The organism is Bradyrhizobium genosp. SA-4 str. CB756 (assembly GCF_000473125.1).
In the GTDB taxonomy this organism is placed as follows: domain Bacteria; phylum Pseudomonadota; class Alphaproteobacteria; order Rhizobiales; family Xanthobacteraceae; genus Bradyrhizobium; species Bradyrhizobium arachidis.
The window spans coordinates 5,237,814-5,293,532 of sequence record NZ_KI421499.1 but is presented as its reverse complement, the minus strand read 5'-3'; the positions used below and the strand labels follow the sequence as shown (position 1 = coordinate 5,293,532).

Annotated in this window: 55 protein-coding genes, 1 tRNA gene and 2 pseudogenes (2 of these 58 running past the window's edge); 39 read left to right on the top strand and 19 right to left on the bottom strand. The window is 61.0% G+C overall.

The window, feature by feature from the left end:
* Window positions 1–18, bottom strand: partial view of an acyl-CoA dehydrogenase gene (locus tag BRAGE_RS0125735; RefSeq protein WP_027558322.1) — the 5' portion only. It extends 1,758 nt beyond the left edge of the window; 18 of the gene's 1,776 nt are visible here — the first part of the coding sequence; the start codon lies at window positions 16–18; its stop codon lies beyond the left edge, outside the window.
* 257 nt (window positions 19–275) lie between these two features.
* Between BRAGE_RS0125735 and BRAGE_RS0125730 the strand changes: the two genes are divergently transcribed.
* Window positions 276–350: transfer RNA gene (locus BRAGE_RS0125730), tRNA-Gln, on the top strand.
* Window positions 351–1,098: 748 nt separating this feature from the next.
* Here BRAGE_RS0125730 and BRAGE_RS0125725 read toward each other — a convergent pair.
* Window positions 1,099–1,359, bottom strand: a complete 261-nt coding sequence (locus tag BRAGE_RS0125725) for a hypothetical protein (RefSeq protein WP_027558323.1) — start codon at window positions 1,357–1,359, stop codon at window positions 1,099–1,101.
* A gap of 174 nt (window positions 1,360–1,533) precedes the next feature.
* Window positions 1,534–2,256: an SGNH/GDSL hydrolase family protein gene (locus BRAGE_RS0125720; RefSeq protein WP_231164297.1), complete on the bottom strand. Its 723-nt coding sequence runs from the start codon at window positions 2,254–2,256 to the stop codon at window positions 1,534–1,536.
* Window positions 2,257–2,441: 185 nt separating this feature from the next.
* On the opposite strand from BRAGE_RS0125720, the gene BRAGE_RS0125715 reads away from it, so the two are divergent.
* The 6 genes from BRAGE_RS0125715 to BRAGE_RS0125700 all read left to right on the top strand — a co-directional run bounded on the left by BRAGE_RS0125715 (window position 2,442) and on the right by BRAGE_RS0125700 (window position 8,363).
* Window positions 2,442–3,674 (top strand): hypothetical protein, encoded by a 1,233-nt coding sequence (locus tag BRAGE_RS0125715; RefSeq protein ID WP_028146364.1) that lies wholly within the window; start codon window positions 2,442–2,444, stop codon window positions 3,672–3,674.
* A 5-nt stretch (window positions 3,675–3,679) separates the two neighbouring features.
* Complete coding sequence (locus tag BRAGE_RS0125710; RefSeq protein WP_027558326.1) at window positions 3,680–4,264, top strand: protein-S-isoprenylcysteine O-methyltransferase; 585 nt, start codon at window positions 3,680–3,682, stop codon at window positions 4,262–4,264.
* Window positions 4,265–4,472: 208 nt separating this feature from the next.
* The gene (locus tag BRAGE_RS56900; protein ID WP_084334208.1) at window positions 4,473–4,670 is read left to right on the top strand and encodes a hypothetical protein; all 198 of its coding nucleotides are present in this window, start codon (window positions 4,473–4,475) and stop codon (window positions 4,668–4,670) included.
* Window positions 4,671–4,758: 88 nt separating this feature from the next.
* Window positions 4,759–5,448: a hypothetical protein gene (locus BRAGE_RS0125705; protein ID WP_051378027.1), complete on the top strand. Its 690-nt coding sequence runs from the start codon at window positions 4,759–4,761 to the stop codon at window positions 5,446–5,448.
* A 415-nt stretch (window positions 5,449–5,863) separates the two neighbouring features.
* On the top strand, window positions 5,864–6,535 hold the full coding sequence (locus tag BRAGE_RS54785; RefSeq protein ID WP_141262951.1) for a Rap1a/Tai family immunity protein: 672 nt from the start codon (window positions 5,864–5,866) through the stop codon (window positions 6,533–6,535).
* Window positions 6,536–6,746: 211 nt separating this feature from the next.
* Window positions 6,747–8,363 (top strand): B12-binding domain-containing radical SAM protein, encoded by a 1,617-nt coding sequence (locus BRAGE_RS0125700; RefSeq protein WP_028146363.1) that lies wholly within the window; start codon window positions 6,747–6,749, stop codon window positions 8,361–8,363.
* Here the strand turns inward: BRAGE_RS0125700 and BRAGE_RS0125695 are convergent.
* Window positions 8,343–8,591 (bottom strand): annotated as a pseudogene (locus BRAGE_RS0125695) (lipid A biosynthesis lauroyl acyltransferase); the annotation flags it as partial. The gene BRAGE_RS0125700 and the pseudogene BRAGE_RS0125695 overlap by 21 nt on opposite strands.
* 1,261 nt (window positions 8,592–9,852) lie before the next feature.
* Entirely contained in the window at window positions 9,853–10,860 is a 1,008-nt protein-coding gene (locus tag BRAGE_RS0125690) for an alpha/beta fold hydrolase (RefSeq protein ID WP_084334210.1), read from the bottom strand.
* A 296-nt stretch (window positions 10,861–11,156) separates the two neighbouring features.
* Here BRAGE_RS0125690 and BRAGE_RS0125685 point away from each other — a divergent pair, with 296 nt between their 5' ends.
* The 4 genes from BRAGE_RS0125685 to BRAGE_RS49240 all read left to right on the top strand — a co-directional run bounded on the left by BRAGE_RS0125685 (window position 11,157) and on the right by BRAGE_RS49240 (window position 14,340).
* On the top strand, window positions 11,157–12,026 hold the full coding sequence (locus tag BRAGE_RS0125685) for an alpha/beta fold hydrolase (RefSeq protein ID WP_347336520.1): 870 nt from the start codon (window positions 11,157–11,159) through the stop codon (window positions 12,024–12,026).
* A gap of 125 nt (window positions 12,027–12,151) precedes the next feature.
* Window positions 12,152–13,030 (top strand): polysaccharide deacetylase family protein, encoded by an 879-nt coding sequence (locus BRAGE_RS49245; RefSeq protein ID WP_035730057.1) that lies wholly within the window; start codon window positions 12,152–12,154, stop codon window positions 13,028–13,030.
* Window positions 13,031–13,192: 162 nt separating this feature from the next.
* Window positions 13,193–13,918, top strand: coding sequence for an alpha/beta fold hydrolase (locus BRAGE_RS0125675; protein WP_027558332.1), 726 nt, complete (start codon window positions 13,193–13,195; stop codon window positions 13,916–13,918).
* Between the two features lie 56 nt (window positions 13,919–13,974).
* Window positions 13,975–14,340: a hypothetical protein gene (locus tag BRAGE_RS49240; RefSeq protein ID WP_141262954.1), complete on the top strand. Its 366-nt coding sequence runs from the start codon at window positions 13,975–13,977 to the stop codon at window positions 14,338–14,340.
* A gap of 115 nt (window positions 14,341–14,455) precedes the next feature.
* On the opposite strand, the gene BRAGE_RS0125665 is transcribed toward BRAGE_RS49240, so the two are convergent.
* Together BRAGE_RS0125665 and BRAGE_RS0125660 are read right to left on the bottom strand one after the other, a co-directional pair.
* Window positions 14,456–14,962, bottom strand: a complete 507-nt coding sequence (locus BRAGE_RS0125665) for a YkgB family protein (RefSeq protein ID WP_027558333.1) — start codon at window positions 14,960–14,962, stop codon at window positions 14,456–14,458.
* Between the two features lie 47 nt (window positions 14,963–15,009).
* Window positions 15,010–15,546, bottom strand: coding sequence for a carboxymuconolactone decarboxylase family protein (locus tag BRAGE_RS0125660; RefSeq protein ID WP_027558334.1), 537 nt, complete (start codon window positions 15,544–15,546; stop codon window positions 15,010–15,012).
* Window positions 15,547–15,668: 122 nt separating this feature from the next.
* On the opposite strand from BRAGE_RS0125660, the gene BRAGE_RS49235 reads away from it, so the two are divergent.
* Entirely contained in the window at window positions 15,669–16,649 is a 981-nt protein-coding gene (locus BRAGE_RS49235; protein WP_051378512.1) for an AraC family transcriptional regulator, read from the top strand.
* Window positions 16,650–16,688: 39 nt separating this feature from the next.
* Here BRAGE_RS49235 and BRAGE_RS54780 read toward each other — a convergent pair whose 3' ends face one another.
* From BRAGE_RS54780 to BRAGE_RS0125635, 5 genes and pseudogenes are all read right to left on the bottom strand, one after another.
* A complete protein-coding gene (locus tag BRAGE_RS54780; RefSeq protein WP_036055654.1) occupies window positions 16,689–17,006 on the bottom strand; it encodes a hypothetical protein in 318 nt (105 codons plus the stop codon).
* Window positions 17,007–17,301: 295 nt separating this feature from the next.
* Window positions 17,302–17,586 (bottom strand): annotated as a pseudogene (locus BRAGE_RS56895) (MOSC domain-containing protein); the annotation flags it as partial.
* 57 nt (window positions 17,587–17,643) lie between these two features.
* Window positions 17,644–18,516, bottom strand: a complete 873-nt coding sequence (locus BRAGE_RS0125645; RefSeq protein ID WP_027558335.1) for a DUF427 domain-containing protein — start codon at window positions 18,514–18,516, stop codon at window positions 17,644–17,646.
* Window positions 18,517–18,595: 79 nt separating this feature from the next.
* The gene (locus BRAGE_RS49225) at window positions 18,596–24,196 is read right to left on the bottom strand and encodes a trifunctional serine/threonine-protein kinase/ATP-binding protein/sensor histidine kinase (protein ID WP_063617167.1); all 5,601 of its coding nucleotides are present in this window, start codon (window positions 24,194–24,196) and stop codon (window positions 18,596–18,598) included.
* 269 nt (window positions 24,197–24,465) lie between these two features.
* Window positions 24,466–29,625 carry a trifunctional serine/threonine-protein kinase/ATP-binding protein/sensor histidine kinase gene (locus tag BRAGE_RS0125635; RefSeq protein WP_051378025.1) on the bottom strand — a complete coding sequence of 1,720 codons (5,160 nt, stop codon included), beginning with the start codon at window positions 29,623–29,625 and terminating at the stop codon, window positions 24,466–24,468.
* Between the two features lie 215 nt (window positions 29,626–29,840).
* On the opposite strand from BRAGE_RS0125635, the gene BRAGE_RS57930 reads away from it, so the two are divergent.
* On the top strand, window positions 29,841–30,278 hold the full coding sequence (locus tag BRAGE_RS57930; RefSeq protein WP_084334212.1) for an HAD family hydrolase: 438 nt from the start codon (window positions 29,841–29,843) through the stop codon (window positions 30,276–30,278).
* Here the strand turns inward: BRAGE_RS57930 and BRAGE_RS0125630 are convergent.
* Complete coding sequence (locus BRAGE_RS0125630; protein ID WP_027558337.1) at window positions 30,199–30,726, bottom strand: YkgB family protein; 528 nt, start codon at window positions 30,724–30,726, stop codon at window positions 30,199–30,201. The genes BRAGE_RS57930 and BRAGE_RS0125630 overlap by 80 nt on opposite strands.
* A gap of 530 nt (window positions 30,727–31,256) precedes the next feature.
* Between BRAGE_RS0125630 and BRAGE_RS0125620 the strand changes: the two genes are divergently transcribed.
* The 13 genes from BRAGE_RS0125620 to BRAGE_RS0125560 all read left to right on the top strand — a co-directional run bounded on the left by BRAGE_RS0125620 (window position 31,257) and on the right by BRAGE_RS0125560 (window position 41,911).
* Entirely contained in the window at window positions 31,257–31,622 is a 366-nt protein-coding gene (locus BRAGE_RS0125620) for a response regulator transcription factor (RefSeq protein WP_027558338.1), read from the top strand.
* Window positions 31,619–32,278, top strand: a complete 660-nt coding sequence (locus BRAGE_RS0125615) for a sigma-70 family RNA polymerase sigma factor (protein ID WP_084334214.1) — start codon at window positions 31,619–31,621, stop codon at window positions 32,276–32,278. Before BRAGE_RS0125620 ends, BRAGE_RS0125615 begins: the two co-directional genes overlap by 4 nt.
* Window positions 32,279–32,334: 56 nt before the next feature.
* Complete coding sequence (gene egtD, locus BRAGE_RS0125610) at window positions 32,335–33,315, top strand: L-histidine N(alpha)-methyltransferase (RefSeq protein ID WP_051378510.1); 981 nt, start codon at window positions 32,335–32,337, stop codon at window positions 33,313–33,315.
* 134 nt (window positions 33,316–33,449) lie between these two features.
* Window positions 33,450–33,704, top strand: a complete 255-nt coding sequence (locus tag BRAGE_RS0125605) for a hypothetical protein (RefSeq protein WP_027558341.1) — start codon at window positions 33,450–33,452, stop codon at window positions 33,702–33,704.
* Window positions 33,705–33,743: 39 nt separating this feature from the next.
* A complete protein-coding gene (locus tag BRAGE_RS49220; RefSeq protein WP_159073918.1) occupies window positions 33,744–34,427 on the top strand; it encodes a sensor histidine kinase in 684 nt (227 codons plus the stop codon).
* 19 nt (window positions 34,428–34,446) lie between these two features.
* Window positions 34,447–34,962 (top strand): YkgB family protein, encoded by a 516-nt coding sequence (locus BRAGE_RS0125595; RefSeq protein WP_027558342.1) that lies wholly within the window; start codon window positions 34,447–34,449, stop codon window positions 34,960–34,962.
* 46 nt (window positions 34,963–35,008) lie between these two features.
* Entirely contained in the window at window positions 35,009–35,341 is a 333-nt protein-coding gene (locus tag BRAGE_RS54775) for a hypothetical protein (RefSeq protein ID WP_141262956.1), read from the top strand.
* A 154-nt stretch (window positions 35,342–35,495) separates the two neighbouring features.
* Window positions 35,496–37,142 carry an ATP-binding protein gene (locus BRAGE_RS0125585; RefSeq protein ID WP_027558343.1) on the top strand — a complete coding sequence of 549 codons (1,647 nt, stop codon included), beginning with the start codon at window positions 35,496–35,498 and terminating at the stop codon, window positions 37,140–37,142.
* Window positions 37,143–37,144: 2 nt separating this feature from the next.
* Window positions 37,145–37,759 carry a response regulator transcription factor gene (locus BRAGE_RS0125580; protein WP_027558344.1) on the top strand — a complete coding sequence of 205 codons (615 nt, stop codon included), beginning with the start codon at window positions 37,145–37,147 and terminating at the stop codon, window positions 37,757–37,759.
* Window positions 37,760–38,003: 244 nt separating this feature from the next.
* On the top strand, window positions 38,004–39,038 hold the full coding sequence (locus BRAGE_RS0125575) for an AraC family transcriptional regulator (protein ID WP_231164298.1): 1,035 nt from the start codon (window positions 38,004–38,006) through the stop codon (window positions 39,036–39,038).
* Window positions 39,039–39,222: 184 nt separating this feature from the next.
* Window positions 39,223–40,092: an alpha/beta fold hydrolase gene (locus BRAGE_RS0125570; protein WP_027558346.1), complete on the top strand. Its 870-nt coding sequence runs from the start codon at window positions 39,223–39,225 to the stop codon at window positions 40,090–40,092.
* Window positions 40,093–40,133: 41 nt separating this feature from the next.
* Complete coding sequence (locus BRAGE_RS0125565; RefSeq protein ID WP_027558347.1) at window positions 40,134–41,117, top strand: zinc-binding alcohol dehydrogenase family protein; 984 nt, start codon at window positions 40,134–40,136, stop codon at window positions 41,115–41,117.
* A gap of 23 nt (window positions 41,118–41,140) precedes the next feature.
* Complete coding sequence (locus BRAGE_RS0125560; RefSeq protein ID WP_027558348.1) at window positions 41,141–41,911, top strand: SDR family oxidoreductase; 771 nt, start codon at window positions 41,141–41,143, stop codon at window positions 41,909–41,911.
* 102 nt (window positions 41,912–42,013) lie between these two features.
* Here BRAGE_RS0125560 and BRAGE_RS0125555 read toward each other — a convergent pair whose 3' ends face one another.
* Genes BRAGE_RS0125555 through BRAGE_RS0125540 form a run of 4 tightly spaced genes read right to left on the bottom strand, consistent with a single transcriptional unit; the run spans window position 42,014 to window position 43,905 of the window.
* The gene (locus tag BRAGE_RS0125555; protein WP_027558349.1) at window positions 42,014–42,226 is read right to left on the bottom strand and encodes a hypothetical protein; all 213 of its coding nucleotides are present in this window, start codon (window positions 42,224–42,226) and stop codon (window positions 42,014–42,016) included.
* A 41-nt stretch (window positions 42,227–42,267) separates the two neighbouring features.
* The gene (locus BRAGE_RS0125550) at window positions 42,268–42,534 is read right to left on the bottom strand and encodes a DUF6510 family protein (RefSeq protein WP_231164299.1); all 267 of its coding nucleotides are present in this window, start codon (window positions 42,532–42,534) and stop codon (window positions 42,268–42,270) included.
* 5 nt (window positions 42,535–42,539) lie between these two features.
* A complete protein-coding gene (locus tag BRAGE_RS0125545; protein WP_027558351.1) occupies window positions 42,540–43,301 on the bottom strand; it encodes a ferredoxin reductase in 762 nt (253 codons plus the stop codon).
* Window positions 43,288–43,905: a sulfite oxidase-like oxidoreductase gene (locus BRAGE_RS0125540; protein ID WP_027558352.1), complete on the bottom strand. Its 618-nt coding sequence runs from the start codon at window positions 43,903–43,905 to the stop codon at window positions 43,288–43,290. Before BRAGE_RS0125540 ends, BRAGE_RS0125545 begins: the two co-directional genes overlap by 14 nt.
* A gap of 100 nt (window positions 43,906–44,005) precedes the next feature.
* On the opposite strand from BRAGE_RS0125540, the gene BRAGE_RS0125535 reads away from it, so the two are divergent.
* From BRAGE_RS0125535 to BRAGE_RS57600, 13 genes are all read left to right on the top strand, one after another.
* Window positions 44,006–45,640, top strand: a complete 1,635-nt coding sequence (locus tag BRAGE_RS0125535; RefSeq protein ID WP_245161731.1) for an amidase — start codon at window positions 44,006–44,008, stop codon at window positions 45,638–45,640.
* A 444-nt stretch (window positions 45,641–46,084) separates the two neighbouring features.
* A complete protein-coding gene (locus tag BRAGE_RS0125525) occupies window positions 46,085–46,693 on the top strand; it encodes a cytochrome P460 family protein (RefSeq protein ID WP_027558354.1) in 609 nt (202 codons plus the stop codon).
* 24 nt (window positions 46,694–46,717) lie between these two features.
* Window positions 46,718–47,299, top strand: coding sequence for a cytochrome P460 family protein (locus BRAGE_RS0125520; RefSeq protein WP_027558355.1), 582 nt, complete (start codon window positions 46,718–46,720; stop codon window positions 47,297–47,299).
* A gap of 5 nt (window positions 47,300–47,304) precedes the next feature.
* Complete coding sequence (locus BRAGE_RS0125515; protein ID WP_231164300.1) at window positions 47,305–48,636, top strand: beta-propeller fold lactonase family protein; 1,332 nt, start codon at window positions 47,305–47,307, stop codon at window positions 48,634–48,636.
* Window positions 48,637–48,867: 231 nt separating this feature from the next.
* A complete protein-coding gene (locus BRAGE_RS0125510; protein WP_027558357.1) occupies window positions 48,868–49,659 on the top strand; it encodes an urease accessory protein UreD in 792 nt (263 codons plus the stop codon).
* A gap of 26 nt (window positions 49,660–49,685) precedes the next feature.
* Complete coding sequence (locus tag BRAGE_RS0125505; protein ID WP_027558358.1) at window positions 49,686–49,988, top strand: urease subunit gamma; 303 nt, start codon at window positions 49,686–49,688, stop codon at window positions 49,986–49,988.
* A gap of 6 nt (window positions 49,989–49,994) precedes the next feature.
* A complete protein-coding gene (locus tag BRAGE_RS0125500) occupies window positions 49,995–50,573 on the top strand; it encodes a HupE/UreJ family protein (protein WP_035730047.1) in 579 nt (192 codons plus the stop codon).
* Window positions 50,570–50,908, top strand: coding sequence for an urease subunit beta (locus BRAGE_RS0125495; RefSeq protein ID WP_027558360.1), 339 nt, complete (start codon window positions 50,570–50,572; stop codon window positions 50,906–50,908). The genes BRAGE_RS0125500 and BRAGE_RS0125495 overlap by 4 nt, the downstream gene beginning before the upstream one ends.
* Window positions 50,909–50,920: 12 nt before the next feature.
* A complete protein-coding gene (ureC, locus tag BRAGE_RS0125490) occupies window positions 50,921–52,624 on the top strand; it encodes an urease subunit alpha (protein WP_027558361.1) in 1,704 nt (567 codons plus the stop codon).
* 23 nt (window positions 52,625–52,647) lie between these two features.
* Window positions 52,648–53,346 (top strand): urease accessory protein UreF, encoded by a 699-nt coding sequence (locus tag BRAGE_RS0125485; protein ID WP_027558362.1) that lies wholly within the window; start codon window positions 52,648–52,650, stop codon window positions 53,344–53,346.
* The gene (gene ureG, locus BRAGE_RS0125480) at window positions 53,343–54,026 is read left to right on the top strand and encodes an urease accessory protein UreG (protein WP_027558363.1); all 684 of its coding nucleotides are present in this window, start codon (window positions 53,343–53,345) and stop codon (window positions 54,024–54,026) included. Before BRAGE_RS0125485 ends, ureG begins: the two co-directional genes overlap by 4 nt.
* Window positions 54,023–54,334 (top strand): chorismate mutase, encoded by a 312-nt coding sequence (locus BRAGE_RS0125475; protein WP_027558364.1) that lies wholly within the window; start codon window positions 54,023–54,025, stop codon window positions 54,332–54,334. Before ureG ends, BRAGE_RS0125475 begins: the two co-directional genes overlap by 4 nt.
* A complete protein-coding gene (locus tag BRAGE_RS57600) occupies window positions 54,267–54,839 on the top strand; it encodes a VirK family protein (protein ID WP_084334217.1) in 573 nt (190 codons plus the stop codon). Before BRAGE_RS0125475 ends, BRAGE_RS57600 begins: the two co-directional genes overlap by 68 nt.
* 10 nt (window positions 54,840–54,849) lie before the next feature.
* Here BRAGE_RS57600 and BRAGE_RS0125465 read toward each other — a convergent pair whose 3' ends face one another.
* On the bottom strand, window positions 54,850–55,203 hold the full coding sequence (locus BRAGE_RS0125465) for a hypothetical protein (RefSeq protein WP_027558366.1): 354 nt from the start codon (window positions 55,201–55,203) through the stop codon (window positions 54,850–54,852).
* A gap of 265 nt (window positions 55,204–55,468) precedes the next feature.
* Window positions 55,469–55,719, bottom strand: the final stretch of a protein-coding gene (locus BRAGE_RS0125460) for an IclR family transcriptional regulator domain-containing protein (RefSeq protein ID WP_035730043.1). It continues 553 nt past the right edge of the window; only the last 251 of its 804 coding nucleotides appear in the window; its start codon lies off the right edge, out of view; its stop codon occupies window positions 55,469–55,471.

Here is a 55,719-nt window from a genome sequence, read left to right as displayed (position 1 = left end):
CGGCGCGCGGTAGGTCATGGCTCACTCCCGTGGACATCATTTGGCGCCGTATTCCCATGAAACGGCTGGGGTCTCAATGGGCGGGAGGCGGGGGGCGGAGCAGGCCGCCGCCAGATCCCTAATCATGCCCCATAATAGAGTGTGGCGCGGCCGCCCCCGGACCCCCGGTATTTTGCCCCTCCAGGCGGTTGAAATGCCGCGCCGCTCCCTATAGACCGGCTGCGACCGAAGGGAATCTGCGGTAGCCCGTGCTTCCGCCCGTCCCGGTCGCCAGTTGGGGCGTAGCCAAGCGGTAAGGCAGCGGATTTTGATTCCGCCATTCGGAGGTTCGATCCCTCCCGCCCCAGCCACCCTAACTACATGAATTCGAAAAGACTTTGTCCTCGTGTGCTTTTTGAGGGCATTTGGAAATTCGTTTGTCCCGTCATTTGGAAATTCTGTGCCGCTTTCGTTTCTTCCTTCGCCGAGGCACGAGATGCGGTATTAATTGCGAGCGCCTTGCCAACGCGATTTTTTGCCTCTTGTGCGCATTTTGTGTGTGGCCTTGCGCGCTGCGCCGACTGTCAACTCCATCCGTGCGGCTTGCGCTTTAGCTACCGCCTCAAAGCTAGGTTGGCGCCCCCGAATGACATCACATCAGCATCGCGCGGCATATGTAAGTCCACGACACTCGGACGGACTGCCCTAGAGGCCAAGTCAGAGTTGAAGCCCACAAACGACTTCGAGCCAATAGCAACAGCTCTAACGTCCTAGTACTCGCCGGACGCAAAGCATTCTGATTTCGTTAGTTTGGTGTAGTTGCTCAGCACTCGGGGGATCAATGGAGCCTAGAGTCTCGGTACTAAACTTCGTTTCCAATTCTGAAGCCATGCAGATGCAAATCTGCAAGCAAGCGTCCGTCGAAAAGCCGCCTTGCTGCCCGCAACCGTTTCGGCACGCGGAGAGAAACTGCGGTCGCCATTCTGCAGCCGTGGCGACCGTGATAAAATTGATGGTAGCTATCGTCAGAGCAAGGAGAAACGCGGACATTACTTCGCTTCCCTTTTTTAGCTTTCTGGTGGGCCGCTCTAATTCGACTCCATCTTTTTCAATATCTAGCTATTTGCGTAGTTGTCCCCTGAAGCGGAACCACAAATGACCGATCAGTGATAGGACTATGGCGGCCACAATTATCGGGAGCCAAATCGACGTGGTTATGATGAACAAGGAAACGATGGCCACACGTCCAAAGACCGATTCGCTGACCGGATTCTTAAGGCGAGCGAAATAGGCGTAGATAATAAAGATGGTGGCCGGCACCATCCACGCGGCAATAAGCACCAGTAACAGGTCAACAAGTTGGCTGGCATAATGGTGCATGAGCGCACCTCCTGACAGCGTCGGCGCGAGTTGCTATCACCGCTGCGCGAGATGCGGTGATTGTCGAAGATAGTTGGTCTTTGTTCGCGTTAATGGGCATCTGCACGCTCGGCATCGCTGTCACGGCCGGTGCCCAAACTCATGTGAACCCACAGCCTTCGAAGCTAGGGCCTCTCAACGCGCACTCGTTGAGATGGCTCGGGCAAGGGCTCGTCCAATGCAATCATAACCATCGGCGGTGTTGTGCAATCCGTCCCACGTTACGAGCGCGCTCTGCGCAACTCCGGCGTTGATCGAGTTTCGCATCAGCGCAAAACGAGAGAACAGCCCGACCCGTTCCTGCTTCGCGACATCGGCGATGATGCCCTCCATCGTTGAGTAGCTAGCGGAAGCGAGCACCTGTGGCGCATATTGCAGATCCATCAACACGACATCGGCAGACCCCGCCTTAAGTGCCCTTACCCCTTCAAGAACGCTTCTTTTGAGCCCTTGATCCGGCCGGCCACCCCAGGCGACGTCATTAGTGCCTAATTGCCAGATAACGAGATCAGGAGTGTGCGCGAAAACGTCACGCTCGAACCGCGCGATGTTGTTCGGAATCGTATCGCCGACTCGACCGCTGTTGATGACCTCGATCGTTGCGTTGGATCTAAGCCTCGAGAGTTCTCGGCGCATCACCTGCGGATATGTGGCCGCAGACCGAAGTACCCAGAGCCCCACCGTCGACGATGATCCGATCGCGACAATCTTTAGCGGCTCACCAGATCTCAAACGCGCCGCCGTGCGGGGCAATTGTGCGCCCAGCGAAACATCCAAATTTGCAGCAAGGCATCTCTCGCCAGATGATGCCTCGTCCTGCGCTTGAGAGGGCGCTGTGCGGGACAAACCGATAATCACGGCAGCACCGATCGACGCTATTGTTCGAGCGGTTCGGCTTACGCATGGCAGAACAAATCGACCCATGTTCCCCAATAACTGGTCGATTCTCTCTTGACAACCCTTGGCTTCAAACGTCTGGTTTTGATTGCAGGTCGATTGACGCGTGGGGAGCGAGCAGCACGCATGAGTCCGGGAATAAGACAATGTCCGGCAAGCCTGTAGCGAAACGGTTGGTATTCCATATCGGCGGTTATGATCCAATCACGTCGCATGCCAGCGCGCAACGACGCTTTGTGCGCGAAATATCCAGGTTCCAACGTACCTGGTCGGTGAACGCGGCCGTTGACGGTTCGCATGATACCGCCGACCAGATACGATGGAATGTGACGACAACTGGCCCCGATTGGCTCGTCGAAACCGATTACCGTGTGGTCCGATGGCACGACGTAATTGAGACCTTCGGGCGCCGAAGCATTGGCTCACGCATTTCCGTCGGGATTCTTGCGTTTCTGGATTTCGTTTTGGCCGGCACTCTTTGGCGGTACTTGCTGACCAACTGGCGCTACGCACTGTTCTTTCTCTATCCATTTGTCACGTTCGGATTGCTCATCGCGGCCGCCTTCTTGATTGGCGTGGTTGCATTCAAGGTCACCGGATCCATTCCTATCGCTGCCGGTGGCGGCCTCTGCGGAATCGTAGCCGTTTTGGCGGGCCCGTGGCACTGGCTACACCTGGGCGCCTTGTTCGACGATTGGATTTTCTCTTGCGAGTACATTCGATTCGGTAATTCGGAAATAGAGCAAAGGCTGGACAGGTTGGCCGCCGAGCTCGTGGTTGCGGCGAGCAACTCCGCCGCAGACGAAATTTTGGTCGTAGGGCACAGCCTTGGCGCCGTACTAGCGGTTGATCTACTTGATCGCGCCTTGAAGCTGGACCCTGCGCTCGGTCGGAAAAAGAGTCCCGTCACATTCTTGAGCGTTGGATCATCCATACTCAAGATCGGGCTGCACCCGAAGGCAGTACGCTTTCGCAGGACGGTGGAGCGCGTCGCCAATTCCCGCGCGATCTTCTGGGGCGACTATCAGGCCCTCACCGACGTGTTGAATTTTTACAAATGCCGGCCAATGGCCGAAATGGGCTTGTCGACAGAAAACGAGGCGACCGTCAGGGTCGTGAAGATTAGTCGAATGCTTAACGACGACGTGTATCAACGCATCCGCTTCAATTTCTTCCGCGTGCACTGCCAGTTCGTCAGTGGTAATGACAGGCGAACATCGTACGACTACTTCATGCTCACATGCGGACCTATTTCAGCCAAATCCCAGACGCTCGCCCCGGATGGCGCTGTGTCGATGATCGCTGACGACGGAGGCCTTGTTGCGGGCGCGCCGGCGTCGGAAAGCGAACTGCTGGGGAGTCCGGGCGCGGCAGCCTGATTTAAATGACGCCCACCATTTCAAAAGTCATCTTCGTTGCGTTGGCGATCGGCTGGTACCTCATCCGCTATAAGTACGCGCGGCGTTCCCGCCGTGCGAGGGTTGTGTGGAGCGCTCGCGGCCCCCTGGAAACTGCGCTCCTGCTCATATCTCTTTCGGGACTTGGACTTGTGCCGCTTGTCTACGTAGCGACAGGAATGCCTCGTTTCGCAGATCACAGCTTTTATCCCTGGTTGGCTTGGCTGGGGTCTTTCGTTGCGATCGCGGCTTTAGGCGTGTTTCACCTGACACATCGTGCACTCGGCCGGAATTGGTCGATAAGTCTCGACGTGCGGGAGAACCACGAACTTGTGACGGAAGGGATTTACCGGAGAGTTCGACACCCGATGTATTCGGCATTTTGGCTGTGGGCTATCGCCCAGGCATTGCTGCTGCCGAATTGGATCGCCGGTTTTGCAGGCATTGCCGGCTTCGGGATCTTGTTCTTTGGCCGCGTCGCAAGGGAAGAGCGAATGATGTTGCAGACGTTTGGCGACAGCTATCGCGAGTATATGGCGCGGACCGGTCGGGTCTTCCCGTGGATACTCTGAGGTAGGTTCCGGCGGGTCTGTTGTGCCCACGAGAGTGAATTGGAACCGGACACACCTCAATTTGCGTGCCATTTCCGCAACATACGGTAGAAAAAGCTGTCGGAACCGCGCGTTCCCCGGTCTATTCGTTAGTGCTGTGGCGAGTGTCAGGTTATTTCTATGCGTGTCAGGTGAATTCCACTCGCTTCCGAACAAATGGTGAGAACCGATGCTGAAATTCGTTGTACTTGGAATCGCTTCGTTGGCCTTCGTGGGAACCGCAGCTGCTGCGGACCTGCCACGGCCTCAGCCGGTTGCCGCCGCGGCGCCGGTTGGCAAAGCTCCGATCGGCAAGTATCCCGTGGGTAAGAGCCCCGTGGGCAAATACCCGGTCGCTGCCCCGGCTCCGTTGGTGACCAAGGGTTGATCTGACTATCCATTCGGACGCCAGCGGCGTTCATTTGGGGTAGTAGACTACCTATGGCATCGGATCTTGGATCCAAGGGGATTCGAAGATGGCAGGAGTGATTCGGAAACATCCGGGTCTAGCGCTTCTTGCAAAGGCCGCCATGCTCGCGGCCTTTGTGGGCTTGGGGGCCGGGATCAGTAGCGCGCAACCACTCGTGGCGCGTACCGACCAGCAGCAACGGGACGCTCTCCCCAGTTCGGCGACGAAGCATGCAGCGACCATGGCTGCTGCTACGCCGGCGATATCCGATGTAAAGCCAGCTCGAAGAGCTGCTGCCACGGGTCCCTATTACGTTGATTTTCGTGCCCGCACGGCGGCAACGTACGGTCATGCCTTCGTCTGGTACGGAAAGACAGGCGAAAAGCAGGTCGAGGTCGCTGGTCTGGCTCCGGCCGGCGACGAGGTGCCCTATATCCTGGGACACATCGTGTTTGTCCCTTCTGAGACGGGTGCGACCTACGGTGATCTTGACGAGCAATATCTAACGGCCAGCTATCGCGTCTATTTGTCTGAGGCGGACGCCAAGAAGGTCTTTGCTTATATCAAGCGCCAGCAGGAGACTTCGCCGCTCTGGAATGCAGCGACGGCAAACTGCACCGCCTTTATCGGCCGCATAGCGACGTTCATGGGCCTCAACGCTCCGTTTCATCTGCTAAAGCCTGAGGAATACGTCAACAAACTCAGAGAGCTGAACGGGGGGCGAAAGACGGTGCAGCTTGAACCCGGTCGAGGCTAGAATCCTCGGATTGAGTTCATCCAGTTTTCCGCGCGCCAGGATGGGTGTGAGGTCTTCAAGACATTCAAGCGAGCTTGTTCTTTGAGGATGCGGTTCGGTACGACCGACATTCTTGGGCTGCCTCGCTTGGTTGATGAATAGGCCGAGGAGATCATGGGAACGCCCGTCGCGCTGCGCTGCGAGGCAGGTCCACCTCCGCTTTGACATTGCTAAGCTCTCGTTGGAAACCGTTCCGAGGTCGAAGTCTTCCTTGGCGTAGTCGAGGAGGGTTCGCAGAACTTGTCGTCGCAGACGAAGACTACTGCTTAGGCGATGGTTCTGCGTCGAGGCAGAGCATCAACATCAATCGACCAGTGCGCGTCGCGAACATCGCGCTGAATCGAGATCTCTACCATCAGCACGCTTGTCGCCGCCTATGTCGATCCGCGATCATGATCGCGGTGTAGCCGGCCTTTGCGGCGGTCACGGCGCGGAAAGCTGCGCGTTATCAAGTCGACAAGCGCTCTTTCAGCTTTGTGGAAATGGAAGAGCTGAGTTCACGTCGCTCGTATTCGAGCGCGATGGATCAGGCGCTTTTTTTGAGCTAAGCCGTCTGAGCCGCCGGAACGGCGCGGGCGGCCACTCTATTGCGGCATACTCAATGCCTGCAAGCTATCGCGCCGGTATTCGGGGGACGTGGATGCGGGTCCATATGATTGTTGCCGGCCTTATCCTAGCGATCATCGGGAAGGCCAATGCCACGGTTGTCGATAAGGGAACCGACGCGCAAAAGTCTTGCGAGCTGCTTGTCAAGAATTCGCCTCGCAATCAGGACGAAGCTCGGTCCGCAGGCGTATGTGAGGGGATGATCGAAACCGCGATGCTCTTTTCACCAAATCTGCCCGCTGACGTCCGTGCATGCCCCCCCGCGCAAGGCAGCCCTTTGCAAAGTGCGAAGGTTTTTCTGCAGTATCTTGATAGCAATCCGGATCGAGTGAATGAACCGGGGATCACCGTCGCTATTGAAGCATTCAGGGATGCTTGGCCCTGCCGTGGGGACGATGCCGGAACTGGACCGAAAAAGCGTGCCCCAAAAAAATCCAAATAGAACGCGTATCTGCGGATACTGATGCCGGCCTTACGGTCCGCGATGTTCGCGTCCGGCCTGATTGATTCGCAATGCACTACCGCCGAGGTGCGCGAACTGAACCGTAGTGCCCACCTCCACAACTAGTACTCAAACGCCTTATCGACGAGCGAAGCCTTGAGCCCCGATAAACAGCGGGGCATTGTGCCATCAACGCCCGGGCTGGAACAGCATGACAATCGCATGCCGCGTCCTGATGATCTATCCGAAGTTCGTTCCGAATTCGTTTTGGAACTATGCGGAGGCCTGCGAACTCGTCGGCGCGAAGTATCCCACGGCGCCACTCGGCCTGATCACCGTCGCCGCTATGTTGCCGAAGCATTGGGACATCCGACTCGTCAACCGCAATACTGAAGCGTTGACAGATGCGGACCTCGATTGGGCCGATCTTGTGATGATCGGCGGTATGCTCAACCAGCAGCCGGACGCCATCTACCTGATCGATCTCGCCCACCTGCGCGGCAAGCCAGTATGTGTCGGTGGGCCGGACGTCTCCTCCAGCCCGCATCTTTACGCGGACGCGGATTTTCAGGTGATCGGCGAGGCCGAGCATGTCATCGAGCAGTTCATCGCCGCCTGGGAACGCGGCGAACGCAAGGGCGTGTTCATCGCCGAGAAATTCAAGATAGATGTCACGCTGAGTCCGATGCCTCGCTACGATCTTCTCAACTTCGATCACTATCTATACATCGGCTTGCAGTATTCGCGTGGCTGCCCGTTCACCTGCGAGTTCTGCGATATTATCGAGCTGTATGGTCGCGTGCCGCGTACCAAGACCAACGATCAGATTCTCGCAGAGTTGCAGGCGCTCTACGATCACGGTTATCGCGGGCATGTCGATTTCGTCGACGATAATTTCATCGGCAACAAGAAGAACCTCCGCACCTTGATGCCGCGGCTCAAAGCCTGGCTGGAAGACCACGACTATCCATTCGAGTTCTCAACCGAAGCCTCGATCAACATCGCGGACGACAGCGAGCTGTTGCAGGCAATGAAGGATGCGAACTTCTTCGCGATCTTCGTCGGCATCGAGAGCCCGGATCCCGAGACGCTGGTGCAGATGAAGAAGAAGCAGAACACCAGGCGCAACATCGCCGAGTGCATTCACAAGATTTACGGCTACGGCATGTTCGTCACCGCTGGTTTCATCGTCGGGTTCGACAATGAAAAGGCCTCGATAGGACAGGCGATGGCCGACCTCATCGAGGAGGCGAGCATTCCAGTCTCCATCGTTGGGCTTCTTTATGCGCTGCCCGGCACGCAGCTCACACGGCGGTTGGCCATGGAAGGCCGCTTGCACCAGGGCCATGACCTTATGAACGTCGAGCAGGCGGGCGATCAGTGCACGCTCGGGTGCAATTTCGATACCAAGCGTCCACTTCGTGACATCCTTTCCGATTACAAAGCAGTGCTCGGGCACGTCTACAGTCCGGCGGCATATGCGGGACGGCTGTCCCGTCTCGCAGCCATGCTCGACCGATCCGACCGGCGCCGCGATCTGCCGGATGGCGATGTGCGCAAGAGGCTTGGCGGCATCGACAGCCTACACAAGATCATGCGGGCTCTGCCGAAAGTTCGCGAGCCGTTCTGGAAGACCTTTGTCGAAGTCGCCAAGACCAATCCGGGCGCGCTGCGTTACATCGTGATGCTGATGGCGTTGTACATGCACCTCGGGCCGTTTTCGGAACGCGTGATCGGCGAGATTGACCGCCGCATTGCCGAGTTGGAGGATGTACCTCCACTAAGGGCTACCGCAGTCAGTCAAGTGCTACCTCCAGCGACGGTGTAGCCACAGCCACTGATCGGGATATTCGCGGATCCAGCCCTCGATGACCGATGCGACCGCCTGCATCGTTCCCTGAATGTCGATTTGTCCTCCGGCATCGCGGACCGGCTTCACTTCTTCAGACAGTTGGCCACGAAAGCGCTGTCCGGGCAGACCGACAATGCGCACGCCATGAATCGGGCACTCAATCTGCCGCAGCAGCCGGGCGAGCATCGGATTGGCCCTGGTCCTGCATGGGAGCTGAGGAACGATATGCTTGGGTCGTTTCAATGCGATTGCTGTCTCGCGCGGTGATGGCCTCCATCAGCAACCCCGCGAGCTGCGCGGGTTGCCGCTCGCCTTACTCCGAAGTGGCCGTGCGGCCCGATGGAATGCTCCAGGGAGGACCGAGCCCGAGATCCCCGGAAAGCGAGGCCCTCAACTCACTGCGTTCGGGACGCGGGGAGGGCCCTCAGTCAGATCGCGACCCGAACCGGACGGCGGTGCCGGTGGCTGCGCCAGGATTTGAACCTGCTTGGGCTCTAGACTGGGAGGCTCGTGCCGCTCACATCGACCGTTCAAGCCGTAGCTCAGCGGGCGTGTTTTCATTTGGAAACGGCATCTAAGCTATTGGATTTGTTACAGGTCCTTTCGACCGTTTTTTCCAAACGTGATTTGGAATCGTTGAATAATCAATCGGATTTTGATTCCGCCATTCGGAGGTTCGATCCCTCCCGCCCCAGCCAGCACTTAAGGTTGCTGAGTTCGTTGTGTAAGCAACTCTATTCCCGCCAAATTCTTTGGACGCGATTGGAAATGGAGCTTCTTATGCTCGGTCCAGAATCGAACTAAACGGCGTCGTGCATTACATCGACCATATTGGCTTATCTCGGTGGCTTCATCCCGGCCATATATCGCGGAAGCCACCAGGGCAGGTCTGTTATTACGCCCTCATCGTAGAATAGCGTGTTACGGCGAACAAATCGGACACCCAGTTGAAATGATGCACTTGTGCGCAATTGGCGCCGTCCTGCAATTCGCCCAACGGACAGCCTCGGGAGTTCGAGTCCCTTCCCCGCTACCAATCCTCCAATTTTTCTGCGTCAAACTACGATCTTCCGCGATTTTAGACACCTGATGCTAGCGGTCGGCGCTGCTGCCGCGAATTGAGCTGGCTCCGTGGCGCAAGTTCTCTTGTCCTGCCAGCGAGCGCGCATCAGTAGAGGGTGGGACAGCGGAATCTGGGGCACATTTGCGAAAGACGGAGATCTTGATTGGCGATAGTCAAGCGTACTTATTCTTGTCAGCATCGAGATAAGCAGCGGCCGCGGCCAGGACTGACGCTACGCCGACGACGCATGCGGTCCATCCAAAGGGATCGAACAATCGTCCTAGAATGGTCGGGTCGACCAGCGCTCCGAAGAAATTGCAGGCCAGATAAATGCGTTCGCGATCCCTCGGTGCTCGGCGGCGACCTGGACGAGAAACGGGCCGTCAATAGGGATTGCGTGCGCTAAGCCGACAGGAACCTGGTCAGGAGCTCCGCCGTGTCGGTGGGGTTTTCCTCGGGGAAGAAGTGACCTCCCTTGACCGCCTGGCCATGCACGTCGTCGGCCCACTTCCTCCAGATTCCCAAGGCGCCCCCATCCGGCCCGTAGAATGTATCGAGGGGGCCGCCGGAAGCCCACAAATGCAGCATCGGGCACTTGATGCGCCGTCCTTCCTTCTGATCCGCCTTGTCATGCTCGATATCCAGCGTTGCTGCTGCGCGATACTCTTCGCAGATGGCATGCACCCGGGCCGGATCACGATACGTTTCGGTGTATTCCGCCCTGACTTCGGAGCCGAACGAGCCTTGGCCGAATGGATTTTCGAAGACCGCGTCAGGCGCGCCGCTCAGGTATTTCTCGGGAAGCGGGGCCTTCTGCGAGAGCAGACTCCAAGGCCAGTAGGTCATGGCGAACTTTGCATCGGCGTGGCCCCATGCTTCCGAGATCGGCAAGACGTCAAATACCGCGAGGCGTTGCACCTTCTCCGGATGATCGAGCGCGAGGCGATAGGAAACGCGACCGCCGCGATCGTGTCCGACTAGGTCGAATTTGGAAAAGCCGAGCTTGTCCATCACGGCGACGAGCTCCTTCGCCATCTCGCGCTTCGTATAGGGGTAATGATCCTCCGCGGAAGCGGGAATACCGCTGCGACCATAGCCACGAAGATCGACGCAGATCACCGTGTGCTTGCTAGCGAGATGCGGCGCCACGTGACGCCACATCAGGCTGGTTCGAGGAAATCCATGGACCATGAGCAGCGGGGATCCGCTCCCGTAGCGCCTGACGAAGATGGTGTTGTCGTCGGTCTTGATCTCCGCTGTCTCGAAGTGATCGGAAGCGGTCGAGGTGGTCTTGTCGAGGAATTGACCGGCAGCGCGCTGCGGCAGAAGCGCCAGTGACAGCGCGGCGCTGGATGCGGCGGTCATCGCCTGGACGAAGGTCCGGCGCTCGATCTTTGTCTCTTCGATCATCTCTGATGTCCTTCAAGGCTGGCGCAGCGTACTTGCCAAATGCCCCTTCGATGACGGCGCGGCGACACATGCTAGCAGCTCCGAGGAATCGCGTTTTCGCAGGATTAGCGCCTCTGACGCGTTCATGCTCAAAACGCCGTCCGGCCGGCGCGATGAGGCCGCGGCAGGGGAGCGGCCGGGAATTGACCGTCGGAATGATCCGCCACCTGTAACCAGAGCGGCTGGATCGCCGAATAGCGAAAGGTCCGGGTCGACGGGAGCGCGATTGCGCTGTCCGGTAGAGCAAGGGAAGAGATATGTCTGAGGAAATCAACCATGATCGCCGGTACGTCCTCGGTGTAGCGGCAATGACAGTCGCTGCAGCGGAGCTCGGCATAATTGCGCCGGCGGATGCCAATCCTCATGCGAGCAGGAAAGTCGTTCGGGCCGGCACCGGAAGATCGGAAACCGCGGCCGCGAACGTCACCATCGTTCTTGTCCACGGCGCCTGGGCCGACGGTTCGAGCTGGGGCCGCGTCATCACATCGCTGCAGTCCGGAGGGCTGAAGACGTTGGCGGCACCGATTCCGCTCTCGTCGCTATCGGATGATGTTACGGCGCTCGAGCGGGCATTGGAGCGGACCAATGGCCCGCTCGTGCTCGTCGCGCATGCCTATGCCGGCGCCGTGATAGGTGCATGCACCAACGAGAGGGTTCGATCGCTGGTATTCATTTCGGCTCTCTCCCCCGACGAAGGTGAAACAGTCGCCGACGTATTCTATCGCGACAAGCCGTCGCCGGAAGCGCCGAAACTCACCCCCGACAGTCACGGTCTCCTCTGGATGCCGGACGACCGGTTCAGCGCTGCCTGGTGTCAGCATGCCCGGCCCGAACAGGCCGCACTCTTCGCGGCGATCCAGCGTCCCATTGCCGTCGCGGCCATCCAGGAAAAGGCTCCGAAACCGGCATGGAAAGCGAAGCCGTCATGGTACCTCGTCGCCGAGGAGGATCGCATGATCAATCCGGCGACCCAGCTGTTCCTGGCGCGTCGGATGGGTGCGCAGGTTCGCTCGGAGAAGGTCGATCATGCATCGCCGATCACGGCCCCGGGGCCGGTCATCGGAATGATACACGAGGCCATCGCCGGTTCCGTCGCACGTCAGAACGCCACGCAGCAACACGGCTGAACCGGCAAGGCAAGCAGCCCCGGCGCCTCACCGACGCACGGCGGATAGCAACGTCCAGCCCAGCTGGTTGCGGGCATCGTCGCGAGACTGATGGCCGAGCTAGTTTACCGAGGAATGACCGACTGATGCAGACCCAGACCAAACGTTACGACTTCACGCCGATTGTCGATCGTCCGCTTGTGTCCTTTCCGAAAAAGGAACGCATAGCGGTCGCGATCTACATCAATTTGGAGCATTTTCCGGAGGACCGGCCTGGCCCGGCGATCGTGCCGCACACCGCGCAATTCATGCCGGACTCACTCAACTACGGCTGGCGAGATTATGGGCAGCGCGTGGGCATTTGGCGGTTGATGGAGACGTTGGACAAGTATGGCTTGCCGGCAAGCGTGTGTCTCAACTCGGATGTTTGTCGCGAGTATCCCCGGGTCGTTGAGGAAGGCGCGAAACGCAAATGGGATTTCATGGGGCACGGACGAAATAACTCCGAAATCGCCAACGGCCTTTCGTTGGAGGAGGAAGCTGCGCTGATCGAGGACACGCTCACGGTCATCGCGGCGGCCACTGGCGAAAAGCCAAAGGGCTGGCTCAGCCCGTTCTTGACGGAGACGCACGCCACGCCGGATCTGCTCGCTGTGCGGGGTATCGAGTATCTGTGCGACTATACGTGTGATGATCTGCCCTTTCAGATGAAAGTGAAGAAGGGGTCTCTTCTGGGAATGCCGTACTCCGTCGAATGCAACGACCTTCCGTCGGTTCTGACGTTCGGTGCGTCCGCGGAAGACTTCGGCCGGATCATACGAGACCAGTTTGACGTCCTTTACGAGGAGGGGGAGCGGCTCCCGAGGGTTCTTCCCATTGCCTTGCATCCCTTTATCACGGGGCAGGCGTTTCGGACGAAGTACCTGGCGGCGGCCCTCGCCTACATCTCGAGCCACAAGGACGTGTGGGTGACGACCAGCGGCGAGATCAACAAGTGGTACCGGCAGCACCATCTGAGGAGTTAGCGGTATCTCGCATTGCGCCGTTCTTTTCCGACATTCCGATCCTGGACAATCCATGGCGGCCGGCCCTTGCGGCTCACGAGGCAGATGATGGCGTTGGGCAGCACGGCTTTGCACACGTCAGCAAACCTACCTCCTGCGTAACTCTCATGAGAAGGACTCACGATGAATCCCGAAACGCTCACGCCCACGATCGTGCTTGTGCACGGAGCCTTCGAAGACGCATCGATCTGGACTAAGGTGATCGAGCGGCTCCAGCGCGCCGGTTACCCAGTCGTCGCTTTTGCCAATCCGTTGCTGGGCGTGGCCGTCGACGCCGCCTACCTGCGCAGCGTGATGGACAGGATCCAGGGCCCCGTGATCCTGGCGGCCCATTCCTACGGCGGCGCCGTCATCACCGAGGCCGGCACGGACCCAAAGGTCAAAGGCCTCGTCTACGCAGCCGCAGTGATGCCCGCGGCAGGGGAGGCTGCGAGCAATCTGCTCGAGCGGTTTCCCGGCAGCACATTCCCCACGTCCGTCGAGGCGGTTGCCTACTCTCTCCCTGACGGAACCAGCGGCACGTATCTCCTTTATCAGGCCGACAAGTTCCACAGCAACGTCGCTGCCGATGTGCCAGCTGGCGAGGCTGCAATGATGCTCGCCACTCAACGTCCTATGAACCTGGCAGCCCTGACCGAGAGGCTGACATCCGCTGCATGGACAAGCAAGCCGAGTTGGCAAATCAGGACCCTGCAGGATCTCGCCATTCCTCTGGCCGAACAGAAGTTCGAAGCCGATCGTGCAAAATCGCACGTCGTTGAGGTGAATGCATCGCATGCCGTCACCGTCTCCAACCCGGACATCGTTGCCGACGTGATCGTACAGGCCGCCCGCGCGGCTGCGAACTAACTGCGATTGACAAAGCGTTGCGCGCGCATGGACCGCAATGGGAGAAGAGGTAGGGAATGACTAGAAAGCCAAAGTGCTGGCAGACCGCGATTGCAGCCTTCAGTGTGATGTTGATCCTGAGCCCGACCATTGCGTCTACGCGGCGGCACAACCAAGGTACCTCGGGCATGATGCAAGGTTCTTCGGATCATGTGGACGCCGTGCCGAGCTACGACGATCCGTCCAAGCAAGGCGGGCAACCTGCGTATTCGGATCCTGTCAAGCCGTTGCCGGAGGTGCACGTTCAGCCGCATGGGCAGTCGTTCGACCCCAATTCCGCAAGTGCTATGGCGGTTCATAGGCGGGTTACCGATCTGGACGAGATGCTGAAATTGCAGGATCAGGAGCTTGATCGAAAGCTGGTTATTTGCCGTCGCTGTTGATCGTTTGCCGCGCCCGGCATGGCGGCACAGCCGCGCTTGTCGACCGCGCGAACGCGCAATCGCCGGCGAACTCGAGAGCTCGCCGGCGACGCGTCGCCGCTCGGCAGAGTGCCACCTAATGCCGGATCAGGCGAACCAGATCCTGCCGCAGCAGGTAGAAGGAGACCGCGAGCAGGACGACATCCTTCATCAGGAAGGGGACGTTACCCGTCATCGCCGGGAAGCCTCCCGCGGCGGCGTCCCAACCCTCCGGCATGAAGGGAATGATCGTAACGGTCGCAATGAAGGTGCCGGTCGAGCCGAGTGCTCCGAGCACGCCGAGTCGGTGGCTCCAGAAGCCCGCGAGCAACAGTGCGCCGAAGGACCATTCCGAGACGCCGAGGAAATAGCTGGCGCCGGCGTGCCCGAACACGGGATAGAGCCACCAGATCAATGGCCCGTTGCCGATGAAGGGGACTAGCCGCTCGAACTCATATGGAAACCACTTCTGATAGCCGAAGAAAAAGAACATGATCACCATCGAGGCGCGGACGACGTGGTAGTCGAGGTCTTCCGCGAGCAGGCCGGAGCCGTTCAGCGCACGGACAATCGGGTTTTCGGCAGTTGCGGCAAGCGTAGTCATGGTCGTGATCCTTTCATGGTTGAGATCTGAAACCTCGCTCAGTGGCTTCACGCGACGGCGGGGAAGTCGATCTCGGTGTCGTTGATGCGGTTGAAGACGTTGGTGAACACGGTGGTCGCGAAGGCGAGGCTGATGTCGACGAGCTGTGCGTCGCTGTACCCGGCAGCCTTGATCGCGGCGTAATCCTTGTCGCTGACCGTGCCGCTGGTGCGCGCGAGCTTGTCGACGAAAGCGACCAGCGCATCACGCTGGGCATCGCCAGTCGGCCGGCCGTCGCGGATCTGCTTCAGCACCTCCGGTGTCAGGCCGACGAGCTTTCCAAGATGGCTGTGGGCGGCGACACAATAGTCACAGCGGGCGGCCTCGCTGATCACCAGCTTGATGATCTCCCTGTCGGACTTGGTCAGGCCTCCGGAGGCGAGCACGGTGTCTGCAGCGAGGATGGCTTTGAGCGCGGCCGGGCCATGGGCGGCGAGCGCCGCAAAGGTGTTCGGCACACTGCCGATGGCCTTCTTGATCTGGGCGTAGACCTGGCCGGACGAGCCGGCATCAGCTTCGAGGTTCCGGACGGGAAGACGGGACATGGTGGCACTCCTTGGTTCGGGTGGCGAACGATTGCGGGGTGACACTATGGTCCGGATATGAGATATTGAATGCTATAAAGACTCTTAAATATGCTCGTTCGTCTCAACTTGGAGGAGGGATGATGGATTGGCTGAGCCGCCTGTTCGAGATGATGCCGGTGCGCGGTCGTCTGGACCTGCGCTGCTCCTATGGCGCGCCCTGGCGGATCGAGCAGGGTCCGGGCGAGGCGAATGAGATTCCCTATCACGCGGTCGTCGGTGGCTCGGCCGTCCTGGAAGACCCGGCCGGCGGCAAGCCGCTGCGGCTGGAGACCGGGGACATTCTCCTGCTGCCGAGCAATCCACGACATGTCATGCACGACGGCGGCGGCGCTGCGCCGCTGAAGGCTCACAACCGCGCGTCACTCAACTTCACGATCAGCGAAAATCCCGGCTCGGACGCCCGGCTCGATTTGTTGTGCGGACATTTTTCGATCGCGCCGCCGCACGACCGCCTGTTGCGCAATTATCTGCCGCCGGTCCTGATCGTACGCGCTGGCGCGCAGGCAGGCGAACGGGACAGTGCCGCGCAGCTCGCGGGCCTCGTTGCCCTGATGCGCGGCGAGACGGCAGATGATCATCTCGGTGGCCACGCGATGCTGAACGCGCTGTCGACGGCGATGTTCGCGCTCGTGCTTCGCCTCGCCAGCGAGACCGGGGACGCGCCGCGCGGGCTGCTCGCGCTCGCGGGTCACCCGCGCCTCGCGCCGGTGGTCGCGGCCATGTTCAACGAGCCTGCGCGTGCATGGACGCTGCCCGAGCTTGCGCAGCTCGCCAACATGTCGCGTGCGACACTTGCCCGTCAGTTTCAGGAGAAGGTCGGACGTTCGCCGAGCGACCTGCTAACCGACATCCGCATGACGCTGGCAACGAATGAATTGAGAAAAGGGTCGATCTCGACCGGAGCGGTCGCGGAAGCGGTCGGCTATCAGTCGGAGGCGGCGTTCCAGCGGGCCTTCAAGAGCCACATGGGCATCACCCCCGCGCAATGGCGAAAGGCGGCGCAGGCTCCAGTGACGATTGACGGGCTGGAGCTCGCGAACGCAGAGGCGATATCGGGTTGAGAATGCCTGGGCCGGCGAACATTTGGTGGCCGGTCCACCTCAGCATCCACGGCAGATGATGAGCTTGCGATCCAGCATCCGATCGCGCTGCTGCTGCTCACGCTCCAAGGCCGACAGAGCATCCGATTGAGGCGCGTCGGCCCGGCTCGGTTGATGGTGGCCGACCGGAGCGAGCCAAGGCAGGTGCGACGTCGGCTCGGCCGAGGCGAGACGCTCCGCGACCCGCGACGGCAGGTCGGGGAGGCCGTCGAGAGAGGTGCTTCGGTCGGTGGCATGTGCGGGCGACAGCAGGCCGATCATGAGAAACCCCGCGACAGCGGAACGGATCGAGCGTGTCTGGTTCGAGCGATGGGACATGGTGGCCCTCCCTTGATGGAGGCTCGGGATGAGCAGCTCCGTTGCGGGCCACAATAGTCGCGGACGTGAAAGGCTGAATGCTGGGCAATCTCGGAGATATGCTCGTTCGTCTCAAAGGCGTCGATGGAGGAGACCGGTCTGCCGTGACCGGTGTTGATACGGTCTTGCGAGTGACGATGCGGACGCCGCGGCCTCTTGCGCAATGCGGTCGCGCCGCCGGGCATGACGATGTCTGGACGCCGCCATACGCTTCAAGCCTTGCGGTAGCCTCGTTCCTGCAGCACCCAGCTATTGCCCCGGCGCCGATCTCGCCTTCGTTCAGAACGCGGAAGTAAAACCCCGCCCGCCCGCTGGACGTCAGCAGCGCCGGCATCTTCGGCTCGTTGGTCCGGATGCCGACGCGATAGCAGGTCACGCGGGGTTGAGTGACCTCGGTCGGCCTGACCGTCTCCGTCCAGATTCAATCGGCCAACCCGACCGCGGCCGCGCACGGGATTTTCCAGATCCCGGTACGTATTGTTCGATTGTTCCACGTGAGGTCACGCGGAAGTCCGACATTCACCGATAGGAGACGCGCCATATGCCGCTCCGTTTCGACGGGCCGGAGCTTTTACCGGCGGGGCGCAGATTCCGCCGGCTAGCTACCGGCCTCGGGGGCCACCTCGGCGACGTCAAGATTGCGATCGGGGCCGTGTGGAACCACCGACTGGCCGGGCTCGAGACGCATCTGCGTGCCATCGAGATGGACGGTTACGATGTCCGGTTCGAAGGACACAAAACTGGAGATGCGGCGGACTTCGTCATAGGCGTCGGGGTAGGACCAAGCCGCCTGGCGTGCATCTCCAATGGAGTAATAGCTGCAGAGACCCTTGTACGGACAGAAGGTCTGAAGCTTCACCGGAGTGAGGGCAGACTCGTCGATATCGGCACGTGGAACGTACCAGCGGGGTGCAAAGCCGGATTCGTAAAGCACCAGCGGCCGCTTCGTATCGGCGATGACCCGACCCTGATGGTTGACCACGAGGTGACGAGAGGTCTGGCGGATGTCGATGCGGTGATAGGGATCGGCGGCGTGACCCACGATGCGTTCGTCCTCCTCGTAGAATGCATCCATGGCTCGCCAAGCGAACGCGATCAGACCGTGCAAATCGCTCGCATGGGCGGGCAGGTCGGTATGCTGCCAGGCTCCTCGCGCCGCGATATGTTGCTCGTCGGCTCGAATGCTGTACCAGGACGTCGGCCCGAGGTCGGCGTGTTGAGTGATGTGCTCGGTGCGTTCCAGCACATGTGGGGAAACATCGGCCTCCGGGAAATAGGCCACAGGATAACGGCCCGGTTCGAACAGCAGGAGGACCTTCTCGCTGTCGGCAATCCAGTGTCCCCCGAAGTGCACGCGCATGCGGCGGCGTAACGGTTCGACGTACAATAGTCGCTTGGGCAGCGACTCGGGGACGAGAAAGCGGCCGATTGCTCCCGTTGAAAGCGGGCCTTGTTGCCAGGACAGTCCCAACTGATCTCTCCCCTTAGCGCATCGTCAGCGGATGCCCGACCTGTTCCCGCCCATTGGTTTCGCCGACACGATCCGATGGCTATATTTCGTCCGCAGCCCGGTTTGGGTTACAGGTCATCCCGCCATTTCTGCGCCGTGATGTCGCCAGCCGAGACGGTTCAGCCAACTGAAATCCGTCATCGATCGGGACGGTGAACTGGAAGACCGCCCCCCGCGGTTCGTTTGCGGTCACCCACAGTCTGCCGCCGTGCGCAACGATGATCGAACGGCATATCGACAGTCCGACACCCAGGCCTCCCGACTTGGTCGTGTAGAACGGTTCGAACAGCCGCGCGAGGCCCTCCGCAGACAGGCCCGGCCCCGAATCCGCGATCGACACCAGTATGCTCTCCCCATCTGCTCGCGCGGTCCGGATCAGCAGTTCGCGCTTGCCCTCCATGGTTCCACTCAACGCCTCGATGGCGTTCAGGATAAGGTTGAGCGTCACCTGCTGCAGCTCCACGCGATCGCCGATGACCTTGGGCAGACGATCGGCGAATGCCGTCCGGATCGAGACGCCGTTCCGCGCTGCTTCGGTTTGCGTGAGCTCAATGACGTGACCGATCACGTTGTTGATCGCCAGGGAATCCCGTTTGGGCGGTGACTTCTTTATCAAATCGCGGATGCGCCCAATGACCTCGCTTGAGCGGATGCCGTTCTCGATGGCGCGTGTCAGCGCCCTGCGCGTCTGCTCCAGCGCCGGCGGTTGATGATCGAGCCAGCTCAATGCTGCCTGCGCGCTGGCGATGACGGCAGTGTTCGGCTGATTGACCTCGTGGGCGATCGACGCCGTCAGTTGTCCCATCACCGCAACGCGATTGGCATGGGCCAGCTCCATCTGAGCCTCGCGATAACGTTGCTCGTTTTCGCGTGCCTCGGTTTCCGCGCGCTTGCGTTCGCTGAGATCCAGCACGAAGGCGACGCCTTGCTCTTGCTCGTCATCGAACAAGGCTCCGCCTGTCAGCACCGGCACCCGGCTGCCGTCCTTGTGGAAGAATGCCTTCTCAAACGGCTTGACGACCCGCGTCGCCTTCAATTCGGCGCGGGCGCGATCGGTACGCTCCTGCCATTCGGGCGGTGTCAGATCTGCCCAGTGCAGCCGGCCTGCGGCGAGATCGTCGCGATCATATCCCAAGGTCTTCAGGAAGGCCTCGTTGGCATCGAGAATGTCGGGGATGTGATCGAAGATGAATATCCCGATGATGTTGGATTCGACGAGCCGGCGGATTCTCGACTCTCGCTCCTGAAGCTCCCGATACAGGCGGGCATTGTCGAGCGAGGTCGCAGCTTCGGACGCGAGAAACTTCAGGATCGCGATCCGGGCAGGGGTGAATGCGCGCGAGGCGAGATTGTTCTCGAGATACAGAAATGCTACCGCCCTGCCTTGCTTGATGAGTGGTACGCATAAGGCTGATCGGACACACTTATTCTTGATGTATTCGTCGTCGCCGAATGCGTCGCTCGTCGAGGCATCGTCGAGCACGATGCTTTCTCGCGTGCGAGCCGTGTAGAGTACGATCGACATCGGCACTTCGGCGGCGGAGATCGGTGAATCGGCAAGATCGAGGGCGACAGAACCGCCACCAGTGACCGCCTCCGCCCGAATTCTCAGCTCGGAACCTCTCGGCAAAATCAGTACGCCGCGTTCCGCACCCGCGTGCTCGATCGCTGAACGAAGCAGGGTTTCCGTGAGCCTCTCCAGCACGATCTCGCCTGAAACGGCCTCCGACACCCTGAGAACCGTCGCGAGGTCCAACTGCTCGACGGGTGCTCCGATCGTGCCTGCGGCGTTGAGCGCGGATCCTCGCTCCCGCAGGCCCGGATAGAGTTCCTCGAGCTGCTGCACCTTCGCCTCGGCGCCCCAGCGCGCGTAGCAATCGCGCGCTCTCATCAGGTAGGACAGAACGACCGTTCGAATGCCGCGCACCTCGTAGAACCGTGCTGCGTGCTCGGCGGCGATCGCCTCAATCTGCACAAATCCGGATTCTTGCGCCAATCGAATCGATTCTTCGTACAGCTGTTCCGCCTCGAGTTCGCGACCCTCGACACGCGCAAGTTCCGCCGTGACGAGCTTCTGCCGGGCGGCGAAGTTCGCTGGGCAGCGGTTGGACCAGACTGTGAGCTTGCGGTGGTGCTCGCGGAGATCGCTGAGGCGTCGCTCGCGATCTTCGGGTCGTGATGCGTGACAAGCCCCGGCATGAGCGAGCGCCGTGTAGAACCGGTATTCGGCAAAGTCCGAATAGGCGCGGGCGCACCAGGAGAGCTCTTCGGCGCGTGTGGCGAGGTCAATCGCGACATCGTCACGTCCTGCAAGGACCTCGATCTGAATTTGCGTCGCGTAGTGGAAGAAGGCGCTTAGTGGCTCGCTCGCATCCGGAGGCTGAAGCGCCGCCGGGCTCTCGAAGCGATGATTGCCATCGCGCCCCGCAAGGCTCCGCGCCAGGTCTCTTTGCCTGACCAGACCCTCCGCTGCCAGTCGGACACCCAACCCCTCTGCGAATGACAAGGCCCGCTCGGCGCTCGAGCAGATTTCCATGAGCGAATCGCCGCAGAAGAGATCCACCGATATCAGTCCGCGATGTGAGTACGCCGCGAAGGCCAGCTCTCCAGTCGTCAAACAGATTGCGAGAGCCCGCTGAATGAATGGCCTTCCCGACCGGATCGGGCGAATCCACGGGGTTACGTGGAGGCCGAATACCAAGAGCGCACGGCCGCTCAATCCCAATTGCGGGTGCCTGTCGGCAAGGGCTGCGCCAAATTGCGACAGGCGGAATCCCAATTCGGCATCGGTTGAGCTACTCGCGAGCACGCCGAATATCGCGGTCAGCGGATAGCACGCTTCGGGGCTGATCCCGTGCTCGATCGTCAGCCGAGTGGCCTCTACGAGCATGATGTCGGACAGGTTGCGATCGGTGAGAAACGCAGGTGTGAGGAGATCGGCCAAGACGCACATCGTTGCGCGATGATTTGGATCGGTCATCGGCGGCAGAGCATGAAGCTCGCCGTCGGACAGCCTTTCGGCCAAACTCCGCAGGCGTCGCCGATCTTCATCCACCTCGCTTCGCTCCGGATGAGGGAGCCAGTCGATGCCGACCTTGTGCAAGAATGCAAGGCAGACGTCGACCGCCGGCTCGAGCTGCCCCGCAGCGGTGTACAACTGCGCCTGAAGTCTGGCGACCGCAGCGCTTGCCTGAATGTCCGATCGGCTCTGTGACAGGATCGCCAATTCCGCTTTGGATGTGGTCAAGTCTCCAAGCAGAAACTTGCATTCGGCGTGCAGCAGGCCAATCGCGAAGGCGTCCTGGCTGCACCGCGGATGTCCTTCCTCTCCGAGCAGCGCGCGGGCGGTTTCAAGGTAGGTTGTTGCCGCATGGTAAGCCGTTGCATTTCGCGCACGCCGACCCGCGTCAAGATTGATGGCAATGACCTGATTGCGTTCGGCGTCCCCTGCCAAAGCGGCGATGCCACGGTTGAGTTGGTTGGCAACGATATAGACGCGCTCGTTGGTCTCGTCAGGCGTGAGCTGTGCCGCCAAGGCCATGCCGATCCGAAGGTGCAAGGCCGTTCGCCTGTCCTGGTCCGGTTCAAGCGCATAAGCGGCCTCTTGCACGCGATCGTGCACGAACGCATAGGAGTTCTTGAGGCGTCGAACCAGCTCGAGACGCGTCGCGTCTCGCATATCCGCGTGAAGCGTCTGCTCCGATCCTCCGTGCACAAGGCAGAGCATTGCGACCTCGGCGCTGCTGCCCAAACAGGCGAGCTCGAGCAGGGCCTGACGTGTCTTGTCGCGCAAGCCGCTCAGCTTGCCGACCATGAGATCTGCGACGTTTTCGGCGTAGCTCTTGTCCTTGATGCGTTCGAGTTCCCAGTGCCATTGCCTTTTGTCATGATCGAAGATCAGTAGCTTTTCTTCGGCCAGCGCCTGCAGGAACTGCGTGAGAAAGAACGGATTGCCTCCCGTCTTCTCGTATACCAGCTCGGCCATCGGCATGGCGTATGCAGGCTCGCAGCGAAGTGCATCCGCGGTGAACTCCCAGACCGCATCGCGAGTGAGGGGGGCGAGGTCGACTTCTCGAACGCGTTTACGGGACGCGCGAATTTCCAGGAGCCATTGTGCCAGCAGATGTTTGGCGTCGACATCGTTGGGTCGATACGCGGCGACGAGAAGCAGATTCCGCAAGTCGGATCTGTTTAGAAGATCCTCTATCAGTTCCAATGTGGCTACGTCGAGCCACTGCAGGTCGTCGAGGAAGAGCACAAGGGGCTGGTGAGGTTTGGCGAAAATGGCAACGAAGCGTCGAACGACGAGTTGGAAGCGCCGTTGTGCATCTTGCGGGGAGGTCTCCGGGACCGGCGGTTGATCCCCGATCACTAGCCGCAGCTCCGGTACGAGATCGACCATCAGTTGACCGAGATGACCCAGCGCGTCGCGCAGTGCGCGACGCCAAGGTGCCAGCTGGGCATCATTCTTGGCGAGAAGGCCCCGGATGAGGCCCTGAAGAGCATGCGCGAGGGTCGCGTAAGGCATATCGCGCCTGTGCTGATCGAATTTGCCCGACGCGAAGAACCCTCCCAAGGGGATCAAGGCCTTGTGCATTTCGTCGACGAGAGCAGACTTGCCGATACCCGAGGGGCCGGACACCAGGATCAACTCGGGCGTGCCGATCCGGGCGACGCGATCGTATGAGGTAAGCAACGCCTCGATCTCGTGTGCCCTACCGTATAGCCGTTCGGGAATCAGCAGGCGGTCGGATGTATCGGTTTGAGCCAGAACGAAATCGTCGATCCGTCCCTGCGCTTCCCATTCGACGACTGACCGTTCGAGGTCGTTCTTGAGGCCGACGGCGGTCTGGTAGCGATCCTCGGCCGTCTTGGCGAGAAGCTTCATGATGATCGCCGACACGACGCGTGGAACGCCATTGACCCGTTCGGCAGGCGGAACGGCTCGTCTCGCGACATGGCTGTGCACCCATTCCATCGGATTGGCGGCGGTGAACGGCAGTGCGCCAGTGAGCATTCGGTAGAACGTCACGCCGAGTGCATACAGATCGCTGCGGGAATCGACCGACCGGTTCATGCGGCCTGTCTGCTCGGGTGCCATGTAGGCCAGCGTGCCCGCGATGGTCTCGGGCGGTTCGAGCCGTTGTCGCTCGCGCGGCAAGCGAGATGCCAGGCCGAAGCCGGTAATCCTGACTTCGTCCGCTCCAGTCACCAGAATATTTGCCGGCTTCAGATCCTTGTGGATCAGTCCCCGCCGATGGAGCTGGTCGACGGCGATGGTCATGGCGAGAGCCAATCGCAAAGTGCGGTCCAGCGGCATCGGCGCGCCGAGCAGTTGCTGCTCGAGCGGCTCGCCGCCGGGATCCTGCAATATCAGCAGGGTTCGGCCGCCGTCGCGGATCAGCTCCAGCGGCCGTACGGCGCAAGTCCCATCGAGCTCGTCGCGCAATGCGTATTCATGGGCAAGCCGGTCGAGGATCGCGGCAGGCGGGTATTCCGCGGCGGCCCTAACGATCAGGACATTCTTGACGTTGCCGTCGGCGCCCCGGCGCCGTTCGCGGCAAAAGATGCGCTCGCCGTCGTCCCAAGAGGCGTTGAGACCGGCATCGCCGTAGGTGGGAATCCGCGAGGATACGTGCATCTGCCGGACTCCGGAACTAGCCGGCCACTCGGTTGAAAACGCTGGATAGGTGTTTGCTTATCCCGTTCGAGAACGTACTCCCAACACCAGTCCCCGACAATCGCCGGGATCGGAGCCATGACATGAGCCGCATTCCGTTCGGACCAGACTGGTCGAGTCCAGCCCCGACCGGTATCTTCAAGGGTTGTTCCGATGCGATCTGATCGACAATTCCGCTCAACCACGGATGATGTATCTTCGCCGCCTGGTCGCGGATGTCGGAGCGTGGCTCAGCCATCTGCAAAGTCGTCATCGATTGGTACGGTGAACTGAAATACGGCTCCGCGCGGTTCGTTTGCAGCCGCCCATAGTCTGCCGCCATGCGCAACGATGATCGAATGGCATATCGACAGTCCGACACCCAGGCCGCCCGACTTGGTCGTATAGAAGGGTTCGAACAGCCGTGCGTGACCCTCTGCAGACAAGCCCGGGCCTGAATCCGCGATCGATACGAGTATGCTGTCGGCATCTGCTCTAGCGGTCTGGATCAATAGCTCGCGCTTGCCCTCCGTGGTTCCGCTGATCGCTTCGATGGCGTTCAGGATCAGGTTGAGTGTCACCTGCTGCAGTTCAACGCGATCGCCGATGACCTTGGGCAGACGATCGGCGAAGGCCATCTGGATCGAGACACCGTTCCGCGCCGCTTCAGCCTGCGTGAGCTCGATGACGTGACCGATCACGTTGTTGATCGCCAGGGAATCCCGCTTGGGCGGTGACTTTTTGATGAGGTCGCGGATACGTCCAATGACCTCACTGGAGCGGATACCGTTCTCGATGGTGCGCGTCAGTGCCCTGCGCGCCTGCTCCAGCGCCGGCGGGCGGTGATCGAGCCAGCTCAATGCCGCCTGCGCGCTGGCGATAATCGCGGTGTTCGGCTGATTGACCTCGTGGGCGATCGACGCCGTCAGCTGGCCCATCACCGCGACACGGTTGGCGTGGGCGAGTTCCATCTGGGCCTCGCGGTAACGCTGCTCACGCTCCTGAAGCTCCCGGTACAGACGCGCATTGTCGAGCGACGTCGCGGCCTCGGACGCGAGAAATTTGAGAAGAGCGACCCTTGCCGGCGTAAATACAGCCTTGGCAAGATTGTTCTCGAGATACAGCAGAGCGACCAGGCTGCCTTGCTTCGTGAGCGGAATGACCAGAATCGACCGGGCGCTCTTGAGCTGGATGTAGCGATCCGCTCTGAAGGCTCCACTTTCCGCAGCATCGTCGAGAATAGCGCTCTCATGCGTGCGGGCCGCGTACAGGACGAGCGACTCCGGGATCTCCACCTGGGAAATCGGTCGATCGCACAGATCGACATTGATCTGAACTCCCCGGGTCGACGCTTCCGCGCGGATCCGCAGCTCCGCGTCCCGTTGCAAGATCAGCAGTCCTCGTTCAGCACCGGCGTGCTCGATGGTCGTGCGCATCAAAATGTCGATCAGCTTCTCGAGGACGATCTCTCCGGAAACAGCCTCCGAGACTTTCAGGGCCGCTACGAGGTCCAGATGTCCGATCGGTGCACCGATCGTATCGGTCGCGGTCAGGACGGGTGCGTTCTCCGCAAGGTGCGGATACACGTCGTCGATCTGCCGTACCTTGCCATCGGCTCCCCATCGGGCATAGGCGTCGCGCGCGCTCCAACGGTATATATTGGCGAACGCGTCATAATCGCGAGCCGCATAGAAGTTCGCAGCGAGCTCGTAGGCGAGGCCCTCTTCCGCAGCGAGCCCGTTTGTGCGGGCGGAGCGAACCGCGTGTTCGTAGAGGCGCATCGCATCGGAGTCGCGGCCCTCCAGCCGGGCGATTTCGGCACCGACCAGCGCCGCACAATGCTCGAAATTGTCAGGGCAATTCTCCGCCCAGGTTCGGAGTTGCCGGTGATGCGCGGCTATGGTGTCGATGCGCCGGTGGCCGGCGGCGATCGTTTCCGGAAGTGCAGCCAGAGAAAGCGCAGCATAGAAATGATACGAAGCGGCCTCCGCGGGAGTCAGTGGGGTCCATCGTCGCCGCTGCAGCTTTGACAGGATGTCGACCGCTGATGCGCGGTCGCCAGCAAGGAAGCGCGCCCGAAGCTTGAGGATCCAGTAAATGCACTCCGCGCGCCACAAATTCGGGTTGGCGGCGAAGTGTTCTTCGATCCGAAGCTCGTCGAACTGCTCGTCGTCGAAGGAGCCGAATCTCGGCGTCAACCCGCGCAGGGTCCGGAACAGTCCAAGTTGCGCGGCGATGATGTCCTCGATGAACCCGAACCCCATCTTCCGGGCGAAGGCGAGGCCAGTCTCGGCCTCGCTCAGAACCTCGACCAGTGGATCGCCTGCCTGGAACAAATTGCCATTCAGGTTGCTGCAACTGTAGGCCGCATATGTTAGATCGCCGCTCCTGTGCGCACTTTCGAAAGCGCGGCGAAGGAGATCGCGCGCGGCCCTGAAGTGTCTCGTCCACGGCACGACGTGTGCGCCAAATATCAGATAGGTTGCAGCCTGGAAGCGAGACATTCCGCGCTGCTCGACCAATTCATAGCCGAGTTCTCCGAAGCGAAAGCCGGACTTGTAGTCGCCGAATTGCAGGCCGGCCACCATTCCGAGCTGCACATAAGCAACGCACGACCCGTCGCTGTGACCCCATTCGAGGCCGAGATTGACGGCCCGGCAGATCGTGAGGGAAAGGAGGTTCATATCAGTGAAGAGGGCAGGCGGCAGGAGTTTGGTCAGAACATCCATGGTCGCAAGAGAGGCCGGGTCGCTCATCAATGGCAGCTTGACGAGGTCTTCGATGCTGCGCTCCCCAATGCCCGACCAGATAAGATCATACTCGCGGCGCGCCTGCGCTTCCGTCGGGTTGGGAGACCAGTGCACGCCTAGCCGCCGCAGGTACCCCAGGCCAACATCGACGGCCCGGCTGGACTGGCCGAGCGTCGTATAGACATCCATGCGCAGGCACGCGACGGCGGCCTGTTCGAGCGAATTGGCCGCGCGCGTCGCCAGTGCAGCCAGGCGATCGTCCGCGACGGCTGGTTCGCCGGTCAGGAACTCGCATGTGGCCCGATTCATTTCCAGCGTGAAGGCAAGCTCGTGCCGCCGCGCCCAGCAATCGGCGCTCAAGAGCCCGCTTCCGGTGGCAAGATAGGCAAGTGCCGAGCTGTAGGCCGAGGATGCCTTGGCGCGCTGGCCAGCAATCAAGTTGAGCTCGGCGATTTGCTCGCGGTCGCCTGGAGAGCCGACGAGGGGAAGGCCGCGGTTGAGCTGGTTGACGATATCGAAGATCGCCGTCTCGCGCTGCTCGGGTGGCGTGCGTGCCACCAGGAGCCGGCCGATTCGCAAGTGCGACGCAGGCCTCTCGGACTCGGGAATAAGTGCGTAGGCGGCTTCTTGCACCCGGTCGTGCACGAACCTGCAGTGCCGGCCCTGAAGCTCGACAAGCTCGAGACGCACCGCGTCGATGAGATCCAGCTGGACCTGCTGTTCCGACCTGCCCAGCATCAATGACAGAGTCGGGATCTCGGCGCTGCTGCCGAGGCATGCAAGCGTCTGCAAGGCCATCCGCGTTTCGTCGGGCAGGCGGCTCAGCTTGCGGATCATCAAGTCGACGACGTTTTCGGTATAGCCTTTGGCGTGGATGCGCTCCAGGTCCCACTGCCATTGGCTCATCTCGTGATCGAAGGCCAACAACCCTTCTTCCGAGAGTGCGTGCAGGAACTGGATCAGGAAGAATGGATTGCCGCCAGTCTTCTCATGAACCAGCTGCGCCAATGGCGCGGCGCGCGCCGTCTCGGAGCGAAGCGCATCCACGATGAAATGTTCGGCGTCGGCGCCATTGAGGGAGGCCAGGCTGAGTGTCCGGACGAGCGCGCCCGAATCGTGAATTGCGGCGAGCTTGCGCCTCAGCGGATGGTCGGCATCGATCTCATTGCTGCGATAGGCGCCGATCAGCAAGACATGTTGCAGGTCCGATCGGGTCAGCAGCTCTTCAAGCAGATCGAGCGTCGCAGCGTCCAGCCACTGCAAATCGTCGAGGAAGAGCACAAGCGGCCGGTCCGGTCGCGCGAAGACGCCGATGAAGCGCTGCAGGACGAGTTGGAATCGTCGCCGGGCGTCTTGCGGCGATGCCTCTGGGACCGGCGGTTGATGGCCGATGACCAGTTTCAATTCCGGCACCAGATCGACAACCAGCTGGCTGTTGGGCGTCAATGCTTCGCAGATGGTATCGCGCCACGCTGCGAGTTCGGCCTCGTCCTTCGCAAGGAGACGACGGACGATGTTTTGAAAGGCCTGCGCGAGTGTCGCATAGGGGATGTCGCGCTTGTACTGATCGAACTTGCCCGAGGCGAAGAGGCCGCCAAGCGGGACCAAGGCTCTGTGCAATTCGTGGACAACGGCGGACTTGCCGATACCGGCATAGCCCGAGATCAAGACGAGCTCGGGCGTTCCGCTCCGGGCGACGCGGTCGAACGAGGCGAGCAAGGCCTCGATCTCGTGTTCCCTGCCGTATAGCCGCTCGGGAATCATGAGGCGGTCCGGTCGGTCCGCTTCGCCGGGCGTGAAGCCGTCGATCCGCCCTCGCGCCTGCCATTCAGCAAGGCAGTGCGCGAGGTCGCTCTTGAGGCCGGCTGCGGTCTGGTAGCGGTCCTCGGTGGTCTTGGCGAGGAGCTTCATGATGATCGCCGACACGGCGTCGGGCACGTCACTGCGCCGTTCGGCGGGCGGAATGGCCCGTCTCGCAATATGGCTGTGTACCCATTCCATCGGATTGGCCGCGGTGAACGGCAATGCGCCCGTGAGCATCCGGTAGAGCGTCACGCCGATTGCGTACAGATCGCTGCGGGAATCGATGGACCGGTTCATGCGGCCGGTCTGCTCGGGCGCCATATAGGCCAGCGTGCCCGCGATGGTCTCTGGTGGTTCGAGCTGTTGTCGCTCGCGCGGCAGGCGAGTTGCGAGGCCGAATCCAGTGATCCTGATCTCGTCCGCTCCGGTCACCAAGAGATTTGCGGGCTTCACGTCCTTGTGGATCAGACCTCGCCGATGGAGCTGGTCGACGGTGGTGCTGATGGCGAGAGCCAATCGCAAAAAGCGGTCCAGCGTCATCGGCGTGCCTAGCTGCCGCTCGAGCGGCTCGCTGCCGGGATCTTCCAATATCAGCAAGGTCCGACCGCCGTCGCGGATCAGGTCCAGCGGCCGTACGGCCCAGGTCCGATCGAGCTCGTCGCGCAAGGCGTATTCATGGGCGAGCCGGTCGAGGACCGCGGCCGGCGGATGCTCCGAAGCGGCCCTTACGATCAGGACACTGCTGACGTTGCCATCGGCGTCCCGGCGCAATTCGCGGCAAAAGACGCGCTCCCCGTCGTCCCACAGAAGTTCGAGACCGGCATCGCCGTGCGTGGGGATTGGCGAGGACACATTCATCTGCCGGACTCCGGAGCCGGCCGGCCGCCTCGTGGTGAAGGCCCGCCAAGCGTCCAATCGCCCCCTCATCACCCTACTCCCCGGAAAAGTCACCCACAACGGCAACCATCAGAGCGAACCTGCCAGCTTCACGCTGGTCGCTCCTCTGGTTTCCAATATTCGTGGAGGCTGCCACAAGCGTTACAGGCAGATTTGAATTTGATCGGGAACTCTGAGTGACAAACAACCTGGCTGAAGTTCAGGCCCGCCAGCGCGAAAGCGGTGGAATTGGGAAATTCTTCGAAAGGTCGTTCAGCGCGGATAGCGTCAAGGTCTATAAGCCCTCGCCGCAGACCTACGCTCACGTCGAGAATGAACTGGGAGCCCGTCCGTCGCAGCTCTGCATGATCGCCTGCCAAGCCTGGGATACGCTCGGCGCCGTGGCGGCCGGTTGCGAAGCTGCGTTGATCAAGCGGTCCGGAAACGACATCCTTGGAGTTGGTCCCCAGCCGCAGATCACCTCGCCGATGTGGTCGAGCAGCTCATCGCCCGTCACGCAGGACGACGATGATCTTCTTGCAGCGCCAACCGGCGCTACCGCATCGCTTCCTGTCGGACAATCCCGTTCAGAGTCGGGGACACTTCGGCCGCTGCCCGGAGGATGTCCTGCTTGAGCAGATAGACCGAAGCCGCAAGCAGCACCACGTCCTTCATGAGGAAGAGAAACGGCAACGTGGCCGCGGGAAAGCCGCCGGCTGGCGCAGCCCAGGCATCGGGGAAAAACGGAATGATCGTCACGGTAGCGACATAGGTTGCGCATGAACCCAGTGATCCCAGGATCGCCAGTCTTCGGCTCCAGAAACCGAGCAGAAGAAGCAATCCAAACAACAATTCCGCGGAACCCAGGAAGTAAGCCGCCCCGCGCACGCCAAACGCCGGATACAGCCAGAAGATCAGAGGCCCGTGGCTGATGAACGGAATCAACGCATGCGCTTCGTAGTCGAACCATTTCTGGCAGCTGAAGACGAAGAAGACGACGATCATCGCCACACGCGTGGCGTGGTAGTCAAAATCGCCTCTGACCAGATCGAGTTCGGACAGTTTCTTTATGAGATGGTCCATCCGATGTCGTCTCATCATGGAGGTCGCAGATTGCCGTCAAGAGTGGCGTCGACGTGTGTCGTCATCCGAACGGTAGCCAAGCTTCGAAGGGCACGCTATGCGTGGGTTATCGCGCGTTTCTCAAAATTGCGCTGTTCGGCCGCAGACGACCGGGCATCTGCATGGCCTGACCTCGCTCGCGTTCTGGCATCTGCGAATGACGTCGTGAGACGAAGGGCAGTCTTGCTGCTGCGCGTCCCGGTGGCTCGTGTTGCCGCCGCAAACCCATACCAAAGTATGGGTTTGTGCATCACAATCGTGAGATTGTGGGGGACACCCGCCGAACGCATGCTCCGGGCTCATCTGCGCAACCGATCCTGGCGCAGCTACTGGACTTTCCTCAGTTGGGGAGACCGAACATGCGACTCTCGCGAAAAAGCATGGAGCGTTACGACAGCGGTCGCTTCGTCGGACGGCGTGCGGCCTGCGCGCCGGTCGACCTCGTTGCGATCGCGTTTCGATGATGGTTGCGCCTTGCGAGGGTAAGTCAGGTGAAGGTTCCTTTCGTAGGAGTCGTCGATGACGACGAGGCCCTGTGCCTGTCTTTGGTGGATCTGATGCGATCGATCGGCTATCGCTCCGAGCCGTTTGACAGAGCCGAAGCGCTGCTGAGCTACGCTGATCGGTCCAGCTTCGACTGCATCATCGCCGACGTTCACATGCCCGGAATGGGCGGGCTCAACCTCGTTCGCAAGCTCCATGAGCAGAAAGTCAGAGCGCCGGTGATTCTCATTACCGCGCTTCCGCACAGGCAGCTGGACGCGGAGGCGGCATCGATCGGCGCATTCTGCCTTCTCAGGAAGCCGTTCGAACCAAGTGCGCTGCTTGAGTGTCTCGACAGGAGCCTTCGACGATGAAAGCGCTCGCGGATGACGACATCACGTCCTCCATCGCTACGCAATCCTCGGGCGGAGACGAATTGCGGCGTCCGCGATCCCGGGAGGATGAGGCTCCGCCGCGACCCGATCGCGGGAAAACGGCTCGCTGGCAGAGATGGAACGATTGCTCAGAGCGATGGGGCCGGCTCATGCTTGCGGCGCGCGGAGGGGATGGTGCCGCATATGAGCAATTGCTTCGCGAGCTGGATCTGTGGCTTCGTGCCTACTACGCGCGCCGGCTTCCATATCCGGCCGCCGACGATGCGCGGCAGGAGGTACTTCTGGCCGTTCATGCCAAGCGCCACACCTTCGCGCCGTCGAAGCCCTTTGGCGCCTGGGTTACGGCTATTGCCCGCTACAAATGGGTCGATCGTGTCCGCGATGCATCGCGCTACAGTGCGCTCTCGCTCGACGACGAAATCGCAGTCGAGGATCACGAGGGGGCCGCCATCAGCGCTGCTGCGCTGGACCAGTTGCTCGGCCAGCTGAAGCCGGCACAAGAGAGCGTGATCCGTCTCGTGAAAATCAATGGTCTCAGCATCGCGCGAGCGTCCGGCGCGACCGGTCAGTCGGCGGCCCTGGTCAAGATCAATATCCACCGTGGGCTGAAGAAATTGGCGGCGTTGGTTTCTTGACGTCATTGCGGCCGCGGCCCGGGCCGTACAAGACGTCGCGCGAACGAAAAGCGAAATTGCTTCAATTCCAGAACGAGGTGCGATCCGGCGCGGCCGACCCGACGACGGCATTCCGTTACGACATCATGGAAGGGTTAAGTCTCGCGCCAAAGGCAATTCCGGCGAGATGGCTTTACGATCGCCGCGGATCGGCTCTGTTTGAAGCGATCACGCTGCTGCCGGAGTACTACCCGACGCGAACCGAGCGATCGATCCTCGCCTCGGCAGTATCGGAAATCTCCGCCCTCGCGGGGCCGGGCCGCGCAGTCATAGAGTTCGGTTCGGGCTCCTCGGCAAAGACGCGACTGTTGCTGGCGGAGACGGAGCCCTCCGCCTATGTGCCGATCGACATCTCGGGTGAATTCCTCCGGGAGGTTGCGGCAGGCTTGTCGTATGCATTCCCTGGGCTGCCGATCTACCCAACCGAGGCCGACTTTACCTATCCCTTTACGCTGCCGGAAGAGATTGCGTCGACTGCGCGCCTCGGCTTCTTTCCGGGGTCGACGATCGGAAACCTGACCGTCTCTGCGGCGGTCGATCTGTTGCGGGCAACGGCAACGACCTTGGGCGTCGGATCGATGCTGCTGATAGGCATCGATCGTATCAAGGATCAGGATACTCTGCTGCCGGCGTATGATGACACGCAAGGGCTGACGGCGGCGTTCAATCTAAACCTCTTGCATCGGATCAACCGCGAGCTGGGCGGCTCGATTCCCCTGGGCGCGTTTCGCCACTTGGCGCGGTGGAATGATGCGGAAGCGCGTATCGAGATGCATCTGGAAGCCATTCGCGATGTCGGCTTCGAGGTCGATGGTAGGGGCTTTTTCTTGACAAAGGGCGAGACCATCCACACGGAGAACAGCCTCAAATACGGACGGAGGGATGCCTTCGTTCTGCTGCAGGCCGGCGGATGGGATCCCATCGCCGATTGGACCGACGACAGGGAGCTCTTCTCGGTCATTCTCGCGGAGCGAAGGCCCGCGCGCGCGGCTCCCTAGGTCGTATCGAACGCGAAACGGGAGTCATTCCGACAATATCGCCTCAATCGGCGCAATCCACGAACAGCGAGGCCCCAGCATATCCTGCATACTGCGCGTGTCTTCATGGTGATCAACTGCGTCGAGGCGCGACCATGCAACTCCGTTCCTCCCTGATCTTGAGCCTAGCCGCCATTCCTCTAACCGCCCTGGCGGATCCGGCTCCCGCGCCGTCGCCGAAAGCGCCGAGCGCGCCTGAGAGCGTTCACGTGCAGCCACGCGGGAGTGCATTCATGCCGAATTCACCTGTCGAAGATGAGTTGCAGAAGCGCATCACGGACTTCAATCGGAAGCAGGAGAACCTGGACGCAGATCTCGATAAAAAGCTGAAGATCTGCCGCGGGTGTTGATCGATATCCGGGTTCAGCCAAACAGCAATGGGTCCGCACATGATGCGCACTGTCACCGGTTCGTCCCACGTCGGAAGCGGCTGCGCGGACTACGAGCGGATCGCCCCGGTCCGGGATGACGCGCTCGAGCTTGTGGTCAGGGAATTGCAGCACCGGATGCGCAATATTCTGAGCATCGTTCTGTGCTTCGTGAACAATACCGATGCGAATACGGCCGCCGATTTTCGTGCGGCGCTCTCGGCGCGGATCGCGACCCTGTCCGACGCTTACAGGATGATCGAATCCGCGGGAGAACAGCGGGTGTCTTTCGCGGGGCTGCTGGAGCGAACGCTCAAGCCACACGCGATGTCTCACAAGGGCCGCATTCTGCTGGCCGGGCCGGACCTTATGCTGGAGCCGCACATCGCCTTGTCGATGAACGTCATCATTCATGAGCTGGCGACGAACGCGAGCAAGTACGGCGCGCTGACATCGACTGCGGGAGCCGTCGAGGTGATTTGGGAGAGGTCCCCCTATCTCGGCGGACATGGTCTTGCCGTCCAATGGCGCGAGCGCGGCGGACCGAAGGTGACCCGGCCTGAACGCAGAGGCTTTGGTACGCAACTGATTGCAAGGGCGTTGCCGGGCGCGCAGGTCGATCTCGACTTCGCTCCCGATGGTCTTGTCTGCCGACTTCTACTTGATCTCGGCCGGACGCCGGCCAAGCAGGGGGCAGCCAGTTAGGGTCAGGAGGATCTGCACAATGAGTACATTGACGAATGTCCCGCGGAAAGCGTTCGCAAGCAGGTTGCCGATATCGGAGTTGCTTACGGGAGATCTGGATTACCACATAGTCCGAGCGTCGATGGTGATCCTGTTCTTCTTCTTCGGATATCAGAAATGGTGGGCATACGAGGCGGATCGTCTGGAGCCGTTCATCAGCAACGGTCCCCTGATCTGGTGGCTCTATCCCGCTTTCGGCCATCAAGGTGCCAGTTGGTTTCTCGGCGTCTCCGAATGGACCTTTGGCGCCTTGATATTCGCGGGCTTCTGGAGCAAGCGCCTCGGCATTCTGGGCGCCCTTGGATCTACCGGCACCTTTATCGCGACAGTCACGATCATTCCGTTCATGCCGGATGGTTGGGACGCCGCAGCCGGAGGCTTTCCGGCGATGACGGGCAACGTTCCGTTCCTGATGAAGGATGTCGTACTGCTTGCGGTGTCGTTGTATCTGCTGAAGCAGGACGCGGCGCGCGTCCTGAGGCCACTTGAGGCTTGAGATACACGGCCAGACAGGCGCAGATCGTGGCCAGCGCGAACATGGGATGCTGCATCGAGACGGCCACCGCGGCGACGAAGCCAAGCAGGGTGGTCAAGGATCGCATGCGCATCATCATGCGCGCGCGGGCCGGGATCTCCTCGATCGCCGGCCGGTCGACGGCCTCCCAGCACAGCAGCAGATAGGTCGCGTTCACCAGGGCGAATATGCCGGCGCCGCGGCGGTCGCGACGCTCCGATCGGGGCTGAACAGCCAACGATCAGCAGGGCGCAAAGCCGCCCTTCTGCACTTTCGTGGACATTCGGAGCAACTGTCGGATTGGTTACACCTGCTACGAAAAAATATGGTGTGCAGCGAATTGTCTGTTGCTGGTTCGTGAACCGTGGCTCCGCGCAGCCAAACTTGGCAACGTTCGCAAGTCCCGTTAGATGTTGCGACGTACTGACGCGCTCTCGTCCTAACCCCTCGACGTACAAGCCGCGGGGTGAGCGTCGAGACGTCCGGATATGATGGGCACGACGAGACATCTCAGTATGAGGCTTGATAACGAGACGCATGAGCTGGATCTGGTCGCCAAGGCATTTCAGATCATTTCGAGAGAAATCAGCTATCAGGGATTGGCCAAGGCTCTCCTCATGGAGGCGCTGAGTTATTCGGGGGCTAGTCGGGGGGCGATCTTGCTCAGCGGGCAAAGAGAGTTGCTTGCCAAAGCCGATGCGAGCTTCCCGCGCGAGAGGGCAAACTTCCTCGCCTCCTTCCCGCCGCACGCCGAATTCCGCTTGCCGAGCGACCTCGCCGAAGAGGTGTTCGATCGAAAGCAAACGGTCGTGAGGCAAGCCGGCGCAGAGAGCTCGGCGTTGATCGACCCTGCGAAGGCACCGTCTGGAAAGATAGCCCAGCTGTGCCTGCCGCTGATTCACCAGCACTGGGCGATTGGCGTCCTCCATCTCGAAGCGGATGGAGAGGCGGATGTCTTCACGCCGCGGTGCGTGTGGGTGATTTCCTTGCTTGCCAATCAGGCCGCCGTCTCGTTCGAATCGGTAAGGCTGTTCGAGGCGCTGCGCGAGACCAATATGTGGATGGTCAGAGGCCAGCAGATCGGCGGCATGGGCAGCTATCGGTGGAACACGCGGACCTTGCTCTCCCGTGGATCGCGCGAATGTTACCGGATTCTGGATATCGACCTGGATGTAAACCCCGTGCCATTCGAGGTCTTCAGGAGCCGGGTCCATCCCGAGGATTATCCCGCGCTGGAGCAGGCTCTCACCGAGGCGATCAGCACGAAGTCCCCATTTGCCCACGAGTACCGTGTGGTCAACCGGGACGGCAAGACGTTGCATGTCGCAGCCGTCGGGCAATTCGATGAGGGACCGACCGGCGACCTCGAGCTGGAAGGGATCATCACGGATGTCACGCAGCGGAGGGCGGCGGAGCAGGCTCTCGCCGACGCGCGAAACGAGTTGGCGCGGGCGTCGGGTTTGACGTCCCTCGGCGAGCTCGCCGGCTCGATCATCCATGAGATCGATCAGCCGCTGACTGGGACGATCATGAGTGCGGAAGCTTGCCTCCGGTGGCTCGGCAGGGATCCCGTTCAAGCCGCGGAGGCGCGGAAATCGGTCGCACGCATTATCAAGCAGGCACGTCGAGCCGCGGAGGTTGTGACCGGGGTCCGATCTCTTCTCAGGGGAACGCAGGTCCATTTTGCCGAGTTCGATATCAACGAGGCGGTTGCGGAGGTTCTGCTGCTGTCGAAAAGGGAGATCGAGCGAGCCGGGGTCATCGTCCGGACCGACTTCGATCGATCATCGCCTCAAGTCGAAGCAGACCGTGTTCAGGTCCAGCAGGTCGCTCTCAACCTCGTGCGCAACGCCATCGAGGCCATGGCCGAGGTTGAAGACGGGAACCGTATTTTGGTTCTCTCTTCGGGGGTCTCTGATGGTATGATTTCCGTGGCAATCGCGGATACCGGGGGTGGCATCAGCCCGGCTGAGAGAGAGCGGGTCTTCGAGACGCTTTACACGACGAAGGGGGCGGGACTGGGTCTCGGACTTTCGATCTGCCGCAAGATAGTGAAACTCCACGGAGGGCAGCTATGGGTGGAAGAAAACGGGAGGTGCGGAGCGAGGTTCATCTTCGCTCTCCCGCTTCGCCAGGCCGTTCAGACGTCGGAAAGCCGGTAGACATGCCTCCTTCTGGCGTTGTTCATATTGTCGACGATGACCGCGCTGTTCGCGAGTCCCTTGGCGACCTGCTTGAGTCCCTGCACTACAAGGTCGCCCTGTACGGATCTGCTTCGGATTTCTTGAAGGTTGAACTTTCGGATGCTCCCGCGTGCCTTGTACTCGATGTCAGATTGCCGGGTACGAGTGGATTGGAGCTGCAGGAGTACCTGACGAAGGTCAACGTCGGAATTCCGGTGATCCTGATGACCGCTTTCGGCGACATTCCCATGTCCGTAAGAGGCATGAAGCTCGGGGCGGTCGATTTTCTCACCAAGCCGATACGGGATCAGGATCTTCTCGATGCGGTCACTGCCGCGATCCGAAAGGACATCGATCGACGCGACGACAACGCGCACCTTGCGCAGTTGCAGGAAAAGTTTGCACTTCTGACCACCCGCGAGCGGCAAGTGATGACGCTGGTGGCATCCGGTCTGATGAACAAGCAGGTCGCCAGCGAGCTCTCGATCAGCGAAGCGACGGTCAAGATGCATCGTGGCAGCGTGATGCGGAAGCTGGGTGCAAAAACCGCGGCAATGCTCGTTCGAATGGCTGAAGCGCTCCAACTTCAAGGCTGAAGCGTCGCCTCCGAGGCTGCATCTCGGAGCTAAATCATCTCGGCGCCGTCCCTGCATGCGACCCATACCTAGGTATGGGCCGAAACAGCACAAGCGTGAGATTGTCCGCCAGAGCGATGAAAAGCATGTTGTTCCTATGCGGTGCTGCCATCCGGCGTTGGCAGTTCGCCTTGACCGGAGGGATGACGCCATTTGCCGCTTGCGGCTTCAACGCCCGTATCCGGGCGATCAAGGCGTCTCCTCCGTGCAGAAGTTCGTTGACGACTGGATGCAGCCAGCCGGAGCACAGAACAGGGCGACGACGATGGGGATGTATGTATCAAATTCGAGTGAGAGTACGCCGCGGATGGCTGTCTCCGCTTCGCCAATCAGTCGGGTGGACCAGACGCAACTTTCCTGGCCGTCCGAGGCGGCGCTTCATCCGACGGTCAGCATAACGCCTTCCGAGCCGGTGAAGCGCCTTGGGATAGGCTGGCGCTGGTGGTTTTCGGAGAGCATTCACCTTCCGGTCGGCAACCGGATTGAATTTCGCTTTCAGGGATCGAGACACCTATTGGCGTTGTACAACGAGGGAGCACGGAAAAGCGGCGAGACCTCCATCGATGGTCTCAGTTCGTCGAAGCTGCGAGGTTCGGAGCACAGGTTGACCTTTGTCCCGGCGGGACGCGCTTATCGGGAATGGTATGAGACCGCCTCAACTGCGCAGGTGACTTTCCTCTACTTCGATCCCGCTGCGCTTCACAAGTCCGACGACAGCAAGAGCGGGCTCGCGCCAAGAATATATTTCGAGGATCCGCTAGTCTGGGAGACTGCCTCCAAACTGAAGAAGGCGATCGAGAGCGCGGAGACGAATTGCACGCCCTACCTCGAGGCGCTCTGCGGGGTGCTTGCCCACGAGCTTTCCAGGTCTGATCACGATCTTGTTCGCGAGCCGACACCGGTCAGCCGTGGAGGTCTGGCAGGTTGGCAGAAGCGTGTCGTGGTCGAGTACGTCGAGGAGCATCTGGGAGAGCAAGTCTGCCTGCTGAAGCTCGCCGAGCTTGCCAGGCTCAGCGTTCACCACTTTTGTCGTGCATTCAAGAAGTCGTTCGGAATCCCGGCCTACCAATATCAGGTTCAGCGACGCATGGAGTTCGCCAAGCTGCGACTGGCGGATCGCGCGGTATCGATTACGGACATCGCACTCAGCCTGGGCTATGCGCAAACGAGCTCCTTCAGCTCCGCCTTTCGCAAAGCGACGGGTTGGACTCCCACCAACTATCGCAGGGAGTTCGAATGAGGCGATCGATCGGGCAGAGGAGGCGACAGGCAGCCCCGTGCCGGGCAGAAGAATCCCGGACGTCTGTAACCGGATCGTCCCGAGCCACGAAATAGCTATGTGAGGCCGCCTCGGATCGGCTGCCAACGGATCATCGTTTTCACTGGGCGAACCAGGTGTCGAGGGGGACCGCGAGGGACCGCAGATGACGAGCATTCGATACCGCAAGGCGGACGTGGACGGACTGAACGTATTCTATCGGGAGGCTGGCCGGGTGGACGCGCCCGCCTTGCTACTGCTTCACGGATTTCCGACGGCTGGCCACATGTTCCGCGAATTGATCCCCGCGCTCTCGGACCGCTTCCGATTAGTGGCGCCGGATTTGCCCGGGTTTGGCCAGTCCGACATGCCGGCTCGCGAAAGCTTTGCCTATACGTTCGCCGCGTTGGCGCAGGTGATCGAACGGTTCACGGAAGTCATCGGACTTGCTCGTTTCTCGCTCTACGTCTTCGACTATGGCGCGCCGACGGGCTTTCGGTTGGCGGTTCGACAACCCGAGCGTATCGCCTCCATCATCTCGCAGAATGGCAATGCCTATGAGGAGGGATTGAGCGAAGGCTGGAGCCCGATCCGTGCTTATTGGCAGGATCCATCGCAAGCGAACCGGACGGTGTTGCGATCGTTCCTTTCGCCGGAGACGACGGTTTGGCAATACACCCACGGAGTGCCTGACGCCTCCCTGATCTCCCCTGACGGATACACGCTCGACAACCATTATCTCGCGCGTCCCGGCGCCGATGGGGTCCAACTCGATCTTTTCGGCGACTACAGGACCAACGTCGCCATGTATCCGGAATTCCAAGCCTACTTCCGCAAGCACAAGCCACCCTTCCTGGCGGTCTGGGGCAAGAACGATCCCTTCTTTCTGCCGGCGGGCGCAAAGGCGTTCCAGCGCGACATGCCGGATGCTGTAGTGCGCTTCTTCGACACGGGGCACTTTGCACTCGAGACTCATGCCCGGGAGATCGCAACGGCGATCGGTGAATTTCTTGCCCAGCCGATATCAAATGCGTGATTGGCGCTTTCGTCGCCGCGAGGAATGCCAGGAGGACCGTCATGCGCGCCATCGTTCTTGAAAAATTCGGTGGCTTGGACAGCCTTGTCTATCGGGACGTTCCGGAGCCGGAGCCGCAGCTTGGTCATGTCGTCATTCAGGTCAAAGGATTCGGCATCAACCATGCGGAGATGCACATGCGCCGGGGCGAATGGGCCGAAGCGGCGCCGATCAGCGGCATTGAATGCGTCGGTCTCGTGAAGTCGTGCCCGGGCGGAGAATTTCCGGTAGGCGCCAAGGTGGCCGCATTGATGGGCGGTCTCGGCCGCACCATCAACGGCAGCTACGCTGAATACACCCGTGCTCCGGTCTCGAACGTCGCATTGATCGATGTAGATTTGCCCTGGGCCGAGCTCGCAGCGATACCCGAAACCTTCGCGACGGCATGGACCTGTCTCTTCCGTAACCTCGAGCTCCAGAGAGGTCAGCTTCTCGTCATCCGCGGGGCGACATCCTCGTTTGGTCAAGCGGCGCTCAAGCTCGCGGTCGGTGCAGGCGCGCGGGTCATCGCGACGACGCGCAGCCGTGAGCGCTTCGCCATGCTGGAGAAGCTCGGAGCCGCGCGCTGCGAAATCGAACGGCGGGATCTCTCAAAACATCTGCCCGAAGCGAAGCAGGTCGACGCCGTTCTGGACCTCGTCGGCAACAGTGTCGTGCTGGACTCCCTCGCCATGCTTCGCCGCGGCGGCCGTTCCTGTCTCGCGGGCTGGCTCGGCGGGCTTGATCCGATTCCGGATTTCAATCCGCTGCTGCAGATGCCGAGCGGCGTCTATCTGACCTTCTTCGGGAGCTTCATGTTCGGCACGCCCGGGTTTCCGCTTTCCGACGTTCCCTTGCGGGACATCGCCGCCGACGTTGCCGCTGGCCGGCTGGACGTCATGCCGGCGCGGATATTTCCCTTCGAAGAGATTCGCGAGGCGCATCGCGTCATGGAGGCGAACGAGGCGGCCGGGAAGATGGTCGTTGTTCGCGATTGGCATTTGTAAGCTTTAGATCCGGGAGAACTCCTATGTTGAAATCAGTCGCCATCGTGACGGGGGCGAGCCAGGGAATCGGCAGTGCGACCGCGGTGCGTCTGGCGCGCGATTTCCCGGCCCTGGTGCTCGTTGCACGAAATCGTACCAATCTTGAAGACACGGCAGAGATGGTCGGGGCCGCCGGCGCAGAGGTGCTGGTGATCGATGCCGACCTGGCCGAACCTGACGCCGCTCGAGCTGTCGTTGCTCAGACGTTAGCGGCTTTCGGCCGGATCGACGCCCTGCTCAATATCGCTGGCGCGGTGCCGCAGGTCGATTTATTCGAGACGACGGAGGCACAGTGGGAAGCAGGACTAGCCTTGAAGCTGCATGGCGCGCGCCGGCTTACGATCGCGGCCTGGCCGTCGCTCATGGCATCGAAGGGGGCTGTGGTCTTGATGTCAGGAAATTCAGCCTCCTTCCCCAAGTCACCCTATGCGGCGGTCGGCACCATCAACGCTGCAATTGTCGCCTTGGCAAAGGCATTCTCCGACAAGGGAATCAGCGATGGCGTCCAGGTCAACAGCGTCCTGCCGGGGCCGGTGATGACGGGCCGCCGCCGCTCCTACCTTCAGCACTGGGCGCCTCTGCACAACATGACCGTCGAGGAGGCAACGGCGAAGTTTCCCATGGAGGCCGGCATCGCGCGTTACGGCGAGCCGGAGGAGATTGCCGAATTGATGGCATTCCTCGTATCGCCCGGCGCGCGCTGGATGACCGGCTCGGCGTTGCGAATGGATGGCGGCGAGGTGAAATCGATCTGATTGGCGCTGAACGCAGCGTGATCGACGCGATCGTCGACGGGTTGCGATTGCCCCAGCTGACCGTCCAGACCTGCTTGGTGCACCCGCGTTCGCCGGACCTCGTCAGTCTTCTCCAGCTCTGGATCTGAGTAACTCTTCGCGACGCCTGATCAGCATCTCGAGCCGCGCGGCCTGATCGTCGATTCGCTGGCCGACGAGCTCTTCGTTCATCGCGGCAGAATATGAGGCGGCCTGTTCGATCAATTCGCGAAGGTTTGCTGTTGTGGCGGCAATCTGGCGCTCGATTTCAGCGAGGTGGATGTCTTCACCGTGCATGGCGGGTCTTTGAACTCGGAGTTTGGCGGGTGACGTGACATTCAGAAGTACAGGTGCCGGGCACCTTGCATTTCAAGGACACACCCCTTCTGAGTTCGCCTCGCCCTCATGAGATCGCTTCCGCATTCGGCGCACTTTACGAGCGCCTCCAGGGAGCCGCCGTCGACGGCCAGGGAGCCGAGGCCGGACACGGTGTTGCATGCCGCGCACCGGATCTTGGTCAGGGTGATGTCAAAGGCAAAGGCTTCCTGAAGCAGGTGGGTGCCTGGATCACCGCCAAGAATGAGGTCGGCGATGTTGTCTGCCATGGCGATCATCCTCCTGATGGTCCGAAACGTTCGGTTTTGATGGTGAAGGGATCAAAACCGAGCTTCACGAGCATGCTCGAAATGCTTTCGACGAACCCCGTGGGCCCGCAAACGAAAAACGTGGGATTTTGCTCGCGCGCAAAACTGTTCTCTGCGAGTAGAGCCTCGTTGACCCGCCCCCGAAGTCCGCTCCAGTCGCCCGGCTGCTCGCGGGTGAGCGCATAGACCAGACGCAGGTCGCGATCGCCGCGAGCCATCGCATCGAGTTCATCACCGTACACGACGTCGGCAAGGCTGCGTGCAGAATAGATCAATGATGCCGGGATGCGTGGGCGCGACCTCTTGCGGTGGCGTAACATGGCCATCAGCGGCGTGATTCCCGTGCCGCCCGCGACCAGGCAAATCGGTCCACCACGCGCCTGGCTCCAGATGAAATGCCGCCCGATGGGGCCACGAAATTCGAGAGCGTCGCCAACTCGCAATTCGTCGAGCAAATAGGAGGAAACCTCGCCGTCCTCGACCCGTTCCACGGTGAGGGTGAGCAGTTGGTCTTCCGGTGGCGACGCGATCGAATAGCTTCGCTCGGCTTGATAGCCGTCATCGGCGGTGAGACGTATGTCGACGTGCTGGCCGGGCCAGTGCCCGGACCAGTTGGCCGGCTGCAGGACGATGCTCTTCACCCGGCTTGTTTCGACCACGATGGCCTGCACGCGACCTGTCTGCCATTCGATCCTGGGCCGCTCCAGAGGCCCATCAGTCGCCGTCATAACGTTGCTCCCGCCAGGGATCGCCATAGTTGTGATAGCCACGCGATTCCCAGAACCCAGGCTCGTCCTTGGGCATGAAGCGGAGCCTTCGCAGCCACTTTGCGCTCTTCCAAAAGTAAAGATGCGGCACCAGAAGACGGGCGGGGCCACCGTGCGCGGGGGCGAGCGGCAGACCCTCATAGCGGGTCGCGATCATCGCCTTTCCCGCGACCAGGTCGGGTACCGGAAGGTTCGTCGTGTATCCGCCGTCGCAATGCGCCATGACATAGGCGTCGGGCGGCTCGCTCAGCCCGACCGCCTTGAGAAGATCGTCAAAGCTGACGCCCTGCCAGACCGTGTTGAGCTTGGACCATTTGGTGACGCAGTGAATGTCGACCGTGATCGTGGTCTGGGGCAGCGCCTCGAACTCGTCCCAGGTCCATTTCCCCAGCAACGAGCCGCCAAGTTGAAGCGCGATCTTCCAGTCGGCGACACGGATAACCGGCGTGGGGCCCGCCGACAGCACCGGGAAGTCGGTCGTCAGATACTGACCCGGCGGCAGTCGAGCGGCGTCGGATGCCTGTCGCTTTGATTTGAAGCCGCGAGAAACGGGAGGTCGATCCATTGCAGTGTGCCCTCGTGCAGTGACGCGCAGGATGTCCGGATGTGTCGGCATACCGTGCAGCCCGCACCAGCGCAGATGAACCCTGATCGATGCCTTGTCGATGGCTGTGGCGGAGAATGCATCAAGATCGCGAAAGACGAAGCAATCGCGACTGCGCAGGCATGGACCGGTTCAATATCAAATGCGGTTTCGTCCTGAGGTGGTTCAAAAGGAGGAAACGATGTCGAGCATGAGCCGGACCCTGCATTCCGACGAACTCGCTTACCTCGCCGCGCATGAATTGGCGGCTCGCATCCGGCGACGTGACCTGTCGCCAGTTGAAGTGGTCGATGCGTTCATCCGGCGCATCGAAGCGCGCAACCCGAGCCTGAACGCGCTCGTCTATCTCGATTTCGACGGCGCTCGCATCCGGGCAAAAGAGGCCGAACGCGCATTGGTGGCCGGCGAACCACTCGGGCCGCTGCACGGCATTCCGTCGGCGCTCAAGGACTTGTTCGACTTCAAGCCGGGTTGGCCTGCGAGCCTGGGCGGTATACGTGCGCTCAAGCACCACGTCGTGAACGGCTACTGCGTGTTCTGCGAGCGTATGGAGAAGCGCGGCGGAGCGGTGTTCCTCGGCAAGACCAACAGCCCTCTCATGGGATTCCGGGGCACCTGCGACAATTACCTGTTTGGTCCCACGCGCAACCCCTTCAATCTCGCCAAGAACACCGGCGGGTCATCCGGGGGAAGCGCGGCGGCGGTCGCCGATGGACTGCTGCCCATTGCAGAAGGTACGGATGCTGGCGGCTCGATACGAGTCCCCGCCGCCTGGTGCGGGGTCTATGGTTACAAGGCGTCATTCGGCCGAGTGCCGTTCCTCGTGCGTCCCAACGCGTTCGGCACGGCCGACTCCCCGTTCCTGTTCGAAGGGCCCATCACACGGACGGTCGAAGATGCCGCAATCGCGTTGAACGTGCTTGCCGGGCATGATCCGCGAGATCCCTTCAGCCTGATCGAGCCGCCCGTCGACTTCACCGCCGCGACCCGTCGGTCGATCCGAGGTCTCAAGATTGCCTATAGTCCCAATCTCGACGTCTTTCCCGTCGACGGAAAAGTCGCGGAGACGGTCGGCCGCGCGTTACGGGCGTTCGAGGAAGCCGGCGCTCAGGTGGAGGAGGTGAAACTCGGGATCACACGCTCGCAACGTGAGCTGAGCGACGTCTGGTCGCGTCTCTACATGCTACTGAACTTGCAGGCGATCGAGAACATGAAGCGCGATGGCATCGATCTGTTCGGCAAGCATCGCGACGACTTTCCGCCTGAATACATGGATTGGGTCGAGAAGACCAATCGCATGTCCGGCCTGGATTTCTTCCGGGACCAGGCCGTCCGGTCGGAGGTCTACGATGCCTTCCAGAACATCCTCGGCAGATTCGATCTGCTCGTCACGCCGACCCTCGCGTGTCCGCCGGTCGACAACGCAAGCGACGGCAACACGATTGGGCCGAAGTCGATCAATGGTGTCGAGATCGATCCTCTCATCGGATGGTGCCTGACCTACTTCGTCAACTTCACTGGTCATCCGGCAGCCTCGATTCCAGCGGGCTTGTCCGACGGTCTTCCGGTCGGGATGCAAATTATAGGTCGGCGAAACGCGGACTTCGACGTGCTGGCCGCCAGCGCGGCTTTCGAGCGGCTTCGCCCCTGGCAGGACAATTACCGGATCTGCCGCGAACGACCGCTGGAGGCGTGACGGACGATCTCCGTGATCCATCAGTCAACCCTCCCACGGCATCAATGTCCGGCGGCTTCGCGCCTGACGAGACTTCGAATCGGTCTCCAGGTCAATGGCAAGCCATTTGAGGGCGAAGCAGTCCTCGCTGTGTAGCGAACGTTCTCGGGTGATGCGGACGATCACCTGAGAACGGCCTCGCTTCCAGATATCACTCGCTGACCTTGCATCTCTCGGTCGTTTGCATGGACGTCCGCGCCGCGGTCGCGGCATCGATGGGCGGCGCCTCTTTCTTTCGAAGCGTGAAGCTCCTCACCGATCGCAAGATCGGCACGGAATGCATCAAGATGGCCAAAGCGGGGGCAATCCCCAGCGCGCAAGATCTTTCGCGACTGGCTAAGTCATCTCTCGACAGGTCAATCGTGCCGACGCCTCGCGCGTCGGCCGCAGTCGCGGGAGAAGACAATGCGCGTGAGAGTCCAGGCAGCAGCGGCGGTCATCGTAGGCAGCGCGGTCGCAACGATCCTGTTCTTCGGATCGCTCAAGGATGGCAATGCCCAGAGCAATACGCGCTATCTGCCCGAATATACTGCGGACGGGCAGTTGCTCCTGCCCAAGAACTTCCACGAGTGGGTCTATGTCGGTTCGCCGCTGACGCCAAATGCCCTCAATGGCGGGCAGGCGAATTTCCCGGAATTCCACAACGTCTATATCGAGCCGGGCTCGTACGCGATCTACAAGAAGACCGGCGAATTCCCCGAGGGGACGATCCTGTTCAAGGAGCTGCAGCTGACGCTGCCGCAGGAGAATGCCGACGGCTCGCGAACGGAAGCGTCGGGACGTGGCTACTTCCCGGGCAAGTGGAACGGTGCCGACGTGACCGTCAAGGATTCGAAGCGCTTCGCCGACACCAACGGGTGGGGCTACTTCAACTTCAATCACCACGAACCCAAGGCGTTGATGGCCAAGGTGAAGTCGAAAGACGAGTGCGCCTACTGCCACATCGCCAACGCCAAGAAGGATGAGGTCTGGACCCAGTTCTATCCGCTGCTCGACAACAAGGACGCGCGATGACCGCGTAATCGGCGGGAGATAGGCATGAAAATCCTCAAGGCCGCTTGTATCGCCTTCGTCGTGATCCTCGGGATCACGTCCGCGGTCTGGCAGCTGCAGATGCGGGCGAATGCAGCGGATGGCGTTTCGCCCGGCGCGAGTGTAGCCGACCGCGACGGGCATCTGCATGTGCCCGACGATTATCGCACGACCTATCAGCTTCTCGGAAGCTGGGCGATTGCGGGAGAGGACGGACACGGCTCGAAGGAGGTTCACGTCGTGTACGCCTCGCCAGGCGTGATCGACGCCTATCGGAGAGACAAGCGCTTCCCGAACGGTGCAGTGCTCATCAAGGAGGTGTTCAACGCGGCAACCTCCGAAATGACGACCGGTACCGTCAGCCGTGCCGACACTTTGAAAGGGTGGTTCGTCATGGTGAAGGACACCGCGAACAGTCATCCGGAGAGCGCGCTGTGGGGCGACGGCTGGGGATGGTCCTGGTTCGACGCGGGCGATCGCTCAAAAACGACGACGACGAATTACAGGGCCCAATGTCTAGCGTGCCATGTGCCCGCGCGCGCTTCCGATTGGGTTTACGTCGATGGTTACCCGCCATTGAAGCATTAGCATCGGTGGAAGCACGGAAAGTCATTCGATTTAACCAAAGCCAATCATCAAAGGAGCGAAAGATGGCTAAAGAAGCGACGGCGAGTGAGATGGGGATGTCGAAAGGACAGACTGGCCATCTCTACATCCAGACCAACGAAATCGATAATGCCATTATTCACTACACGCGGCAGGCGGACGGCAAGCTGGTCGAGGTCGCGCGCATCAAGACGGGCGGCGCCGGCTCCGGCGAATTCAAGCCGATCAGCGGCCAGGACAGCGCGCCCAACTCCTTTGAGGGCGCGGGGAGCGTCATCATCACATCCGATCGGCGCTATATGTTTGCAACCAATGGTGGAGACAATTCCGTTTCGAGCTTCCGCCTGGATAGCGATGGTCGTCCAACGCTGCTCGACGTGAAGTCGACGGGCAACCCGGTCGATGGAAGGAGCGGCACGGCCAAATCGCTGGCTTTCGCTCCGTCGACGCGCACCCTCTTCGTGCTGCACTCGTTCGGGCCGGATCATCTTCGGCTGATGTCGGTCGATGCCGAAGGCATGCTCAAGACGCGGCCCGAGCGATACACGGTGAACACGTACAGCAAGCGGAACCGCGTCTCCACGATGGTTGTGGTCTCGCCCAACGAGGATCTGGTGCTCGTCGGCACCACTTTCGATGAGCCGATTGCGCTTACGGGCTTGTATCCGGACGGCTCGCCCATTCTTTGGGTCCAGCGCGCCGGCGGCGCGCTGCATTCGATCGCTTCCAATGCGCCGGATCCGGACGGCCTCGCCGTGTTCGCCCTGCAAAAGGACGGCTCGCTCGGTACTGCCAGGTTCTACGACGCGAAGGCCGGCTCGCCGTTCTACATCGCCTTCCTGCACCAGCGTCCGAATACGTTCGTGATCGGTTATGCCGTCGGCGACGGATGCTCCATCTGCACCGTCGAAAAGAACGGCTCGATCAAGATCGGCCCGCTCGTCAAGATCGACACCAGCGCAGGCGTGCCGACCGAGCTGTGCTGGCTAGCCATCGCTCCCGACGATCGCACGATCTACGCGACGAATTTTGGCTACAGCAACATCAGCAGCTATCGCATCAATGGTAGCGGCCTGGAGATTGCGTGCGATCCGGCGTGCCCGAAGGTCCCCGGCGACGGCACCGCGAGGGGATTGAACGGAACTGTGACGAGCGGTCCCAGCGATAGCTGGATCTCGCCGGACGGCGCCTATCTCTATCAGATCTACGGCAATGCCTCCAAGCTGGTCAGCTACAGCACCCAGCCGGATGGCTCGTTGAAGGAGATTGGCAGCGTCAAGATCCCGTACAACAGCCCCCAAGGGCTTGCGGGTTTCTGATCCCGGTTTCGCGATACGAGGTCCGGGCGTGGTCGGCATTGCCGTTCCGCGCCCGGGCCTCTCCGCGCCGACATGCGACACGCACAAGATCAATCATGAGCCCCGAGACGGATGTTTGAAGCAGTTCACGAGCGCCCTCGCGGGACGCTTGCGGCCCATCCCGGCCATCCGGGAGAAGGGCAGGGCGTCACGGAAAAATGCGGTCTGCAGCGCGCCGTCGGAGAAGCTCGCGTGGTGTTTTCCAGCGCCGCAGGCGGCACCGAGATCATTGACGTCTATCGGAAGTTTCCGATGGCCGTTGCCTTCCCGAATGTCGACGATCGTCGGCACAAGGAGGCCATCCTCATCAACACCTCGGGGGGTGTCGCAGGCGGCGACGAGATCAGGGTCGAGGTGGTCGCTCGAGGTAATGCGTCGGTCGCGGTGACCACCCAGGCCGCGGAGAAAGTCTATCGGGCCCTGGATCGGCCCGCCCGAATCCTGACCCGGTTGCGGGCTGAGGGAGCCGCGCGGCTCGCGTGGCTTCCGCAAGAGACGATCGTCTTCAACCAGGCGCGCATCGCGCGGCGGACCGAGATCGATGTGAGCTCAGGCACTGAGTTGATCGCTCTCGAGTGGCTGGTTCTTGGCCGCATCGAGAGCGGCGAGGAGGTTCTTGGCGGACACGTCCTGGACAGCTGGCGCATCAGGCTCGACGGCCGTCTGATATGGGCGGATGGCTTCCTGGTGTCCGACCAGGTGTTCCCGCAGCTTCGGAAGACGGCTCTGCTTTCGAACTGGAAGGCGATCGCGACGATGATCTACTTCGGTCCGGGTCTTGAGACCAGGCTCGAGCGATTGCGGGAGATTGGTGCTTCGCTTGAATGCGCGTGCGGCGTCACGATGGTGGGCGCGATCATCGTGATCCGGGTAGCCGCGATTGCCAGCGTGGACCTCAGGCGGTGTCTGCGCCGCTTCCTCGATCAACTCAACCATGAACTCGGATACGGGCCCTTCGGAGTGCCGAAGATGTGGTCCTGTTAGCAGCGCGGCCAAGTGGGAGAAGCACCTTGAATCTGACGCCACGGGAACGAGACAAGCTGATGATCGCGCTCGCTGCGATCGTTGCGCGTGGCCGGCTCGCGCGAGGCGTCAAGCTGAATTATCCCGAAAGCATCGCATTGATCTCGGATGCCATCATGGAAGGCGCTCGCGACGGACGATCGGTCGCGGACCTGATGTCCGAAGGTGGCCGGCTCCTTTGCCGCGACCAGGTCATGGAGGGCATCCCGGAGATGATTCGCGAGATCCAGGTGGAGGCGACGTTTCCTGACGGGACCAAGCTTGTCCCGGTGCACAACCCGATCCGATAGGAGCTGATGATGCGTATCGTCCCGCTTTGCGTCGCTGTGTTGAGCGTGCTTGCCTCGCCAGCTTTCGCTCATCCTGTCCCGGGCATGGGCCATTCGTTCGACGCCGGCCTCGTCCATCCGTTCAGCGGCGTCGATCATCTGATTGCGATCACGTTGGTGGGAACGTGGAGCGCGCTCGTGGGCGGCTCTGCGAGAGCCGTGTGGCCGGTGACCTTTCTGATTGCGATGCTGGGCGGCTTCGCCGCGGCAAGCGTGGGGCTTCAGATGGGCTTTGCGGAGGCGGCGATCAGCCTCTCGGTGGCGGCGCTGGGAGCGTTCGTTGCGTTCGAGTTCAGGATGCCCGTCATGCTTGGCGCGGCGGCCGTCGGCCTGTTCGCATTCTTCCATGGTCACGCACACGGAACTGAAGCGGCCTCGATGCTTGTTCCCTACGCTGTCGGCTTTACAGCAGCGACCGGTGCCCTTCTCCTCATCGGCATGGTCGCTGGGCACTGGGGAAGAAGCGCGGCCAGGAGAGGCTTGCTTCGCGCAGCGGGTGTCTGTGCCGGCCTTGCCGGGCTACTGCTGCTCGGAGGCGTGGCATGATTCCCGGAGAAGTCATCTCGAATGACGGCGACATCGTCCTGAACGGGGACAGGACGGGTCTATCGATTGCCGTATCCAACACCGGCGACCGGCCCGTCCAGGTGGGCAGCCATTATCACTTCGCCGAAGTGAACGCCGCACTCGTGTTCGATCGATCCGCCGCTCGCGGATGTCGCCTCGATATCCCGGCCGGAACGGCCGTGCGGTTCGAGCCAGGTCAGTCGCGCGAGGTTTCATTGATTCCGTTCGCCGGAGCGCGTCGCATCTACGGATTCAGCGGCAGCGTGATGGGACCTCTGGACTCAGGAACCGATGCGTCCGGCTCCAACGAATAAGGTGAGAAAGACATGTCCCACACGATGAGCCGCAGAGCCTATGCGCAGATGTTCGGCCCCACGGTCGGCGACAGGGTGCGTCTTGCAGACACCGATCTGTTCATTGGGCCCGAGAAGGACCTGACGATCTATGGCGAAGAGGTCAAGTTCGGCGGCGGCAAGGTCATCCGCGACGGCATGGGACAATCGCAGCTCACGCGCGCACAGGGTGCGGTCGATACGGTCATTACCAACGCGCTGATCCTCGATCATTGGGGAATCGTCAAGGCCGATATTGCGATCAAGGACGGGCTCGTTGCCGCCATCGGCAAGGCGGGCAACCCCGACATTCAGCCAGGTGTCTCGATCATCATTGGGCCGGGGACGGAAATCATTGCCGGCGAGGGCAAGATCATCACCGCCGGCGGAATGGATACGCACATCCATTTCATCTGTCCCCAGCAGATCGAGGAAGCGCTTTTCTCCGGTGTGACAACGATGATGGGGGGTGGCACCGGACCTGCCGCAGGGACGACGGCGACGACCTGTACGCCGGGGCCATGGCACATCCATCGGATGCTCGAGGCATTGGACGCGTTCCCGATGAATTTCGGCGTATTCGGGAAGGGCAATGCGAGCGTGCCCGCGGGTCTGGTCGAGCAGATCGAAGCTGGCGCATGTGGCCTGAAGCTGCACGAAGACTGGGGCGCAACGCCCGCATCGATCGACTGCTGCCTCTCTGTCGCCGACGACATGGACGTGCAGGTCATGATCCACACCGATTCCCTGAACGAAGGCGGATTTGTCGAACGCACAATCGCGGCGTTCAAGGACAGGACGATCCATGCGGCTCATACGGAAGGGGCCGGCGGCGGACATGCGCCTGATATCATCAAGGTCTGCGGCGAGAGGAACGTCATTCCAGCCTCGACAAATCCGACGCGTCCCTACACCGCGAACACGCTCGACGAGGCACTCGACATGCTGATGGTGACCCATCACCTGGATCGTCGCATTCCGGAGGATGTCGCGTTCGCGGAGAGCCGCATCCGAAAGGAGACGATCGCCGCGGAGGACATTCTGCACGATATCGGCGCGTTCTCGATCGTGTCGTCGGATAGCCAGGCGATGGGGCGCGTCGGCGAGGTGATCACGCGCACCTGGCAGACCGCCGACAAGATGAAGAAGCAGTACGGGCGGTTGTCGGAGGAGACCGGACAGAACGACAATTTCAGGGCCCGACGCTACGTCGCGAAATATACCATCAATCCAGCCATCGTGCAGGGAATGTCACGCTATGTTGGTTCGGTCGAGGTCGGAAAGCTCGCGGACATCGTCGTCTGGGACCCGGCGTTCTTCGGGATCAAGCCCGACATGGTCCTGAAATCCGGCGTGATCGTCGCCGCGATCATGGGCGACCCCAACGCATCGATACCGACGCCTCAGCCGGAATATTACCGGCCGATGTTCGGTGCTTTTGGCCGTTCTCCCGGCAAAAATTCAGTGACGTTCGTCAGTCAGGCCTCGCTCGAAACGACGAGACAGCTGGGCCTGGCAAAGCAACTCCTGCCGGTCTCGAACACGCGATCGATCGGCAAGCATTCCATGATCCTCAACGACGCGCTGCCTCACATGGAGGTCGATCCCGAAACCTACGAGGTGCGGGCCGACGGACGGCTTCTCACTTGTCCGCCGGTGAATGTGGTCCCGATGTCGCAGCGCTATTTCATGTACTGACGCGTTGCCGGCATGGTGGTGCGATGACAGATCAGAGTTATGGACATACGGCGCTGGCATTCCTGAGGCTGCAGAGCTGGCTTTCGCCGTCGTTCCCGAACGGGGCCTACAGCTACTCGCACGGGCTGGAATGGGCTGTGGAGGCCGGCTATGTCTCCGATCGGCGCAGCCTGATCGATTGGCTCGAGGCCGACCTTTGCTATGGCTCCGGCCGAAACGAGGCGATCTTTTTCAGCGAAGCCTATCGATGCGTGGCCGAGGGCGCCGAGGAAGTCCTTCCGCAGCTGGCAGAACTCGCCGCTGCGTCGCGCGGCACGTCCGAATTCGTGCTCGAATCCGCACAACAATCGTCTGCGTGCCTTACGACCCTTCGCAGCGTGTGGCCGGATCGAATTCTGGACATTTTCTCCGACCCGAAATGCCCGCCCGTGTTGGCCGTCCTGCTCGGAGCACGGGCGGCGCGCGAACGTATTGCCGTCGAAATCGCGCTGCCGGCGTTCCTGCACAGCTCCGTCGCCAATCTGGTGAGCGCGGGCGTGCGTTTGGTGCCTCTCGGTCAGACCGACGGTCAGCTTGCCATCGCGGCGCTCGAGCACACGATCCTGTCGCGCTGTGAAATCGCAAGCCGCGAGACGGTCGATGATCTCGGCTCGGCGGGCGTGATGGCTGAGCTCGCGTCCATCGCGCACGAGCTCCAGTATACGAGGTTGTTTCGGTCATGAAGACGATTGAACGCGAGAGTGGGTCTCTCTACGCACCTGCTGCAACCAACGGGCCGCTACGCGTCGGAATCGGCGGTCCGGTCGGTTCTGGAAAAACGGCGCTAGTCGAAGCGCTCTGCAAGCACCTGCGCGATTTCTACGAGATTTACGTGATTACCAACGACATCTACACCAAGGAGGATCAGCTCATTCTCACCCGCGCGCAAGCACTGGCGGCAGAGCGCATCATGGGGGTGGAAACTGGGGGCTGTCCGCATACGGCCATACGGGAGGACGCCTCGATGAACCTGGCGGCGATCCATGACATGAACCTGAAGTTTCCGAACGCGGAGCTTTGCTTCGTCGAGTCTGGCGGTGACAATCTCGCGGCCACCTTCAGCCCCGAGCTTGCGGACCTGACCGTCTACGTGATCGACGTTGCGGCTGGAGAGAAGATCCCGCGCAAGGGAGGGCCGGGGATCATGCGATCCGACCTGCTGGTGATCAACAAGATCGATCTCGCTCCCCTGGTGGGCGCCAATCTGGAGATCATGGAAGCGGATGCACGGAGGATGCGAGGCACGCGGCCCTTCATCTTCTCCAATCTGAAGAATGGCCAAGGCGTCGATGAGATCGCGGGCTTCATTCTGCAGAAGGGCGGGTTGTCCGCGGCGACGCTGTCTGGAGGTGCCTATCGATGACGGATGATCACCAGGAGTTCGCCGGCGATCTGGCCAAGCTGCGCCGCAGCGTCGACAATCTCGATGCGGCGATGGTGCACCTGCTTGCAGAACGCTTTCGCTGTACTCATGCGATCGGAGAGCTCAAGGCCAGACATGGACTGGTCTCTCGAGATCCCAGACGTGAAGCAGCGCAATTGAAGCGGCTTCGCACTCTCGCCGCCCAGAGCGGGCTCGATCCGGATTTTACCCAGAAGCTGCATGCCTTGGTGGTGCGAGAAGTCGTCACCAATCACGAGGCGGCGAAGTTCGAATTCGGCGCCAGCTAGGGGCGAATGCCTCGCATGCCTGCTTCGGTACCACGGGAGCCCGCAGCCGTTATCTCTCGGAGCGACACTTGTCTTACTGTCTACGCAATTGCGCCGCCGCTCTGGTGTTCGTATCTGGTTTCTGGACGCACCAGGCGATCGCGGCCGAACCCCAAATGTGGAGTGTGCGGCGCTGAGCGAGGCGATTGCCGGGGGGAAGGAATTTTGCATGCTCGTCGACCTCTCGGCCTGTCAAGTTCACGGCACGAACGCGGCGGGGCCTCCGATCAAGGCGAGCATGCGGTTTGACGGATACATGATCCAGCCCGACGGAACGATCGCTTTCGCAACGACCCATTTCACGATGAGACCGGACAGGGCGGTCAGGGAGTTCCTTTCGTTCAGGGTGCATTCAAACGGCAAGATCGAAGCGCGGACGATGACCTCGGATGCGGTCAATAACGCTGTTCTCAAGGATGCGGCATTCGACTGCGCGATTGGAAAGGGCGCGACATTCCACTGGTGACTTGCGGTCGCTACGCCGACCGGTCGATCAGACTGCCGGGCTGCTGGCCCTTCTTCTCCAGCTGCTTTTCGATGGCGTCCCTGATCTTCTGCTCGACCGCCGCTTGCTGTTCCGGGGTCATTTTGGCGAGGTCGGCCTCGGTGAGATTCATGTTCTTCAGAATGCTGGCCCGCATTCGGTCGAAAGGATTCATTTTCGCGTAGTTTAGGAAATCCTGCACGACGCTGCTGTCGCCCGATGCGCCATCTTCGCTTGCTTGCGAGAGTCCCCCATTGTCGGTAGCCGAGGGCTTCGATGCAGCGGTCGATGAGCCTGCTTTAGCAGGCTGGTAGCTGAAGATTGAAGCTCCCGCCGTGACTTGCATGTTCGGCCCCTTAAGACGATCGCGAAGGAGAAGCAACGGGCATGCCAAATTGTTTCTTTCGATTTCCCGATGTATCCAGTCTCGCGCTCAGGGGGGAGCTCTAATCGGTGCGAAGAAATTGCCGGCTCGGCGGCGTCACCGGCAAAGATTGCCGGCTCGGTTATAAGAATGTGATTGAAGCAGCTCTGCTCCCCGCCGGATCTTTCGCGCGCGTTTGGAAATGGCAGTCCGTTCGGCGCATGAGCCTTGCGGCTTGCCAGGTGGCTCACATGCGAACGCGAAGAACGTCGTGGGCCTTCTCCGCGGCACGTTGCAAGACCGGCAAGAAGCGTCGCTGGAGGTCTTCGATCGACGCGCGACTGGTTGGCGCCACCACCTTCATCGCGGCAACGATTTTCCCGTTCCGGTCAAACAGGGGAACGGCGACCGAGCGCACGCCCTCCTCGAATTCCTGATCGCCCAAAGCCCAGCCTCGTTGACGCGCAAGCGCGATCGCCTTCTTCAGTCGCGCCGGGT

Excerpts from the sequence above, each read along its gene's own strand:
- BRAGE_RS0125565 (WP_027558347.1), top strand. The coding sequence starts at position 40,134 with ATGCGCGCCATCGTTCTTGAAAAATTCGGTGGCTTGGACAGCCTTGTC.
- BRAGE_RS0125605 (WP_027558341.1), top strand. The coding sequence starts at position 33,450 with ATGCAACTCCGTTCCTCCCTGATCTTGAGCCTAGCCGCCATTCCTCTA.
- BRAGE_RS57600 (WP_084334217.1), top strand. The coding sequence starts at position 54,267 with ATGCCTTGGTGGTGCGAGAAGTCGTCACCAATCACGAGGCGGCGAAGT.
- ureC (WP_027558361.1), top strand. The coding sequence starts at position 50,921 with ATGTCCCACACGATGAGCCGCAGAGCCTATGCGCAGATGTTCGGCCCC.
- BRAGE_RS0125540 (WP_027558352.1), bottom strand. The coding sequence starts at position 43,905 with ATGGATCGACCTCCCGTTTCTCGCGGCTTCAAATCAAAGCGACAGGCA.
- BRAGE_RS0125535 (WP_245161731.1), top strand. The coding sequence starts at position 44,006 with ATGGCTGTGGCGGAGAATGCATCAAGATCGCGAAAGACGAAGCAATCG.
- BRAGE_RS0125555 (WP_027558349.1), bottom strand. The coding sequence starts at position 42,226 with ATGCACGGTGAAGACATCCACCTCGCTGAAATCGAGCGCCAGATTGCC.
- BRAGE_RS0125580 (WP_027558344.1), top strand. The coding sequence starts at position 37,145 with ATGCCTCCTTCTGGCGTTGTTCATATTGTCGACGATGACCGCGCTGTT.
- BRAGE_RS0125615 (WP_084334214.1), top strand. The coding sequence starts at position 31,619 with ATGAAAGCGCTCGCGGATGACGACATCACGTCCTCCATCGCTACGCAA.
- BRAGE_RS49245 (WP_035730057.1), top strand. The coding sequence starts at position 12,152 with ATGCAGACCCAGACCAAACGTTACGACTTCACGCCGATTGTCGATCGT.
- BRAGE_RS0125685 (WP_347336520.1), top strand. The coding sequence starts at position 11,157 with ATGTCTGAGGAAATCAACCATGATCGCCGGTACGTCCTCGGTGTAGCG.
- BRAGE_RS0125520 (WP_027558355.1), top strand. The coding sequence starts at position 46,718 with ATGAAAATCCTCAAGGCCGCTTGTATCGCCTTCGTCGTGATCCTCGGG.
- BRAGE_RS49225 (WP_063617167.1), bottom strand. The coding sequence starts at position 24,196 with ATGCACGTATCCTCGCGGATTCCCACCTACGGCGATGCCGGTCTCAAC.
- BRAGE_RS0125485 (WP_027558362.1), top strand. The coding sequence starts at position 52,648 with ATGACAGATCAGAGTTATGGACATACGGCGCTGGCATTCCTGAGGCTG.
- BRAGE_RS54785 (WP_141262951.1), top strand. The coding sequence starts at position 5,864 with ATGTCGATCCGCGATCATGATCGCGGTGTAGCCGGCCTTTGCGGCGGT.
- BRAGE_RS54775 (WP_141262956.1), top strand. The coding sequence starts at position 35,009 with ATGCTGCATCGAGACGGCCACCGCGGCGACGAAGCCAAGCAGGGTGGT.
- BRAGE_RS0125710 (WP_027558326.1), top strand. The coding sequence starts at position 3,680 with ATGACGCCCACCATTTCAAAAGTCATCTTCGTTGCGTTGGCGATCGGC.
- BRAGE_RS0125725 (WP_027558323.1), bottom strand. The coding sequence starts at position 1,359 with ATGCACCATTATGCCAGCCAACTTGTTGACCTGTTACTGGTGCTTATT.
- BRAGE_RS0125475 (WP_027558364.1), top strand. The coding sequence starts at position 54,023 with ATGACGGATGATCACCAGGAGTTCGCCGGCGATCTGGCCAAGCTGCGC.
- BRAGE_RS49240 (WP_141262954.1), top strand. The coding sequence starts at position 13,975 with ATGACTAGAAAGCCAAAGTGCTGGCAGACCGCGATTGCAGCCTTCAGT.
- BRAGE_RS49220 (WP_159073918.1), top strand. The coding sequence starts at position 33,744 with ATGATGCGCACTGTCACCGGTTCGTCCCACGTCGGAAGCGGCTGCGCG.
- BRAGE_RS0125560 (WP_027558348.1), top strand. The coding sequence starts at position 41,141 with ATGTTGAAATCAGTCGCCATCGTGACGGGGGCGAGCCAGGGAATCGGC.
- BRAGE_RS0125700 (WP_028146363.1), top strand. The coding sequence starts at position 6,747 with ATGACAATCGCATGCCGCGTCCTGATGATCTATCCGAAGTTCGTTCCG.
- BRAGE_RS0125595 (WP_027558342.1), top strand. The coding sequence starts at position 34,447 with ATGAGTACATTGACGAATGTCCCGCGGAAAGCGTTCGCAAGCAGGTTG.
- BRAGE_RS0125525 (WP_027558354.1), top strand. The coding sequence starts at position 46,085 with ATGCGCGTGAGAGTCCAGGCAGCAGCGGCGGTCATCGTAGGCAGCGCG.
- BRAGE_RS0125500 (WP_035730047.1), top strand. The coding sequence starts at position 49,995 with ATGATGCGTATCGTCCCGCTTTGCGTCGCTGTGTTGAGCGTGCTTGCC.
- BRAGE_RS0125665 (WP_027558333.1), bottom strand. The coding sequence starts at position 14,962 with ATGACTACGCTTGCCGCAACTGCCGAAAACCCGATTGTCCGTGCGCTG.
- BRAGE_RS0125545 (WP_027558351.1), bottom strand. The coding sequence starts at position 43,301 with ATGACGGCGACTGATGGGCCTCTGGAGCGGCCCAGGATCGAATGGCAG.
- BRAGE_RS0125585 (WP_027558343.1), top strand. The coding sequence starts at position 35,496 with ATGAGGCTTGATAACGAGACGCATGAGCTGGATCTGGTCGCCAAGGCA.
- BRAGE_RS0125675 (WP_027558332.1), top strand. The coding sequence starts at position 13,193 with ATGAATCCCGAAACGCTCACGCCCACGATCGTGCTTGTGCACGGAGCC.
- BRAGE_RS0125635 (WP_051378025.1), bottom strand. The coding sequence starts at position 29,625 with ATGAATGTGTCCTCGCCAATCCCCACGCACGGCGATGCCGGTCTCGAA.
- BRAGE_RS0125495 (WP_027558360.1), top strand. The coding sequence starts at position 50,570 with ATGATTCCCGGAGAAGTCATCTCGAATGACGGCGACATCGTCCTGAAC.
- BRAGE_RS54780 (WP_036055654.1), bottom strand. The coding sequence starts at position 17,006 with ATGTCCCATCGCTCGAACCAGACACGCTCGATCCGTTCCGCTGTCGCG.
- BRAGE_RS49235 (WP_051378512.1), top strand. The coding sequence starts at position 15,669 with ATGGATTGGCTGAGCCGCCTGTTCGAGATGATGCCGGTGCGCGGTCGT.
- BRAGE_RS0125690 (WP_084334210.1), bottom strand. The coding sequence starts at position 10,860 with ATGATCGAAGAGACAAAGATCGAGCGCCGGACCTTCGTCCAGGCGATG.
- BRAGE_RS56900 (WP_084334208.1), top strand. The coding sequence starts at position 4,473 with ATGCTGAAATTCGTTGTACTTGGAATCGCTTCGTTGGCCTTCGTGGGA.
- BRAGE_RS0125550 (WP_231164299.1), bottom strand. The coding sequence starts at position 42,534 with ATGGCAGACAACATCGCCGACCTCATTCTTGGCGGTGATCCAGGCACC.
- BRAGE_RS0125570 (WP_027558346.1), top strand. The coding sequence starts at position 39,223 with ATGACGAGCATTCGATACCGCAAGGCGGACGTGGACGGACTGAACGTA.
- BRAGE_RS0125660 (WP_027558334.1), bottom strand. The coding sequence starts at position 15,546 with ATGTCCCGTCTTCCCGTCCGGAACCTCGAAGCTGATGCCGGCTCGTCC.
- BRAGE_RS0125465 (WP_027558366.1), bottom strand. The coding sequence starts at position 55,203 with ATGCAAGTCACGGCGGGAGCTTCAATCTTCAGCTACCAGCCTGCTAAA.
- BRAGE_RS0125715 (WP_028146364.1), top strand. The coding sequence starts at position 2,442 with ATGTCCGGCAAGCCTGTAGCGAAACGGTTGGTATTCCATATCGGCGGT.
- BRAGE_RS0125705 (WP_051378027.1), top strand. The coding sequence starts at position 4,759 with ATGGCAGGAGTGATTCGGAAACATCCGGGTCTAGCGCTTCTTGCAAAG.
- ureG (WP_027558363.1), top strand. The coding sequence starts at position 53,343 with ATGAAGACGATTGAACGCGAGAGTGGGTCTCTCTACGCACCTGCTGCA.
- BRAGE_RS0125630 (WP_027558337.1), bottom strand. The coding sequence starts at position 30,726 with ATGGACCATCTCATAAAGAAACTGTCCGAACTCGATCTGGTCAGAGGC.